The 57,671-nt window shown below is 61.8% G+C and carries 43 protein-coding genes, 1 tRNA gene and 3 pseudogenes (1 of these 47 running past the window's edge); 12 read left to right on the forward strand and 35 right to left on the reverse strand.

All coding sequences use genetic code 11. From position 1 onward, the window contains the following. On the forward strand, nucleotides 1-341 hold a 341-nt coding region (locus tag AC5ZG1_RS27340), incomplete at its 5' end, for a DUF4082 domain-containing protein (protein ID WP_496134612.1). A 65-nt stretch (nucleotides 342-406) separates the two neighbouring features. Here AC5ZG1_RS27340 and AC5ZG1_RS27345 read toward each other — a convergent pair. The 10 genes and pseudogenes from AC5ZG1_RS27345 to AC5ZG1_RS27390 form a co-directional block, all read right to left on the reverse strand. Further along, complete coding sequence (locus AC5ZG1_RS27345; RefSeq protein ID WP_496134613.1) at nucleotides 407-2,728, reverse strand: molybdopterin guanine dinucleotide-containing S/N-oxide reductase; 2,322 nt, start codon at nucleotides 2,726-2,728, stop codon at nucleotides 407-409. A 51-nt stretch (nucleotides 2,729-2,779) separates the two neighbouring features. Next, nucleotides 2,780-3,238, reverse strand: a pseudogene (locus AC5ZG1_RS27350) (aldehyde dehydrogenase family protein); the annotation flags it as partial. A 36-nt stretch (nucleotides 3,239-3,274) separates the two neighbouring features. Then, a complete protein-coding gene (locus tag AC5ZG1_RS27355) occupies nucleotides 3,275-5,335 on the reverse strand; it encodes a hydantoinase/oxoprolinase family protein (RefSeq protein ID WP_130225243.1) in 2,061 nt (686 codons plus the stop codon). A gap of 2 nt (nucleotides 5,336-5,337) precedes the next feature. Next, a complete protein-coding gene (locus AC5ZG1_RS27360; RefSeq protein WP_208824979.1) occupies nucleotides 5,338-7,008 on the reverse strand; it encodes a hydantoinase B/oxoprolinase family protein in 1,671 nt (556 codons plus the stop codon). A gap of 95 nt (nucleotides 7,009-7,103) precedes the next feature. Next, nucleotides 7,104-8,420 (reverse strand): aspartate aminotransferase family protein, encoded by a 1,317-nt coding sequence (locus AC5ZG1_RS27365; RefSeq protein WP_456644865.1) that lies wholly within the window; start codon nucleotides 8,418-8,420, stop codon nucleotides 7,104-7,106. 24 nt (nucleotides 8,421-8,444) lie between these two features. Beyond that, nucleotides 8,445-9,152 (reverse strand): ABC transporter ATP-binding protein, encoded by a 708-nt coding sequence (locus AC5ZG1_RS27370; RefSeq protein ID WP_496134614.1) that lies wholly within the window; start codon nucleotides 9,150-9,152, stop codon nucleotides 8,445-8,447. Beyond that, on the reverse strand, nucleotides 9,139-9,876 hold the full coding sequence (locus tag AC5ZG1_RS27375; RefSeq protein ID WP_496134615.1) for an ABC transporter ATP-binding protein: 738 nt from the start codon (nucleotides 9,874-9,876) through the stop codon (nucleotides 9,139-9,141). Before AC5ZG1_RS27375 ends, AC5ZG1_RS27370 begins: the two co-directional genes overlap by 14 nt. Beyond that, complete coding sequence (locus AC5ZG1_RS27380) at nucleotides 9,873-10,859, reverse strand: branched-chain amino acid ABC transporter permease (protein WP_496134616.1); 987 nt, start codon at nucleotides 10,857-10,859, stop codon at nucleotides 9,873-9,875. The genes AC5ZG1_RS27375 and AC5ZG1_RS27380 overlap by 4 nt, the downstream gene beginning before the upstream one ends. A gap of 3 nt (nucleotides 10,860-10,862) precedes the next feature. Beyond that, nucleotides 10,863-11,738, reverse strand: a complete 876-nt coding sequence (locus AC5ZG1_RS27385) for a branched-chain amino acid ABC transporter permease (protein ID WP_165435162.1) — start codon at nucleotides 11,736-11,738, stop codon at nucleotides 10,863-10,865. A gap of 131 nt (nucleotides 11,739-11,869) precedes the next feature. After that, a complete protein-coding gene (locus tag AC5ZG1_RS27390) occupies nucleotides 11,870-13,021 on the reverse strand; it encodes an ABC transporter substrate-binding protein (protein WP_130225236.1) in 1,152 nt (383 codons plus the stop codon). 190 nt (nucleotides 13,022-13,211) lie between these two features. Between AC5ZG1_RS27390 and AC5ZG1_RS27395 the strand changes: the two genes are divergently transcribed. Further along, a complete protein-coding gene (locus AC5ZG1_RS27395) occupies nucleotides 13,212-14,018 on the forward strand; it encodes an IclR family transcriptional regulator (protein ID WP_496134617.1) in 807 nt (268 codons plus the stop codon). 285 nt (nucleotides 14,019-14,303) lie between these two features. Further along, nucleotides 14,304-14,509, forward strand: a pseudogene (locus AC5ZG1_RS27400) (aldehyde dehydrogenase family protein); the annotation flags it as partial. 154 nt (nucleotides 14,510-14,663) lie between these two features. On the opposite strand, the gene AC5ZG1_RS27405 reads toward AC5ZG1_RS27400, so the two are convergent. The 7 genes from AC5ZG1_RS27405 to AC5ZG1_RS27435 are packed head-to-tail and all read right to left on the reverse strand — an operon-like array spanning nucleotide 14,664 to nucleotide 21,023. Then, a complete protein-coding gene (locus tag AC5ZG1_RS27405) occupies nucleotides 14,664-15,629 on the reverse strand; it encodes a dihydrodipicolinate synthase family protein (protein WP_496134618.1) in 966 nt (321 codons plus the stop codon). A gap of 29 nt (nucleotides 15,630-15,658) precedes the next feature. Next, a complete protein-coding gene (locus AC5ZG1_RS27410) occupies nucleotides 15,659-16,303 on the reverse strand; it encodes an ABC transporter ATP-binding protein (RefSeq protein ID WP_207230997.1) in 645 nt (214 codons plus the stop codon). Between the two features lie 55 nt (nucleotides 16,304-16,358). Continuing rightward, nucleotides 16,359-17,180, reverse strand: coding sequence for an ABC transporter ATP-binding protein (locus tag AC5ZG1_RS27415; protein WP_496134619.1), 822 nt, complete (start codon nucleotides 17,178-17,180; stop codon nucleotides 16,359-16,361). After that, the gene (locus AC5ZG1_RS27420; protein ID WP_496134620.1) at nucleotides 17,078-17,980 is read right to left on the reverse strand and encodes a branched-chain amino acid ABC transporter permease; all 903 of its coding nucleotides are present in this window, start codon (nucleotides 17,978-17,980) and stop codon (nucleotides 17,078-17,080) included. The genes AC5ZG1_RS27415 and AC5ZG1_RS27420 overlap by 103 nt, the downstream gene beginning before the upstream one ends. A 17-nt stretch (nucleotides 17,981-17,997) precedes the next feature. Continuing rightward, the gene (locus AC5ZG1_RS27425; protein WP_028161511.1) at nucleotides 17,998-18,879 is read right to left on the reverse strand and encodes a branched-chain amino acid ABC transporter permease; all 882 of its coding nucleotides are present in this window, start codon (nucleotides 18,877-18,879) and stop codon (nucleotides 17,998-18,000) included. Between the two features lie 48 nt (nucleotides 18,880-18,927). Next, complete coding sequence (locus AC5ZG1_RS27430) at nucleotides 18,928-20,106, reverse strand: ABC transporter substrate-binding protein (RefSeq protein ID WP_165435159.1); 1,179 nt, start codon at nucleotides 20,104-20,106, stop codon at nucleotides 18,928-18,930. Between the two features lie 23 nt (nucleotides 20,107-20,129). Next, on the reverse strand, nucleotides 20,130-21,023 hold the full coding sequence (locus tag AC5ZG1_RS27435; protein WP_456644858.1) for an amidohydrolase family protein: 894 nt from the start codon (nucleotides 21,021-21,023) through the stop codon (nucleotides 20,130-20,132). Nucleotides 21,024-21,141: 118 nt separating this feature from the next. On the opposite strand from AC5ZG1_RS27435, the gene AC5ZG1_RS27440 reads away from it, so the two are divergent. Continuing rightward, nucleotides 21,142-21,840: a GntR family transcriptional regulator gene (locus AC5ZG1_RS27440; RefSeq protein WP_456644857.1), complete on the forward strand. Its 699-nt coding sequence runs from the start codon at nucleotides 21,142-21,144 to the stop codon at nucleotides 21,838-21,840. A gap of 89 nt (nucleotides 21,841-21,929) precedes the next feature. Here the strand turns inward: AC5ZG1_RS27440 and AC5ZG1_RS27445 are convergent, their stop codons facing one another. The 7 genes from AC5ZG1_RS27445 to AC5ZG1_RS27475 all read right to left on the reverse strand — a co-directional run bounded on the left by AC5ZG1_RS27445 (nucleotide 21,930) and on the right by AC5ZG1_RS27475 (nucleotide 29,484). Next, entirely contained in the window at nucleotides 21,930-23,354 is a 1,425-nt protein-coding gene (locus AC5ZG1_RS27445; protein WP_456644856.1) for an amidase, read from the reverse strand. 87 nt (nucleotides 23,355-23,441) lie between these two features. Next, entirely contained in the window at nucleotides 23,442-24,134 is a 693-nt protein-coding gene (locus AC5ZG1_RS27450) for a branched-chain amino acid ABC transporter ATP-binding protein (RefSeq protein WP_051396403.1), read from the reverse strand. A gap of 7 nt (nucleotides 24,135-24,141) precedes the next feature. After that, entirely contained in the window at nucleotides 24,142-24,858 is a 717-nt protein-coding gene (locus AC5ZG1_RS27455; protein WP_496134621.1) for an ABC transporter ATP-binding protein, read from the reverse strand. A 32-nt stretch (nucleotides 24,859-24,890) separates the two neighbouring features. Then, complete coding sequence (locus AC5ZG1_RS27460; RefSeq protein WP_496134622.1) at nucleotides 24,891-25,916, reverse strand: branched-chain amino acid ABC transporter permease; 1,026 nt, start codon at nucleotides 25,914-25,916, stop codon at nucleotides 24,891-24,893. A gap of 60 nt (nucleotides 25,917-25,976) precedes the next feature. Continuing rightward, nucleotides 25,977-26,837 (reverse strand): branched-chain amino acid ABC transporter permease, encoded by an 861-nt coding sequence (locus tag AC5ZG1_RS27465; protein WP_496134623.1) that lies wholly within the window; start codon nucleotides 26,835-26,837, stop codon nucleotides 25,977-25,979. A 38-nt stretch (nucleotides 26,838-26,875) separates the two neighbouring features. Next, nucleotides 26,876-28,090 (reverse strand): ABC transporter substrate-binding protein, encoded by a 1,215-nt coding sequence (locus tag AC5ZG1_RS27470; protein WP_496134624.1) that lies wholly within the window; start codon nucleotides 28,088-28,090, stop codon nucleotides 26,876-26,878. 41 nt (nucleotides 28,091-28,131) lie between these two features. After that, the gene (locus AC5ZG1_RS27475) at nucleotides 28,132-29,484 is read right to left on the reverse strand and encodes an aminotransferase family protein (protein WP_496134625.1); all 1,353 of its coding nucleotides are present in this window, start codon (nucleotides 29,482-29,484) and stop codon (nucleotides 28,132-28,134) included. Between the two features lie 102 nt (nucleotides 29,485-29,586). Between AC5ZG1_RS27475 and AC5ZG1_RS27480 the strand changes: the two genes are divergently transcribed. Continuing rightward, on the forward strand, nucleotides 29,587-30,183 hold the full coding sequence (locus AC5ZG1_RS27480) for a TetR/AcrR family transcriptional regulator (protein ID WP_028161501.1): 597 nt from the start codon (nucleotides 29,587-29,589) through the stop codon (nucleotides 30,181-30,183). A 163-nt stretch (nucleotides 30,184-30,346) separates the two neighbouring features. Here AC5ZG1_RS27480 and AC5ZG1_RS27485 read toward each other — a convergent pair. From AC5ZG1_RS27485 to AC5ZG1_RS27500, 4 genes are all read right to left on the reverse strand, one after another. Beyond that, nucleotides 30,347-30,432: transfer RNA gene (locus AC5ZG1_RS27485), tRNA-Lys, on the reverse strand. 147 nt (nucleotides 30,433-30,579) lie between these two features. Beyond that, complete coding sequence (locus AC5ZG1_RS27490; RefSeq protein ID WP_496134626.1) at nucleotides 30,580-31,641, reverse strand: Gfo/Idh/MocA family protein; 1,062 nt, start codon at nucleotides 31,639-31,641, stop codon at nucleotides 30,580-30,582. A gap of 208 nt (nucleotides 31,642-31,849) precedes the next feature. Beyond that, entirely contained in the window at nucleotides 31,850-33,262 is a 1,413-nt protein-coding gene (gene pyk / locus AC5ZG1_RS27495; RefSeq protein WP_496134677.1) for a pyruvate kinase, read from the reverse strand. A gap of 434 nt (nucleotides 33,263-33,696) precedes the next feature. Then, nucleotides 33,697-34,671: a 1-phosphofructokinase family hexose kinase gene (locus tag AC5ZG1_RS27500; protein WP_496134627.1), complete on the reverse strand. Its 975-nt coding sequence runs from the start codon at nucleotides 34,669-34,671 to the stop codon at nucleotides 33,697-33,699. 62 nt (nucleotides 34,672-34,733) lie between these two features. Here AC5ZG1_RS27500 and glk point away from each other — a divergent pair, with 62 nt between their 5' ends. The 3 genes and pseudogenes from glk to AC5ZG1_RS27515 all read left to right on the forward strand — a co-directional run bounded on the left by glk (nucleotide 34,734) and on the right by AC5ZG1_RS27515 (nucleotide 39,005). Then, complete coding sequence (gene glk / locus AC5ZG1_RS27505) at nucleotides 34,734-35,678, forward strand: glucokinase (protein WP_496134628.1); 945 nt, start codon at nucleotides 34,734-34,736, stop codon at nucleotides 35,676-35,678. Between the two features lie 48 nt (nucleotides 35,679-35,726). Next, nucleotides 35,727-36,323 (forward strand): annotated as a pseudogene (locus AC5ZG1_RS27510) (HAD family hydrolase); the annotation flags it as partial. A 162-nt stretch (nucleotides 36,324-36,485) separates the two neighbouring features. Further along, nucleotides 36,486-39,005, forward strand: coding sequence for a glycoside hydrolase family 65 protein (locus AC5ZG1_RS27515; RefSeq protein WP_496134678.1), 2,520 nt, complete (start codon nucleotides 36,486-36,488; stop codon nucleotides 39,003-39,005). 30 nt (nucleotides 39,006-39,035) lie between these two features. Here AC5ZG1_RS27515 and AC5ZG1_RS27520 read toward each other — a convergent pair whose 3' ends face one another. Together AC5ZG1_RS27520 and AC5ZG1_RS27525 are read right to left on the reverse strand one after the other, a co-directional pair. Then, nucleotides 39,036-40,046, reverse strand: coding sequence for a hydroxyacid dehydrogenase (locus AC5ZG1_RS27520; RefSeq protein ID WP_496134629.1), 1,011 nt, complete (start codon nucleotides 40,044-40,046; stop codon nucleotides 39,036-39,038). A gap of 129 nt (nucleotides 40,047-40,175) precedes the next feature. Beyond that, the gene (locus tag AC5ZG1_RS27525; protein ID WP_496134630.1) at nucleotides 40,176-41,681 is read right to left on the reverse strand and encodes an L-lactate permease; all 1,506 of its coding nucleotides are present in this window, start codon (nucleotides 41,679-41,681) and stop codon (nucleotides 40,176-40,178) included. Nucleotides 41,682-42,023: 342 nt separating this feature from the next. Between AC5ZG1_RS27525 and gap the strand changes: the two genes are divergently transcribed. Then, a complete protein-coding gene (gene gap, locus AC5ZG1_RS27530; RefSeq protein ID WP_130225214.1) occupies nucleotides 42,024-43,031 on the forward strand; it encodes a type I glyceraldehyde-3-phosphate dehydrogenase in 1,008 nt (335 codons plus the stop codon). 295 nt (nucleotides 43,032-43,326) lie between these two features. Here the strand turns inward: gap and AC5ZG1_RS27535 are convergent, their stop codons facing one another. After that, nucleotides 43,327-45,030, reverse strand: coding sequence for a long-chain-fatty-acid--CoA ligase (locus AC5ZG1_RS27535; RefSeq protein WP_496134631.1), 1,704 nt, complete (start codon nucleotides 45,028-45,030; stop codon nucleotides 43,327-43,329). A gap of 501 nt (nucleotides 45,031-45,531) precedes the next feature. On the opposite strand from AC5ZG1_RS27535, the gene AC5ZG1_RS27540 reads away from it, so the two are divergent. Next, nucleotides 45,532-46,845: an acyltransferase family protein gene (locus AC5ZG1_RS27540; protein ID WP_496134632.1), complete on the forward strand. Its 1,314-nt coding sequence runs from the start codon at nucleotides 45,532-45,534 to the stop codon at nucleotides 46,843-46,845. A 177-nt stretch (nucleotides 46,846-47,022) separates the two neighbouring features. Here AC5ZG1_RS27540 and AC5ZG1_RS27545 read toward each other — a convergent pair whose 3' ends face one another. From AC5ZG1_RS27545 to AC5ZG1_RS27555, 3 genes are all read right to left on the reverse strand, one after another. Continuing rightward, entirely contained in the window at nucleotides 47,023-52,875 is a 5,853-nt protein-coding gene (locus tag AC5ZG1_RS27545; protein WP_496134633.1) for a hypothetical protein, read from the reverse strand. Next, nucleotides 52,869-53,468 carry a hypothetical protein gene (locus tag AC5ZG1_RS27550; protein ID WP_496134634.1) on the reverse strand — a complete coding sequence of 200 codons (600 nt, stop codon included), beginning with the start codon at nucleotides 53,466-53,468 and terminating at the stop codon, nucleotides 52,869-52,871. The genes AC5ZG1_RS27545 and AC5ZG1_RS27550 overlap by 7 nt, the downstream gene beginning before the upstream one ends. 112 nt (nucleotides 53,469-53,580) lie before the next feature. Beyond that, nucleotides 53,581-55,644, reverse strand: coding sequence for a sensor histidine kinase (locus AC5ZG1_RS27555; protein ID WP_496134635.1), 2,064 nt, complete (start codon nucleotides 55,642-55,644; stop codon nucleotides 53,581-53,583). Nucleotides 55,645-55,692: 48 nt separating this feature from the next. Here AC5ZG1_RS27555 and AC5ZG1_RS27560 point away from each other — a divergent pair, with 48 nt between their 5' ends. Continuing rightward, the gene (locus AC5ZG1_RS27560; protein WP_496134636.1) at nucleotides 55,693-56,169 is read left to right on the forward strand and encodes a response regulator transcription factor; all 477 of its coding nucleotides are present in this window, start codon (nucleotides 55,693-55,695) and stop codon (nucleotides 56,167-56,169) included. Between the two features lie 64 nt (nucleotides 56,170-56,233). After that, complete coding sequence (locus tag AC5ZG1_RS27565; protein ID WP_496134637.1) at nucleotides 56,234-56,503, forward strand: hypothetical protein; 270 nt, start codon at nucleotides 56,234-56,236, stop codon at nucleotides 56,501-56,503. 446 nt (nucleotides 56,504-56,949) lie between these two features. Here the strand turns inward: AC5ZG1_RS27565 and AC5ZG1_RS27570 are convergent, their stop codons facing one another. Further along, nucleotides 56,950-57,671 carry the 3' portion of an ABC transporter substrate-binding protein gene (locus AC5ZG1_RS27570; RefSeq protein WP_496134638.1) on the reverse strand. It continues 496 nt past the right edge of the window, so only the last 722 of its 1,218 coding nucleotides appear in the window; its start codon lies beyond the right edge, outside the window — the gene reads right to left on this strand; the stop codon is at nucleotides 56,950-56,952.

Genomic DNA, 57,671 nt, shown 5'->3' on the forward strand with positions numbered 1-57,671 from the left:
ACCTGTGGAGCTCGACCGGCACCAAGCTTGCCAGCGCCACCTTCACCAACACCACCGCAAGCGGCTGGCAGACCGTGCCCTTGGCGACGCCGGTCTCGATCGCCGCCAACACCACCTATGTCGCGTCCTATCACACAAACGGCGAGTATGCAGCCACCAGCAACTTCTTCACCAGCGCGCTCACGAGCGGAGCCCTGACGGCGCCATCCAGCGCTACGTCAGGCGGCAATGGCGTCTATGCTTACGGAGGAACGAACTCGGCCGGACTCTTCCCGACTAACACTTTCAGCTCCACCAACTACTACGCCGATGTGGTGTTTCAACCTCAGCTCGCAGCGTGAGCTCGTCGATTCTCGCTCAGTCCGATGCGATCAGAGCTCAGACGCGATCGGGCATGTCACGTCCGCTACATCGGATCGAAAGCGCGGATCGGCGGCAGATTGCCGCTGAACCGTTCCACCTCGACAGTCGTAAGCTGGCCGGTGCAGCCTTGCGCGAACGATGAGGTGCCGACGTCGCGGGTGAGCACATTCGGATTGCCATGAACGCAGAGTGGTGTCTCTTCCTCCGGATCCATCGGGTCGTACCACGCGCCGGTCGGTAGCTGGACAACACCGGGAGCGATGCCATCGGTGATGTGCACCGCGGCAAGGCAGGCGCCGCGTTCGTTGAACAGGCGGATGATGTCGCCATCCGCGATTCCGCGAACGTCCGCATCGCGCGGGTTCATGCGCGCGACCTCTCGGCCGCGATGCTTGGCCCCGGTCGAATGTCCGCCGAAGTCGAGCTGGCTATGCAGACGCGTCACCGGCTGATTGGCGACGAGGAAACACGGCGAGCCCGGCTTGGGCACATCTGTCTTCTCGAGCCAGACCGGATGGCCCGGACAGTCTGCGTCGCCATGGCCCGCGATCTTCGTCGAGAAAATCTCGATGCGTCCGCTCGGCGTCGGAAGGGGATGAGCGATCGGATCCTCGCGGAAGCGGCGCAGCTTGCCGCCGTCGTCGAGGTGTTGCGGCACGATCATGCTGCCGCGCTCCCAGAATTCCTCGAAGCTCGGAGCCGCGAGGCCGCGCGCGGCGAGCGAGGCGCGGGTCGGTTCGTAGAGATGTGCCAGCCACTGCCGTGCCGTGCGGCCTTCGGTGAAGGCCTCACGACTCCCGAGACGCTCGGCAATATCGGAGAAGATCTCATAGTCATCGCGCGCAAGGCCAAACGGTTCGGCGATCCGGTGCATGGCGACCATCAGTGGATCGTTGGTGGAATAGCCGATGTCCTCGCGCTCGAGCGTCATCGTGCAGGGCAGAACGATGTCGGCGTGCCGGGCCGTGGCGGTCCAGGCGAGCTCATGCACAACCAGCGTGTCGAGCCGGGCGAAGGCTTTGCGCAGGCGGTTGAGATCCTGGTGGTGATGGAAGGGATTGCCGCCTGCCCAGTAGACGAGCCGGATGTCCGGATAGACGCGTGTCTCGCCATTGTAGCGATAGGTGGTGCCGGGATTGAGCAGCATATCGGCGATGCGCGCCACTGGAATGAAATCCGCGACACCATTGCGGCCTTGCCCTAGCGTCGGCCCCGGCACGTCGTTCACGCGGCGGCCGTAATAGCCGATCGCGCCGAGCGAATAGGCGTAGCCGCCTCCAGGCAGGCCGATCTGGCCCAGAGCCGCCGCCAGCACCATGCCCATCCAGACCGGCTGCTCGCCGTGCTCCGAGCGCTGCAGGGAATGGGAAACGGTGATCAGCGCGCGCCGTCCGGCAAGCCGACGGGCGAGTTTCCTGATCGTGTTCGTGTCGACACCACAGATCGCGGCGGCCCACTCAGCGTTCTTGGGTTGCCTATCCGTCTCGCCGGTCAGATAGCGCAGAAAGACCGGCCAACCCTGGGTGTAGCGATCGAGGAAGGCCTGGTCATGCAGGCCTTCGCTGACCAGCGTATGGACGATGCCGAGCATCAGGGCCGTGTCGGTGCCGGGCACGAGCGTCATCCATTCGGCACCGGCCTCGGCGGGCAGATCGTCACGCAGCGGGCTGACCAGGATGAACTCGCAGCCGCGCCGGCGCGCCGCGGCCATGGCGCCGCGCTCGACATGCTTGCTGATCGAACCGCCGGCCACCATGGAGTTCTTCAGCGCCATGCCGCCGAACGCCAGCACGATCTCGCTTTCGGCCGCGATCTGCTCCCAGGTGACGTTGCGCTTGGTGATGTCTTCGTAACCCGCCAGGATCTGCGGCAGCAGCACCGAGGACGCACCCGAGGAATAGGTGTTTACCGAACGCACATAGCCGCCCATTGCGATGTTGAGGAAGCGGTGAACTTGGCTCTGTGCGTGATGAAAGCGGCCGGCGCTCGACCAGCCATAGGAACCGCCGAAGACCGCACCGGGGCCGCGTGTGTCGCGGATGCGCGATAGCTCACCGGCAAGGAGGTCGAGCGCCTTCTCCCAGCTGACGGACACGAATTCGTCGCGGCCGCGGCGATCATCGGGGCCGGGACCACGCTCAAGCCAGCCGCGGCGGATCGCGGGCTGGGCGATGCGAGCCTGGTGGCGCAACGCGCCGGGGAAGTTGCCGATGATGCCGTTCGGATCAGGATCCCCCGCATAAGGCCTGACTTCGAGTCCAGCCTCGCTGTGACGCGCCGAGAACACGCCCCAGTGCGAGGTGTGCGGCTTGAAGCCGTCCGACAGGTCGAGGCCGGGGTCGGGGTAACCAATTATCTCGTTCATCGCCTCATCCTTATGCTCCGCTGGGGTGCTCCGCCTCCACTTTCATGTCTATCAGGGCAACGTATATGCCGTCTTCACCGTGGTGAAGAGTTCGGCGACATATTTGCCCTGCTCTCTCGCTCCGTAAGAGGAGCTCTTGCGGCCACCGAACGGTACATGGAAATCGACGCCCGCAGTAGGTAGGTTCACCATCACCATGTCAGCTTCCGCATTGCGCTTGAAATGTGTGGCATGCTTGAGACTCGTCGTGGCTATGCCAGAGGAAAGGCCAAACGGCGTGTCGTCCACGACGATGTTTTTGAGACGTTCACGGAGCGCGGCCACGAATTTGTCGTGGACGCTCTTCGTCACGATGAGGCGGGAAGAGGCCGTGCAGCGTTGGCCGGTCGAGAAGAAGGCAGAATTCACAGCAGCCTCCACGGCGACGGTGAGATCTGCGTCGTCGAGCACAACAAGCGGATTCTTACCCCCCATTTCAAGCTGAAATTTGCGGCCACGCTCGATAGAAGCTTCCCCGAGCACCCCATGTGGCAACAAGCTTCGGCCCTAAACCTCTCCCGCGACCCCAAGCTCGATATCGAGCCATCCCAGCGCATTGACCGCCGCGCGATCGCCGCTGTTGATGACGACCGTTGTCGTCTCGGCCTCGATGATCGCGGGGCCTTCCAGCACATGCCCCGGGCGCAGTCTTTCCAAAGCGTAGACTGGCACCTCGCGCCAATTGCCAAAGAAGGCCTGCCGTTTGGCGGCGGGTCGCGCACTTGGCTCGGTCGCCGGCGTCGGCGCGTTGGCTTGCGCAGTTCTGGGAACTGCACCAACGGCTGCGGCTCGCGCATTGACGAACACAACTTCCTGATCGCGGGAAGCGTAGGTATAGAGCTCCTCGTGACGACGATGAAACCGCTCTTCAATGTCGGCAACCAGCGACGGCGCAGTGAGGTTGACGTCACTGAGCGGTACGTCGACCTCGAACACCTGCTCGCCATAGCGCATTTCGGCGGAGCGTTCCGTTGCGATCGGCCCGTCAAACCAGCCGCGCAACCGCTCGGCGGCCTGCCCCTCGATATGCGCAAAAATCTTGCGAATGTCCGAGGCGGTCGTACGGGTGCCTGCCTCGAAATGGGTACGGCTCACCTCGTAACGCAGGTCACTGGTCAGCATCCCCCAGGCTGACAGCACTGAGGCTTCCGTCGGCACGATGATCCGCTTGATGTCGAGCTCGCGCGCCACTTCGGCAGCGTGCAGTCCCGCGGCTCCGCCGAAGCTGAGGAGTGCGAATCTCCGCGGATCGACACCACGACGCAAGGTCATCAATCGGATGCCATCGGCCATTTTCAGATTGACCAGTCGATAGATGCCGGCAGCCGCCTCGATGCGCGTCACTCCGAGCGAAGCTGCCAGGCGATCGACCGCCGTCTCCGCCGCAACCCGGTCCAGGGGACGCCGTCCGCCCATGAAAGCTGCCGCATCGAGATAGCCTAAGACGATGTTTGCGTCCGTTACGGTCGGCTCGGTGCCGCCGTTGCCATAGCTGGCTGGCCCTGGCATTGAGCCGGCGCTTTCGGGACCGACGCGAAAGATACCGCCAGCATCAACACTGGCGATCGACCCTCCGCCCGCCGCGATGCTGGCGATATCAAGGCTGCGCAGCGCAATGCGCTGATCCGCCAGTCCTCCATCCGCCGAGAGCGTGGCGCGCCCGTCCGTAATCAGGGAAATATCGGTGCTGGTACCGCCCATATCGAAGGGCACAAGATCCGGCAGGCCGAGCAGTTCCGCACACCGCCGGCAACCGGAGATGCCGCCCGCCGGACCGGACAGCACAGTCGCCGCCGCGAGGCGCCCGGCTTCCTCCACCGGAGCCATGCCGCCATGGGAGAGGATGATGAACAGGCTGCCCTTGAAGCCCGCTTCGGCGAGGCGGCGCTCGAGCCCGGTCAGATAATGTCGCACGGCGGGGCCCACATAGGCATTCACGATCGTGGTGGAGACGCGCTCGTACTCCTTGATCTGCGGTAGCACGTCGCTCGAGCGCGACACGCTGACACCAGGCAGCTCACGCGCAAGCCGCTCGGCTGCCGCGATCTCATGGGCGGGGTTGCGGTAGGAATGCAGGAAGCAGACCGCGACCGACGTGGCGCCGGAGGCACGGATCGCCGCGATAGCCTCGCCGAGCGAAGCTTCGTCGAGTGGAGCCAGCACCTCACCGTTGGGCCGCAGTCGCTCGCGCACGCCGAAGCGCAGTTCGCGCGGCACCAGCGGCTCCGGCGGCGGCGTCCGCAGGTCGTAGCGGTTGCCTTTCAATCCCTCGCGCATCTCGATCACGTCGCGGTGGCCTTCCGTGGTCACGAGTGCAACCTTCGCGCCCTTGCGTTCAAGCAGCGCGTTCGTCGCAACCGTGGTGCCGTGCACCAGTCGCTGTGTCATCGCCAGCATCTCGGCGCGCGACAGGTCGAGGCGGCGCGCGAGTTCGTCGAGCCCACTCATCACGCCGATCGACTGATCCTGCGGCGTGGAAGGCGATTTCGCGAATACGGTGCGCCCGGTCGCGTCGATGGCGACCAGATCGGTGAAGGTACCGCCAACGTCAATGCCGATCGTCAACATCGTTACTGAACCACTTCTGTCGTTGAGCTTGAAGTCACGAAGCCGCACACCTCATCGCGTCGGCGCGCCTGCTCCGTGCGTCGCTCCGGCAGCCCCCATCCTCCGCCGCCGGCAGAGCGCACTTCTAGGCAATCTCCCGGATGAATCTCGATGCCGACCTCTTTGGTTCGCAACACACGCGGCGGCCGTCCGGCGGACAGCAGACGGTAGTGATGCGGCGCACCGTCCTTCCCACCCAGCATGCCGCACGCGCCGTGCCGGGTTCCGTCGCCCGCCGTGTTGCCGAGCGCCGGCTTCTCGACTTCGAAGACGAGGTCAAGCGCAACCCCGAGGCCGCCGCGGAACTGACCGTCACCGCCGGAGTCGGGCCGATACTCATGATGACGAAAGTGCAACGGGAAACGCGCCTCCGCGACCTCGATGCTGCCGAACTTGAGTCCGCCGACCGTGTGCCATTCGCCGATCGAGGACCAGCCGTCACCGCGCGACGAAGCGCCACCGCCCGGGCGCGCCTGAAACATATGCCAGATGAAGCTGCGCCCGCTGCGAGGATCCTCGCCCTGCACCGCGATACGGAATCGCCGGCTCCAGCCCCCCATGGCTCGGTCCGGACACGATGCCGAGAGCGCCTTGATCACCGCCTCCACGATCTCGTTGGACGGATGGCTGGTGCACAGCGTCACCGGCCGGCCCGGATCGGCCCAAACGATCGTGCCCTGCTTGGCAACCACCGTGAGCGGCCGCAATGCGCCAGCGTTCTTGGGAATTTCAGCATCGATCAGATACGCAAACGCCATCACCACCGCCGCATGCATGTTGGCGTGCGACGAATTGACGAAGCTCGTGCTCTGCGGGTCGGAGTCCGACAGATCGACCTCGATCTTGCTGCCCGACTTGGTGACCTTGGCAGCAATGCGGATATCACTGCGACCATGACCGTCATCGTCGAGGAAGGCTTCCCCATAGAACACGCCGTCCTTCCAGGTCGAGACCACCGCACGCGTCTGCTGCTCGGCGGCATCGAGAATCGATTCGATCGCAGCTTCGACGACGGGCGCGCCGAATTCGGCAAACAGCCTCCCCATCCGCCGCTCGCCCATGTGCGCAGCGCCGATCATGGCCGCAAGGTCACCCCGGAAGTCGTAGGCATTGCGCACGTTCAGCGCCAGCATGTCGAGGATATCGTCGCGCAGCCGGCCGGCCTCATAGAGCTTGATGGGCGGAACGCGCAACCCTTCCTGCCAGATTTCAGTGGCATCCGGATTGTAGGCACCATGCGTCGCGCCGCCGATATCGCTCTGGTGCGCACGCACGATGCTCCAGAACAGCCGCCGATCGCCGTCGAACACCGGCACGAACGCGGTCAGATCAGGCAGATGGCTGCCGCCGTGATAGGGGTCATTCATCAGGATGACGTCGCCGGGCGCGACCTTCTCGAAGCGCTCCTCCACCGCACGCGTCGCCCAGGGCAGCGCGCCGACATGGACCGGGATGTGGTCGGCCTGGGCGATCAGCCGGGACTGGGCGTCACAGATCGCGAGCGAAAAGTCACGGCTCGAGTTGAGTATCTGTGAATAGGATGTGCGAAGCATTGCTTCGCCCATTTCGGCCACGATCGAGCTCAGCCGATGCTGAACGACGGACCGAGTGATGGGATCGACCTTGTGGGGCATTCTCGCACCTATCTCAGACAATATTGCTTTGCGGCGTGATGGCCCGATTGGCTCCCACGCGGCGCCTTTACCAACCTCAACGACACAAGGACGCGTCAGGCTTTTGCAGCAACCTGCGCCAGTGCGTCCGATGCCGCACCGATGATGATCTCGATATCAGCGTCCGTCATCGGCAGCGACAGCGCCATCAGGCCATAGCCGGCGGCGAGAATGCCGCGATTGAGAAACTCCAGATTGAACAGGGTCTGCCGTTTGGCCTCGCCTTCGGTCATGTAGGCCGACCGGTAGTCGCGGATTGGCCGTTCGGAGAAGTGGATTTTCAGCAGCGACCCAAGACCGACCGCGGTGCCCGGTAAGCCATGGCGACGGAATGCATCGTTGATGCCCTTTCGCACGGCCTCGCCGATCGCATCCAGACGCACGAATGCGTTCTCGTCCAGTAGCTCCATGGCCGCGAGGCCGGCGCGCATGGTAACCGGATTGGCCGAGAACGTACCGCCATGAGGCAGCGCGGGTTTACCCTTGCTCGGATCGAATACCGCCATGACATCCCTCTTGCCGGCGATCGCGCCGACCGGAAACCCGCCGCCGATGATCTTGCCGAGCGTGGTCAGGTCAGGATCGATGCCCCACAGTCCCTGGGCGCCGTGGTAGCCGAGGCGGAAGGAAATCACCTCATCGAATACCAGCAGCGCGTCGACTTCACGCGTCGCTTGGCGCAGCGCCTCCAGATAGGCCCTGTCGGCAGGTACGAGCCCGGCGCGGTTCGGCATCGGATCGACCAGCACGCAGGCGAGATCGCGGCCGTGCTCGCGGATCAGGCTGACGGCCCCGTCAATATCGTTGAAGGGGATCGTCACGACATCGGCCAGCACGTTGTCCGGAGTGCCTTTGGCATAGGCAACGGAGACTGGCGCGTTGCCGTTCCAGTCTGCCGGCGCCGGATCGAGGCTGACTTCGGCATAGTCGTAGGAACCATGATACGCGCCCTCACACTTGGCGATCTTCGGTCGCCCGGTAAACGCACGCGCTGCCTTCAGCGCCATCATCACGGCTTCCGTGCCGGAGTTGGCGAACCGCACCTGGTCCACCGACGGCAGGCGTGCGGCGAGTAGCTCGGCAAGATCAATCTCGGACTCGGTCGGCATGCCGAATGCGGAGCCGAGCGCGAGCTGCCGCGTGGCGGCCTCGATCAGCACCGGATGGGCATGACCGTGAATCAGAGAGGTGAAGTTGTTGATACAGTCGATCAGTTCATTGCCGTCCACGTCCCAGACCCGGCACCCCGCCCCTTTCGCGGCGTAGACCGGATAAGGCTTCATGAACACCGTTGTGCGGGTGTTGCCGCCCGGCAGGCTCGTCAGCGCGCGCTCGTAGAGCGCTTTCGACCGCGAAGTCATGTCAGGATACATTGTCTTGTCTCCTTTTCCGAGAGGTCAGCGTCCGAGATAGGCTTCGCGGACGCGCGTGTTCTGTTTGAGATCGTCAGCGGCGCCATGAAGGACGATGCGGCCCGTCTCCAGGACGTAGGCCCGGTCCGCCACCGACAACGCCAGGACCGTATTTTGCTCCACCACCAGGATTGTGAGCCCGCTGTCAGCGATCTGCCTCACCCGCTCGTAGACTTCTTCGGCCAGGCGCGGTGCGAGGCCAAGTGACGGCTCGTCGAGCAGAAGCAAGCGCGGGCGCGCCATCAGTGCCCGTCCGATCGCCAGCATCTGCTGCTCACCTCCAGACAGCGACCAGCCGAGCTGCCGACGCCGCTCCTTCAGGCGCGGAAACAAATCGAACACCCGTGCGAGATCGCCGGAGATCGGCTGACGCCAGCGTCGCCAGTTTACCGTGGCGAGTGCCAGGTTCTCCTCCACCGTCAGGCCAGGAAAAATCCGTCGGCCTTCCGGCGCCTGGGCGATTCCAAGCGCGACGCGACGATCGCTGGCGAGCCGCGCAACCGATGTGCCTTCGAACATGATGTCGCCGGACTGAACCGGGTTCAGGCCCGAGATCGCGTGCAGCAGCGTGGTCTTGCCGGCGCCGTTGGCGCCGATCAGGGCGACCGTCTCGCCCCGCCCCACCTCCAGCGTCACGCCCTGCAGCGCGACGATGTCGCCATACGCGACGGTCAGATCCTTACACGCCAGCATGACGATGACCTTCGCCGAGATAAGCCGACAGCACTGCGGGATCGCGCTGGATCTCGGATGGCGTGCCCTCGGCGATCTTGCAGCCGAAATTGAGCACGACGATGCGCTGCGCCAGTCGCATCACCATGCCCATGTTGTGCTCGATCAACACGATGGCGAGCCGATGTTTCGCCCGCAGGTCCGAGAGCCGGTCGGCCAGTTGATCAACCTCGGCAGAGTTGAGGCCGGCGGCAGGTTCGTCAAGCAACAGCACGCGCGGTTCGCAGGCGAGTGCTCGACACATTTCGACCATGCGCCGGCGCCCATAGGACAGCGATCCGATCGCCGCCTGCGCGTCCACCGCAAGACCCATCTGGTCGAGCACCGTCATCGCCTGCTTGCGCAGCTCCGCCTCGCTGCGACGGCTTTGGATGGCCGCGCCGGCCATGACGTTCTCCAGCACGCTCAACCTCGCGAACGGCCGCCCGTGCTGGAAAGTTCGCCCCAAGCCAGCGCGGACTCGCTTGTGAGCCGCCGCCCGCGTCATGTCGCGTCCTTCGAGCAACACCCTGCCCTTGTCAGGCAGGACCAGCCCGGTCAGGACATTGAGCAGAGTCGATTTGCCGGCACCGTTGGGGCCGATGACCGCGATGAATTCATCCTCTCCGACCGAAAGCTCGACATCCGAGAGCGCGGTGAGCCCTCCATAACGCTTGGCGATTCCGGTGGCGTGCAGCAAGCTCATGGGCGCACCTCCTTCGATGCAGCGACCATCGCCGGCTCTTTCGAGCGCCCGTCCCGCCGGAGGCTGCCTGGCCAGCGGAAGCCGACAAGGCCCGAAGGCAGGAAGACGAGAATGGCAAGAACAAAAAGACCAAAGAACGCCAGATAGGCTGAGCCGAGAAAGCGCAGCCATTCGGGCAGGAAGGTCAGGAGCAGCGCCCCCAGGATGGCCCCCACGATCGAGCCTTCGCCGCCGACGATCAGCATCGCAAGGTAAGTGATGGAGTGCGCATAACTGAAGTCCTCCGGCGAGATGAAGCGCATATGGCAGGCGAACAGGCCCCCGGCGACGGCGGCATAGATCGACGACAGCACAAACGCCGCGATCTTCACCCGCGTGACGTCGATACCTGTCATGGACGCCGCCGTCTCGTCGTCGCGCACCGCGATCATCGCCCGCCCGTGGCGCGAGGCATGAATGAGCCCGGCGATGGCAGCGGAGACCGCCAGCACCGCGAGCGCGAACCACAGGTAACTGCGCTCGTCAGCCAAAGCATGGCCTGCGACCTGCAGCTCGGGGATGCGCGAGATGCCGTTGGTGCCGCCGGTCAGCTCAATCCAGTTGGCGGCGACAATGGAGAATGAGACGTTGAGACCCAGCGTCGCCAGCGCGAGATAATGGCCCTTCAGCCGCAGGAGCGGAAGGCCGATCAGCACGGCGAAGATCGCCGTGCCGGCCACTGCGACGGGCAGCGCCAGCCATGGCGACCATCCCAGCAGCGTGGTCAGCAGTGCCATGCCGTAGGCGCCGGTGCCGACGAAGGCCGCATGGCCAAGCGAGATCAGCCCGGCATAACCGAAGGCAAAGTTAAGACCGATGACGGCGATCGCAGAGATCACCGCGAGATTGAGCAGCCGAAGATGATAGTCGGTCAGCAGCATCGACAGGCCGAGACCCGCGATCAGGATCACAATGCCAAGCAGGAGCGGAAAGCGCATCGACATCGATCAGCCCCGATCCTGGACGCGTTCACCGAACACACCCTGCGGCCGCACCAGCAGGAACAAGATCATGATCCCGAAGGAAATCAAATCCTTGTAGGCCGAGGAGACGTAGGATGCGCCGAGCACCTCGCTGAGCCCCACGAACAGGCCGCCGACAATCGCGCCCGGCAGACTGCCGAAGCCGCCGATGATGGTGGCCGCGAACGCCTTGAGCGCAATTGGATCGCCCATGCTGGTGTCGGCAAACCACATCGGACCAAGCATCAAGCCCGCGATGCCCGCGAGCAGCGCAGCAAGGACCCACGACAGCGCCAGCAGACGGTTGACCTTGAGGCCCATCAACCGCGCCGCCTGGATGTCCTGCGCCACTGCGCGCATGCCGATCCCAAGCGAGGTACGAAAGAATAGGAGCCAGAGCAGAGCAACCATGACGGCAGTGACAACCACGACCGCGATGGCATGGGCAGATATCGTGGCGCCTGCGATCGTGAGATTCACCCCCTCCACCGGTGACGGCAACCGAAACGGCCAGGACCCGAACGCCAGCAGCGCCGCGTTCTGCATCGTGATGCCGATCGCGACTGTGCCGATGATGATGGTCACCACCGGGCTCTTGCGCAGCGGCAGATAAAGCACCGCAAAAAACAGCGCCCCGAACAGCGCCATCGCCAGTAGGGCCGCGCCGTAGCCCACTGGCCAGGGTAGCTCGGCATTGAGCAGCATGGCCACGCCGGCGAAAGTGCCGAACATCACGAACTGTCCGGCAGCGAAGTTCACGACGCCGGTGGCGGAATAGACAATGACGAACCCGATTGCGGCGAGCGCATAGACGCCACCGATCGCAAGTCCGTTGATGAACAGCTGGATGAAATCCGTCATGTCGTCCTAGTCGTGTGTTGCAGGGCGGCTTCGATGATCGCCGACGGTTGCGGGCGGAGGTTCAGCCCGCCCGCGGCATGATTTGCAGTGATCCGCAGCACGGGCGCACCCGCGCATCGGCACTTCGAGCGTCAGTTCAGCTTGATGCTCTGAACCAGCTCCAGCGATTTGGTCCCCGTCTTGGATTTCACGACCGCCAGATCGAATACGCCATTGCCCTTGGCGTCGTAGGAGTAGACGTGGCCGATGCCCCGCCAGTCTTTCACGGCGGCCAGCCAGTCCCGCAGCGCTTTGGGATCGGTCCCCGCCTTGCGCAGGCCCTCGGCCGCGAGCATCGCGCCATCGTAGTAGGCAAGCCCGTAGGGATCCGGATCGGTGCCGAATTTCGTCTTGTAGCGTTCGACAAAATCCTGCATGCGCCCGCCTACCGCCGGGTCAATGAAGGTGTCGACCACCCCCCACACACCGTCGAGATCGGCCGGCGACAGAAGTTGCAGCGCCGCCGGCACCAATGCCGCCGACGACGTGACGAGCGGCATCTTGAGGCCGAGCAACTTCGCCTGCCGCAAAACCAGCGCGCCGTCCTGCGGATAGTTGAAGATCAGGATGACATCGACGCCCTTGCCGCGCAGACCGAGCAACTGCGCCGAAAAATCCTTATCGTTCTGTCCATAAGCTTCCATGCCAGCGACGGTCACACCGGCGGCTTCGAAACGCTTGGCCGCCGTTTGGGCGCCGCCTTGTCCGAAGTCGTTCTGGATGTAGAGAATGCCGGGCTTCTTCGCCTTCAGCACATTGAGCGCGCACTGCACCATGCCTTCGGCGGACACGCTGTCGGCCGGTCGCACGCGGAACATCCACTCATTGCCGCTTTCGGCCACCGCATCTGCCCCGCCCGCGTAGAACGCCGGCACCTGGACCTTCTTCAGCTCAGGCGCCACTGCCAGATTCTGTGTCGAATAGCTCGACAGGAAGAACAGCGCAGGCTTGGTTTCCTGTGCCAGCTTGACGAAGGCATTCACCGCCGTGCTGTTGGACGCCTGCGTATCCTCAAACACGATCTTGAGGTTGCGTCCGTTGATGCCGCCCGCCTTGTTGATATCCTCTTCGGCCATCATCAGCGAGTTGTGATACTGCTTGCCGGTAAGCGACAGCGGTCCGGTCATCGGCACTGTCGCGCCGACGACGATCGGGCTCCCCTGTTGCGCGCGGGCTGCCGCCGCCCACGGCATCGCCGCCGCCGCGAGCAACGCTTTCAAGAACTCCTGCCTCGTCATCCTCATGTTTGTCCCTTCTGAGCCCCTGGGGTCGCTGATGCCCCGCCGGGCCTCCCCTGCAATTTACTATTGACTTTCGTTCCGATTTCCGGAACAATATTCCGATATTGCGTAAGGCTAATCTGCTCACGTCGGCCGAGTCAAGCCGCTGGGTTAGGCACGCATGCACAAAGTTTCCGCCTCGAGGACATCCTGAATGGCAACGTCAGATGAAGCGGCGGGCCCGCTCGACCGCTACATGCAAGTGCTGGAGCTCGTGGCCACGTTTCCTGGTGCACTCACCCTGGCAGACGTGTCCTCGTTGCTCGATCTTCCGAAGACGTCTGCACACCGGCTGCTCAAGGGCTTGGTGCGCGCTGGGCTTGCGAAAGACAATATCGGTGGCCGTGCTTATCAGCTTGGCGACCGTCTGCTGCGTCTTTTGCACGCAACCGCTGATGATGGATGGATCAGCGCGCTCGCCCGCGGACATTTGCAGCAGCTGACCGACGCGACGTCAGAAGCCTGCTATCTGACCCGCTTGATCGGCGCACGCGTCGTCGTTGCGATTTCCATGTCACCTGACGTGCGCTGGCGCAGCTATGTGCAGCCGGGGATCGAGATGCCAGTGCATGCGGCCGCGACAGCCAAGGCGATCATCGCATATCAAAGTGAAGCCGTATTGGCCGAAGCGATGTCGGCTGACCTTCCGATTCTCACGGCTAACACCCGGAACGACCGCACTTGGGTCGAACAGGAGCTCGCAGCGGTCAGAGCTAGGGGCTATGCGACTTGCATCGGAGAGATCGACGAAGGCCTGGCCGCGATTGCGGTGCCTATATTCCTGTCCGATCGACGCGTGTTTTATGCGCTCGGAATGACGGGCCCGCTGCAGCGGATCATGAATGAACAACTCCCCGACCGATTGACAGCTCTGCGAGACGTCGCGCAAGCGCTGGGAAGATCACTCTCAATAGGTGAAAAGCTCAGGTCAAGAGACACACCGCCAGCCGATCAAACGTAGGTCGGCGTATTCTCTTGTTCCTCTCCGGAAACGGCGGAGGGGTATTGGCACGAACGTGGTCCTCTCAGAAATGGCCAGGCTCAGTCACTCTCCATGACGGCTTTTCTCGCGCGACGATTGGCAAGTGGTAGCAAGTGCTAAAGCGGAAAACACGATACGAACTCCGCCCACTTGTCGGCATTGCCATGCGCGCAAGCAGAGCGAGCTCGGCGGGTCAGCATCGAAAGCCGGTTGTACGCCGCGTACCGTACTGACCTGCTCGCGAATTGGCCTTGCCAGCACTCCCAAGTGGGCATGGTTGGCATCAACGTTCCGATCCCCGTTCCAATGGCGTTCCACTCCTTCGGTGGCTGGAAGGTATCTCTGTTCGGCGATCACCACATGCACGGCCCCGAGGGCGTCCGGTTCTATACCAAGCTCAAGACATCACGACCCGTTGGCCGATCGGTATCCGCACTGGCGCCGAGTTCGTGATGCCGACGATGAGCTAACGCTTTGCAGCAGAGGGCCGTGGATTATCCATGGCCCTCGTCACACCGACGCTCCCCCTTCGCGGCGGCCACATGAGGTGCGATTGGCACACCGCTGAAACGAGCCGTACAGCGGAGTTATCAAATCCACTGTCGGCAAGCTTGCGCACTTCGTCTATTCGGCCGCTTGACGGAAAGCGCCTTCCTTCCGGAGCCCTGCCTCGGCAACCGCCTGCCGCAACCGCGCCAGCTCCTGGTCCGACAATTTGACGAGTGGAGGACGCACGACAGCCTCGTCGAGACGCCCCAACATCACGAGCATCTCTTTCATGCGGTTGTGCATATCCAGGAACGGTGGCGCGTATAACACCTGCTGCAATGGAACCATGCGATCATTGATCGCCTTTGCAGTGGCCAGATCATCAGAGCTGATCGCATCAAACAGGGCCGCCTGCAAATCCGCGATCACACTTCCGGCTCCCGAGAGCAAGCCTTTTGCCCCCATCGCAAGCGATGACATCAGCCAGGAGCTATGTGTCGTGAGGACGTTTACCGGCTTTGGAAGATTCTGGAAGGTCCGGATGTGGCGCTCGTGCAGCATTGGATCATTGCACCAATCCTTCATCGCCTTGATGCTCGGAATGGCATCAAAAAGGCTGAGCAAGGTGTCGAAGGGATAGTTGACCAGGCTGGATGCCGGATACTGGAACAGGATCAGCGGCAGATCCGTTGCGTCCGCAATGCGCTTGAAATGAGCGAGCGCCATGTCGGGGCGGAGCTGGCCTCCGAGAGAGAATACCTGGCTTGGGAACACCAGGAGCGCCGAGGCTCCAGCGCGGTCCGCCATTTTGGCGATCCTTGCCGCCTCCTGCGATCCGTCGGCATAGACACCGCTGATGAGCGGTACCTTGTCACCAACCTCCTCAAGCGAGAATGTCAAGATCCGCTCCTGCTCCTCGAACGAACAGGCATGGACCTCGGACGCGTGGCCATTGACCGTGACCGCTGTGACACCCGACGTGAACGCACATTGCGCCAGATGCCGTCGTGTTTCCTTCTCGTTGATGGACAGATCATCATTGAAAGCCGCAAGCGTCGCGGGAATGACCCCGCTGGGCATAAAATCCTTGAAGCGCGGCATGTCCTGTCTCCCTGGCTCGAGAGCGCTGATTACGAAAGGCTAAGGAACGATTCGACAAATTTGGGATCGTCGAGGAGGCTCTCTGTGGTCCTCGCCATTTGGATGCGGCCAGCTTGCACGACGTAAATTCGGTCCGCAATAGCGGTCGCGAGCTTGGCATTCTGTTCGGACAACAGGATGGTCAATCCCTCGTCGCGCAGACGACCAAGGGTTCGGCCGATTTCCTTGATGATAACCGGAGCAAGACCGATCGAAGGCTCGTCCAGCATCAACAGCTTTGGTGACGCCATCAGGCCGGAAGCAATGGCGACCATTTGCTGCTGTCCTCCGGACATGGTTCCGACCATTTGGGCCCTCCGGTCCTTGAGGATGGGAAAGAGCCGGTGCACGCGCTCGATGCGCCGCGCCACTTCCTGTGTGCTTCGACAGAGATACGCGCCGACGAGAAGGTTCTCATGCACGGACATCATCGGGAAGACGCCGCGCACCTCCGGAACGAGCACCAGACCATGGGCCAGCCGTACGTCGGGCGTTGCATCTTCCAGCAGGTCAGCACCGAAGCGGACCGAGCCTGAGAACGGCCGCACGAGTCCGGCAGCGGCATTCAGCAACGATGTCTTACCGGCGCCATTAGGTCCGATGATTCCAACGATCTCGCCCTGCTTGACCGTCATGTCGACGCCGTCGACCGCAAGGAAATCTCCGTATCTGATCACAAGTTTCTGGAGTTCAAGCATCGCCCGTCCCCAAATAGATATCGATTACCTCCCGGTGGCGCAGCACGGTCTGCGGACTATCGTCGACCAGCTTTTTGCCGTTGACCAGAACGACCACCCGATCGGCGAGCGAGGTAATGACCTTCATGGTGTGCTCGATAATGAATATCCCGCACTCCTCTCGAAGGGACTGAATCAGGCCGATCATCGCGCGGATCTCTTCCGGATTGAGCCCTCCGACCGGCTCATCAAGCATCAGAAGCTTGGGTCGCGAGATCAGGCGGGAAGCAAACTCCAGCCGACGTCGATCATATAGACCAAGCGCACCCGCCCGCTGTTCGAGGTCGGCTGTCAGCCCGACGCGGGCCAATGCCTCTCTTGCCTCATCGACTTCCTTGGTGCCCATCGAACTGTGCCCGAGCGCACCGGCAAGCACGTTTTCGAGAACGGTTAACTTGTCGAAGATCTTTACGGCCTGAAAGGTCCGGGCGATGCCGGCGCGTGCGACGACGTGCTGCGGACGCCGGGCTATGTTAGCGCCATCGAGCAGGATCTCGCCGCTATCCGGCTTCAGCGTTCCGCTGATCACATTGACGAATGTCGATTTGCCGCTGCCATTCGGACCGATCATGCCCAGCAACTCGCCCCTGCGCTGGGACACATTCACGTTTGAAAGCGCCTTCAGCCCGCCGAACGCTTTCGAAATGTCGGTCGCCTCGAGCAGAAGATCATTCATGTCCGCGCCTTCCGCTTCAATACAAAGCCATAGATGCCTTGCGGCAAGAACAAGGTTACGAGAACGATGGCAACCCCATAGATGACGTCCTTGACCCATGTGTACTGCACAAGCAGGTAGGGAAGCGGTGCGAGCAGGAGCGCTCCGAGCAGCGGCCCGACCAGCGTTCCGCGTCCTCCCATCGCAACCATGAGCCACAGATTCAAGCTGATTAGCACATCGAAGGCGCGTGGTGAGGCGAAGCCGATGTAGTGCGCATACAAGCCGCCGCCCAGGCCCGCGATGAACGACGAGATGATGAAAGCCGCTGTACGGTTCAGCGTGACATTGATCCCAAGCGCACGCGCAAGGTCCTCATCCTCCCGGATGGTGATCAACGTCCGACCAAATCGGGAGCGCATGGTCAAGCCGATGCCGGCGACTGCTGCGATCACGAACAGCGCAAGCACGCACTCCATGTAAGGAGACGGAATCGCACCTCCATCGAAACCGGTGGGACGCGGCACCGATGCGATCCCGGTATCGCCATTTGTATATGCCGGAAAATAAACGAAAGCGATCGTAAACGCCGATTGGATCACCATGCCGGACAACGCAAAGTAAAAGCCACGAAGGCGAATGGCCGGAAGACTGAGAAGCAATCCGACCAGAGCTGCCGCAGCACTGCCGATCGGCAACGCAAGCCAGAACGACAGTCCCAACCGCATGACCAGATGAACCGTCGTATACGCGCTGATTCCGGCGATGCCGGCGTAGGTCAGCGGGATCAGACCTGTGAAGCCGTACAGCAGATTGAGGCCGCTCGCCCACAACATATGGATCAGCGCGATGCCCGCGATGAACACCAGAAAGTCATTCCGCAGGCCGAAAATCGCAACCAATGGCGTCGCGATCACCATTGCAATCACAAGTATTCTCATTTGGCGAACAACCCGCTCGGGCGAATGAACAGCATCGCAAGCATTGCCAGGAGGTAAGCAAAGGTAGCGACCGTCGGGTCGGCAAAGACGCTGACAATTGCCTGCGTGAACCCGAATACCAGGCCAACCACCAGCGCGCCGACGACGCTCCCCGGCCCACCGACGATCATGATTGAGAAAGTGATGAGTGAGATGGTCCAGCCGACGGTCAGGTCGAGCGCAAACGCCAGCGCGAACAGAATTCCACCTGCCGTCGTGATTGCGGTACCCAGCAGAAAAGCGAACCGATAGATCTTCAAGGTATCTATACCGCGAAGGCGTGCTGCCTCGCGGTTCTGGAACACGGCGCGCAGCGCTCGGCCGATCCGGTGCAGCCTGAGAAAAGCGACCAATCCGCCCAAAACCGATCCAGCCAGGACAAACGCGATCAGCCGGGTATACGCAATCGGCACCGGTTCGATAATCGCGAATCCATTGACGGGCGCGGTGACCTGAAATGTGTCGCTGATCCTGCCGAACGTGCCCGTATAAATCCCGCTCAGGATTTGTGCGATACCGAGGGTAATGATCAGATAGCTGATGTTGCGGTCCTCAAGCGGATAGAATCGCTTCAGGATCGTTGCTTCGCACGCAAATGCGAGGAAACCGATGATCAGAAAGGTCGTCGGCACGGCCAGCCAGAGCGGCCATTCCCACTCCGTACCAAAAAGCCAAAACAGCAGGCCGGCGCCTAGAAAGACCTGCCCGTTGGCCGCTTGAGGGAGAAGAATGGTACCGTGAATCAGCGACAGGCCGGCGGCAACCACGGAGAATATGGTGCCGACCAGCAGCCCCGACGTGATCACGGAAAACACTACGAGCAGATTCTCTTCGAGCATTGAAACGTAACCCCAACTCGAATTGTCGCCCCGAACCGCCGTTCCTGGTCAACGCACCAGATCGTAGACGGGCAGGACTTCCGGCGACCATTCCATGTAGTTGACCTTCTCCGTTTTGAAGTCGTCCTTGCTCAGGCTCTTCAACTGCATGAGGTACATGTACTCGATACGTGCCCCGTTTTGATCGAAGCGGATGGGCACGCCGGTCGTCACCTCCTTCGTATTGACCTCGCGCAAGGCCGCGCGAATTCCATCCCTGCCCTTTGCCCCCTTGTCCACGAGTTCGTTGAGCAGATAGACCGTCGAGTAGCAGTAGTTCTCGGTGTATCCCGGCGGATAGTTCTTCACCTTGCGGAAGTTTTCGACGAAGGCTTTGCCCTGCTCGGTCAAATTGGGAAGGTTATGGTCAAAAAACGTCCCAAAGTACGAGCCGATCGAGCGCTCTCCCCATGTCATGATCTGCTTGGTCGACCCGTAAGGATGATACAGTTGCTCCGGCTTGAAACCAACGTCGAGCATCTGTCGCGTCAGCGTGGCGTCGAACGCGCCGCCGCCAGCCAGGATGACGAAATCAGGCTTCTTCGCCTTCATTTGCGCGGTTTGCACCGTCGCATCCGAGGCTGATTGCGGAAACAGCATTTCGGCCACGATGGCAATGCCGTCCCTCTCCGCCTGATACTTCAGGCCGGCGAGGATGGCCCGATTGACCGCAAAGTCGCTCATCATGACGCCGATCTTGGCATCCGACTTCATGGTCTTGATGAATTTGACCGCGGCATAGCCCCATCCTACGGCGTCCGGCTCCATGCGAAAGACCTGCTTGGTTCCGGGCTTTGTGAGTTGCGGGAATGCTGCGACAGGCATCAAGACGGGCAGTTTGGCATCTTCGGCATATCCGTAGACCGCGAGTGACACGTCTGCATTGGTCGGACCGGACAGGAGATCGACCTTCTCCTGGGTGTCGAGCGATCTTGCTACGGCGGCAGCCTGCGCCGGATTGCTCTGATTGTCCTGGACGATCAGGTCTATCTTCTTGCCTTTTGCATTGACTTCCGTCTCGGCAAGCCGCGCTCCGTCCAAGCAGGCGTTACCGAAGAACGTCCAGACGCCGGAGAGTTCGGAATTCCAGCCCACCTTCAAAGGCTGGTCGGCAGCGAGCGCGGGACCGGCCATCGCGGCCATGGCGCAGACCAACACCGACAGTTTCGGCAAAGAACGACCGAGCATGATTTCCCCCATTAACTGATTGATTAGATTCGATAGAGCTGTGCAGCGGTGTCGTGGAGGATCGCGCGCTGCTCCTCCAGCGAGAGATAGGAAATGGACTGACGGAAGGTCTCGTTCAGCGCCTTGTAGCTCGTCCAGAGCTTTTCAATCGGGAAATTGCTCCCATACATGCAGCGCCCTGCTCCGAAGATAGAAACGGTCTCCCTGACGATCGGAGACACGACCTCAGCCGAATAAGCATGCACAAAGGTGCCCAGACCGGATAGTTTGGTGAAAACATTCGGCTGAGCGGCAAGCAACTTCATGCCGCGACGCCAGAGTTCCCATCCCGCGGGCGAGAGATCTTCCAGCATGCCCGCATGTTCGAGCACGAAGTTGACCTTCGGAAATGCGCGCGCAAGCTCCGCACCATCCTGCATCTGGCCGGCGAAGACTTGAAGTTCGAAGATCAAATTGCGATTGGCAAGCTCGGTCATGCCCTTGCGCCAAGCGGGATCGTTCATCACGTTGGGCCGGGACGCGAAGCGGTATTGAGGATTTTCGTGCCAGTGCAGTTGCTGGCGCACGCCGCGCACCGTGGGCAACTTGCAAAGCTTGTCGAGCAATGCGTCGACGTTCGGATCGGCAAGATCAGCGTAGGCAACGCAGGCGTGCGGCCAACCTGCCGCATCAGCCACTGACTGGACCCATTGGGCCTCCGTCAATTCGCCGCCGGGGGGCCAGTTGGTCTGGACGTAAATGGATTTGACGACGTTGGCGCCTTCCAGATCGCGCCGGAATTCGTCGACCGTGTAGTCTCGGCGAATGGCTTCGTAGGGACCGAAAATACGCGGCACTGGCGGCCCGGACAGCCAAGCCAAGTCAGCAAGACGCCAAATGTGATGATGCGCGTCGATCGCCTCGATGGGCTCAGCCATCCGCATTTCTCCCCCAATATCGTTGCTGGCACTTTTAGGACTGAATTATCGCGCGTCAAGTATTTTCGAAAATATGCAGTCTGTGGTAAAATCCAGCACATCTTGTACGGGAGCATCGATGACGGCGGTTGCTGGCACGGCAAAAACCCTGGCTGAAAGTGCCTATCTACGGATTCGCGATGCTATTCGTGGTGGGGCACTGCCGCCCGGCACACGCTTACGCTTTGCAGAGCTCCAAGACCTCTGCGGGATGAGTGTCACCCCGGTCCGCGAGGCGCTGACGCGGCTCACGGCCGAGGGCTTCACAACCGTGGAAGAGAACCGCGGCTATCGGGTCGCGCCACTATCCATTGAAGAGCTCTGGGACATTGCGCGGAGCCGGCAACTTATCGAGGGCGAAGCGCTACGGCTCTCGATTGCGAAGGGAGGCGCGGATTGGGAGGGCGCGCTCGTATCGGCGCACCACTTGATGAAGCGTATCGCCCGAACGACTCACCAAGCACCGACGGTGGTCGATGAAGACTGGAATCACCGGCACACCGTTTTCCACCGATCGCTTATACTGGCCTGCGGATCACCCATACTCCTGTCCATAAGCGAGGGCCTCTATGATCGTGCCGATCGCTATCGTCGTCTGTCGTGGGCGATACCGGACAACCCTCGAGCAATCGAGGAGGAGCACGAATTGATCTTCAAAAGCGCGCTTGCCCGCGATGCCGAAGCCGCGGTGACCTACCTCCGTGTTCACTATGAACGCACGGCACAGCAGGTCGAGGCATTCCTGCTGAACAAGGCCCAGCCCGACGTTTCGATTTAGTGGACGTGCAGCGATTTGCTTCGAGAGGATAGCCTATCCGGGCGCTTGGTTAGCCTAGTCTGCTCGGTCCTCGCATGAAGGAGGCGGTGTCACGCGGCCGGTTCAATGGGTGGACGCTGTCGCTGCATTGGTAGCACCTCTTGGAAGGACGCCGCAGCTTGCAAGACCCCGAGATCGTTGAAACGCCGGCTTACGATCTGCAACCCGACCGGAAGCCCAGCCGCGGTCATGCCACAGGGGACGCTGGCGGCTGGGTGGCTGGACATATTGAACGGATAAAGAAACTCAGACCATGCAAGCCAGTCCCATGCATGTTCCGGCCAATCCTCGGGCCTCACGCGCTCGACAGGAAACGCCGCAACAGATGCAACCGGCGTTATGAGGTAATCCCAATTTTCGAGAAACGATGAGATCCTGGCCACGTAAGTCAGCTTCCGCTCTCGCATATTGATGTAATCGGCGGCCGAGAAGTTGGCTCCCGCGCGAATACAAGCCACAAGATCGGGGCTCATACGGCCTTCCCAATCAGCCAGTAGCCTGGCATGACGTCCGCAATAGACACTCCAGAAAAAGCGGCCGAGCTCAGGCCCGAGCACACCCCAGTCGGGGATCACTTCTTCGACGTCCGCCTGGAGCGTGCCAGCAAAAGTCCTCGCTGCATTCCGGACGATATCGGCAATCTCATCGTCAACTCTTGCGTGACCGAGATCGAGGCTGAAGGCCACACGCTTACCCTTCATCGACCCCTTCAGCTTCGCAAGATAGGCATCGGGCCGCGCCTCACACGACGTATGATCGAGAAAGTGGGGGCCGGCCATGGTCTCGAGCATGAGCGCAGCATCCGCGACAGTTCGCGTCATCGGTCCAGGATGAGTGCCGTAGTCGTTGTTCGTGACGGGGACGCAAGGCACGCGCCCGTAGGTCGGCTTCAACCCAAAGATGCCGCAGAAATGTGATGGCATACGGATGGAGCCAGCCCCATCAGATCCAAGATGCAGCGGTCCGAAACCGGTCGCCGCGGCAGCACCCGCTCCAGCCGAGGAGGCTCCCGCATTAAGTCCATGCCGCCAAGGATTGTGGGTAATCCCCGTCACAGGGTTGCGGCTCATGCCGGACCAGGCAAACTCGGACATTGTTGTCTTGCCGATGATCACCGCGCCGGCCTTGCGCAGACGTTCCACAACGACGTTGTCAGTCGCCGCGACCTGCCCCTTGATGGCGTATGAACCGGTCGACGTTTCTTGACCGGCAACATCGAAGGCATCCTTGATCGTGACCGGAATTCCCTCGAGCGGGCCCGCCTCGCGCTCCCGGAGGCGCTGTTCCGATTGTTTTGCGGCAGCAAGCGCTTCCTCGTACATAACTACCGAGAAGGCGTTGATCCGTGGATTGATGGCGTTGATCCGTTCCAGGACCGTTCTTACGACTTCTACTGGCGTAGTATCTCCGCGCGCATAGCTTTCCTTGAGCTCAATCGCGCTCGCGTATCCGATATCGGATTGAAGATTGGTCATCGCTTGTGATCCTCGATTATATGGACGCGACCATGTGCAGGCGAGGCAAAGCCGGCACTGCACGATCGGACTGTGGGGGCACTGATGCTAGTGAATGCCGAGATATCGCTCGATGCGTTCTGGATGACGCTGGCTTTCGATCGAGCTTAGGCGGTCGACGACGATGCCGTTTTCCATCACCACCACTCGGTCAGCGAGTGAAAGCGCGAAGCCGATATTCTGCTCAACAAGGACGACCGACAGGTCTTCACCACGCAACGCCGCAAGCGTTTCGCCCACCTTCTTGACCACAACGGGCGCCAGCCCCTGCGATGGCTCGTCCAGCAACAGCAGTCGCGGACCCGGTGCAAGTCCTCTTCCGATCACCATCATTTGCTGCTGCCCGCCCGATAGTTCCGAGCCGCGACGCCTCAGCAGGCCAGCGAGGTCCGGAAACCATTCGACGATGCGGCGCAGGTCGTAAGGAGACCCCCGGCGATGCCCGAGCATGATGTTCTCCTCGACCGTCAAGAGCGAAAACGGGTCGCGGGTTTCAGGCACATAGCTAATCCCGGATCGTGCGATCTGGTGCGACTTCATTCCGTCGATTCGCGTCGAATCGAACGAGATGGCACCGCTTTTGACCGGGTTGAGACCCATGATCGCTCGCAGCGTAGTCGTCTTTCCGGCACCGTTTCGACCCACAACCGCGACCACCTCGCGGCGGCCGACATCGAAACTCACGCCGAACAACGCTTGGCTTCGACCATAGTAGGCGTCGATGGCATCGACCTTCAGCAAAGCCTTCTCAACTACCAAAGTAGGCCTCCTGCACATCCCTATTCTCGCGAATTTCGAAAGGGCTGCCGTGAGCAACCACCGCACCGCGGTTCATCACGGTGATCTCGTCCGAAAGATCCATGACGATACCCACGTTGTGTTCGATCATGATGATGCTGAACTCACCTTTCAGGGCCATGATCACCCGCTTCACACGCTCGGCCTCTTTGCTTGAAAGTCCCGCAGTTGGCTCGTCGAGAAGAATGATCCTGGGCTCGCAAGCCAAGGTGACAGCGAGTTCGAGGAGGCGTTGATCGCCATATGAAAGTTCTCGCACCGGCACATCCGCGATCTCGACCAACCCAAGCCTCTGCAGACAGGAAAAGGCCCATTCGCGCGTTTCGGCGAACCGCGTCACTTGCCGCCAGAACACAAAGGGATTGCCGCCGCGGGCCCGGTACGCGGCAACCCAGACATTCTCTCGCGCACTCATGTCCAGATAGACGCTTGATATCTGATAGGAGCGGGCGACCCCCATTCTCGCGACGCGATCTGGCGTCAGGTCGGTGATGTCGGTCGCTCCAAGCCGAATTGCACCTGAATCCGGGATAAGGTCCCTGGTCAAGAGATTGAATAGCGTGGTCTTGCCGGCACCGTTTGGCCCAAGAATGCTGTGCAGACGCCCTTTGGCGAACGCGATGCTCACCTGATCGACTACGGTGTTTCCGCCGAAGCGCTTCGACAATCGGTCTGCCGCCAATACGATTTGATTTTGCACTAGCATTGTCGCTGTCCACGTCCCTTGACCGTCCAGCTCGAGAGTTTGGAGACGAAGCCGACCAGCCCATTCGGTAGAGAGGCCATGATGACTATGACGAATACCCCGAGGAGCAGCGGCCATCGAGTCCAGACCAAGCTGAACAAGCCCTGCAACCATATGAACACGGCGGCGCCGATCACCGGGCCAAGCATGCTCCTCTGCCCGCCAATGACGACCATGAACACCACGTACGCTGATCCGGTCCAATGTACGGAATCAATGGGCATGATCCGGTACAACATGGCAAACAGTGCACCCGCCACGCCTGAGATTGCCCCCGCGATCACGAAGGCGGCGAGCTGGAGGTTCGGCACAGGATACCCGAGGGAGACCGTGCGACGACTGTTCTGCCGGCTCGCCGCAAGTACAAGACCAAACGGGCTGTTCACCATCCGCACCAGAACAATCATCGTTGCAAGGAAGAGGACAGATGCAAGCGCGTAGAAACTTCGATTGTCGTCGAAACTGAACGACCCGACAAATGGCAGTTCAAGGACGGGACGACGAATGCCCGCCAGGCCGTCCTCTCCACCGGTTACCGAGCGCCAGGAATATACGATGTAGTAGACCAGCTGGTTGAACGCGAAGGTGAGCATCATGAAGTAGATGCCGAGCCTGCGGATACTTAGAATGCCGACCGCTGCCGCGATTAGTCCTCCGCTCCCGCAGGCAACGACCAGGGCGAGCGGCAACGACGTCCAACCATGCGCCAGAAGGTACCCGGCCGCGTATCCGCCTGTACCAAAGAACGCGGCCTGCCCGAAAGAATAGAGGCCAGCCGTTCCGATCAGCAGATTCGCTGCCATTGCGAAAATCCCAAAGATCAGGATTTCCGTCGCGATGTTGATCGGCATCACCAAGGGCAGGATCGATACGGCACCGATAATGCCGATGCTTCGGATCAGGTTCGCGGTCAGCCGTCCCGGTCTCGCGGTGGTGCCAACACTGCTGATTTCGACAGGTTCTTCGATACTCTTGGCCAATACAGTTCCGTTGTGGTCCGATGATCTCATCGCCAATACCTCGCCAGACGGGCTTTGCCGTCAGCGCTCGCCAAAAAGCCCCTGGGGTCGAAGAAGCAAGACGCCGATCATCACTGCATAAATAATCGCCGTGCTCGCGGCAGGCGCCGCAATCGTCATGAGACTCTGGACCACTCCGACCAGCACCCCCGCTGCAATCGAGCCATAAAGAGATCCGAGACCACCGATGACGAGCACGACGAAGGCAATGCCCAACATATCGCCCCCCATGGTCGATGTCGCTCCGACCAGCGGCAATGCCAAGCCACCCGCCAGTCCGGCCAGTCCGGCGCCAAGCATCATTCCCGCGGAGAGCAACAGGTCGACGTTGATCCCCAAAGCCTGAGTGGTCTCGGGTCGTTCGATTCCTGCCCTGACATAAGCACCGAACTTGGTGCGCTCGATCACCAACCAAACGGCACTGATCACCAGCGCGGAGAAAACGCTCGCAAAGGCGATGTATCTCGGCACGATCGTAAAGCCGAGATTGATCGCCCCTCGCAAGATGGGCGGTGGCGAATAGCTGAGTCCAACCGTGCCCCAGCCAATCAGGAGGGCCTGCTCGATCACAAGCGCGGCGCCGAACAACGTGATCAATTGGGGAAGATATCCGCTTCCGCTGACAGGCTGTATCGCAAAGCGGTCAAGCGCCAAACCGGCAAGCGCCGCGCCCAGAAATGCGACCGCCAATCCGACGGCAAAGGACATTCCAAGCGACACGACCGAATAGCAGAGGTAAGCACCGAGCGCGTACAAGGCACCGTGAGCGAAGTTCGGAATGTTCAGCAGGCCTTTGATGATGGAAAGGCCGAACGACATCAGGGCGTAAATCATCCCGATCGCGATGCCGTTGACGAGTTGCGCTGAAATCAGCCAAAGCATCTGCCGTCCCTCTCGCGTCGCGTGCTCATATCGGTGAATTAGAGCGCAGGCATCTGCTTACATTCGTTGAGTTCGACAGGCTGAGGCTTGTCGCCGTTCGCCACGATGTCAGCGAAGTCGGTTGCATGGCGCATATCGGATGCCTGTTTGCAGCGCACGACGAAATACGGTCGAATAAGCTGATGGGTCTTCGGATCGATCGACATTCGACCAAGCACTCCATCCCAGGACATTTGCTCGAGAGTCTTGATGACGTCCGGGACTTCGGTACTGTTCGCCTTCTCCATGGCCATAAGGAGAGCCCGGACTGCGTCATAGGCATAGGCGGAGGAATATCCCGGAAGCGCCGAGAACTTCTTCGTGTAGCTTCCCACAAACTCCCTGTTGGCCGGCGTGTCGATGTCGGGATAGTAGTTTTGACCAAGGACCAAGCCGGTCCGCATTTCCGGCGCGAGCTCCGCAAGCTGATCGACTTCGAGCGACCAAGGACCAACGACGGCGATGTTCTCCGCGCCAAAACTCGCGAACTGGCGGACCGCCGTGACGGCATCAGCTCCGGCTGTATTCAACAGCAGAATATCAGGCTTCGCAGCGACCGCCTTTGTGAGGTATTGGGTATATTGACGCTCGCCGGACGGATGGTTGTCGTTGCCAACCAGCTCAAAGCCGAGTTCCGCCGCCACGATCTTGGCATATTTGAGAAGTGCGTGCCCGAAGACGTAGTCTGCAGTTAAAGTGTAGATCGTTTTCTTTTGAGGAAACGTCTTTCTTACGTACTCGAGCGTCGCGCGCATCGCGGTGTAAGGATGAGCCGACCATTGAAACGTATACCGTCCGCACCGACTGCCCGTGAAGTCTTCGGATCCGCCCGCGGCGAATTGCAACAGCTTTTCGCGCTGCGCGACCTCGGATTCGGCAAGTCCGACAGCGCTGGAATAGGCTCCGATGAAGTATCGCATTCCGTCGCTGGTTGCGGCCTCCTGAACACGGCGAACACCGGACGCCGGCTTGCCTTCGTCATCTCGCGTCAGTAAGCGCACGGCGTTGCCAAGAACACTGCCGCCATGCATTTCCAGCGCCAGCGAGGCACCGCGCGCAACTAGATCCCCGGCATACGCGAAAGTGCCAGTGGTTGGAGTTATAACGCCCATGGTTACCACACCGGCCCTTTGGCCCCAGGCCGGAAGGATCGGAGCTGCCGCGAGCGCCACGGCGGACAACAGAACATCGCGACGCGTTTGTGCAATGGGCATCAAGATCTCCTCCTGGGCTAAATGGATTGTTCAGGCCGCGTCTAGGCTACGACTTTCTCGAATTCGAAAAGGCTATCCCCCAGCTTTGCGATCAGCTCGGCTATGTGGTCCGACGTGGCAATGAGCGGCGGCGCCACAATGATCGAATTGTTGAGCGGTGCGATCCCCGCGGGATATACGACAAGCCCATGATCACGACAGATCGACACCAGCATTCCTGCTGCATTCTGTTGCGCCTCGAAGGTCCGGCGGGTTGCCCGATCGCGCACGAGCTCGAATCCCCACAACAGGCCGCGTCCTCGGATGTCGACCATGCACGGATGTCGCTGCGAGAGCGCCAAAAGTCCCGCGTGCAACTCCTCGCCGCGCTCGCGCACGTTACGCAATAGGTCGTTCCGCTCGATGTAGTCGAGCACAGATAGGCACACCGCCGCGCTGAGAGGATTGGCGCTGAATGTGTGGCCGAAGGGAACGATGCTGCTGCCCTCGGCAATGGCATGCACGATCCTCTGGCGCAGGAGGATGGCGGCCATGGGCGTGTATCCCGCGCTCAACCCCTTTGCGAGCAGGATGATGTCAGGAACAACCTGCTCTTGCTCCGATGCAAACCATGCGCCGGTACGTCCTGCACCGGTGATCACTTCGTCAGCGATGAGCAGAACCTCATAGCGATCGCAGATTTCTCGCAACCGACGGAAGTAGCCAGGCGGGGGCGGCAACACTCCGCCCGCAGCACCAACGATCGGCTCAGCGATGACAGCCGCGACCGTATCGGGGCCTTGAGCAAGGATCTCCGTCTCCCAAGCATCGGCGCATTCCGTCGCGCAGTCTTCCGGCTGAAGCCCGAACGGGCATCGATAACAATACGCTGGGGGAACTTTGGCGAACTGGTGCAGCAGCGGACCGTAGTCGGGCCGGCGCCCCGAATGGCCCGAGATCGACAGGGCTCCCATCGTCATGCCGTGATAGCTGGTGATGCGGCCGAGGACCTTGGTCTTCTGTGGGCGACCACACTCCTTCCAATAGTGGAGGGCCATGCGGACGGCGTATTCCGAGGCTTCTGAGCCGCTGTTCACGAAGAACGCACTGCAGATATCCCCAGGAGCCAACTCGCAAAGCTTCTGAGCCAGGCGCTCGGCCGGCTCATTGCTGAACTGGCTTCTGAAGGTAAATGCGATGGTAGCGGCCTGTTCCGCCATGACGTCGCCGATTTCGCGGAGACCGTGACCCAGGTTCGCGGTCATCGCACCGCTCGATCCATCGAAATAGCGTCGTCCTTCGCTATCGAATAGATAAGGTCCCTCGCCTCGCGTGACTTTGGGATAATGTGCAACCAGATTCGGCTTGAGCAGGCGGCTGCCCTCCAGTCCACCAGTCCGCGACAAATCGATCATTTGGGAAACTGCCATGCCCCGAAATCTCAAAAAGAGAGACTGGCCTCCTGGCCAACGAACCAAATACAATACGAACCGTTGCGTATGTCAATAGGATGAATGATGGGAAAGAAGGCTGTTGCCCGCGCGGGGCGCCCCAGGGACGAAAACGTCCACCGCGCCATTCTCGACGCGGCCAGAGATCTCATTCGGGATGAGGGTTACGCTTCATTCTCGATCGAGGGCGTCGCAGCCCGGGCCGCGGTAGCAAAGCAGTCCATCTATCGACGATGGTCGTCGAAGGGCGCACTGCTCGTCGACTTGTACATGGATGGACTGGAGCGCCCGGCCCCTCTGCCTGCGCGCGGCCTTGTGAATGACTTGCTTGCCGTTCTGTTGCAGACGACAAAGCGCATTCAGGACGCGGCCTATGCAAATATTCTGAAGAGCGTGGTCGTCGAAGCGCAAAGCGACCCCGACATGCGAAAGCTCGTTCTTCAGAAGATTGTCGAGCCTCGTCGAGATGCTGCGAAGGCAGTCATCAACCGGGCCATCGAATCCGGCGAGCTGCCAAGCACGCTCGATTCAGAGATGATTGTTGACTTTGTCTTTGGCGCGGTCTGGTTCAATTTGCTGCTGGGCGACGCGAATCTCACCAGCCGATTTGCGCACCGGGTCGTCAAAATGGTCGAACAGCTCGGATCCAAGCAGGCCCCATAACCAATGCGCAGTCACGTCCGAGCCCACGAGCCGATGCTTGGAGAGACTCGAACCCCGGACGTCAGGGGTCGCTGGAGTGGGGAGCGCAGCCGAAGATCCGGGTTCGCTTCCCGCAGTCGCGACGTGTTGAAAAAGCGAACAGACGGGAGACTTGATTTATATGTGGGCGCACCAGGGCTCGAACCTGGGACCCGCTGATTAAGAGGCAGCCCCGGGTTGAGAACGATCAATGACTTACCGGTCGCACCCAAGGGCTTATCCGGTAGAAGATGGGATCCGTCGCGCGGTCAGCCGTCGCCAAGCTCTCGGCCATAGAGATTGCAGAGCTCAACCACCACCTTCACGCCGGCGCTAAATTGCGCATCCCGTACGCCGATCCGAGATGCTCCGGCTGGTTTACGATACGACGCCCAACCGGCCCAGACGCGGCGTGAAGGGAATCGCCACCTCCTGCGCGATCTCAATCGATTCATAGAGCGCCGAGATCAGTTCCAGGCTCTTGCGGCCCTCGAGGCCGTCGACCAGCGCCGCGCGCTGGTTCACCAGGCAATCGACGACGTTTTGGTAATAGGCCTGATGGCCGAAGCCGTAGACGTCAGGCGGGTCGATCGAAAATTTTTCGATCACGTCCTTGTCCGACGGCAGTTCGTCGACGAAACGCCAATGTCGGATCTGGTTGACCGCAAGGCCCGCAATTTCAACTATCCCCTTTTCTCCGAGAATGGAGAGCGAGCCTTCGATGTCGGTCGGCCGGGTGGCGGTGGTTGCCTCGATGACGCCGAGCGCGCCGTTCCTGAACTTCAACGTCGCGACCGCCGTGTCCTCGGCCTCGATCCGAACCAAGGCGGTGATCGCGCGGGCATGAACGCTGATGACATCGCCGAAGAACCATTCCAGCAGGTCGATATAGTGGCTCGCCTGATTGGTGAGCACGCCCCCGTCATAGGCCCAGGTGCCGCGCCAGCTATCCTGGTCGTAATAGGCCTGATCGCGACACCAGCGCACGCGCACGGTGCCGAGCACGAGGCTGCCGAAGCGGCCGGCCTCCAGCGCCTCCCGTGCCTTGAGCACGGGAACATTGAAGCGGTTCTGCTTGACGACGAAAAGCTTGACGCCTGCCTCGTCGCAGGCGCGGATCATGTCATCCGCGTCCCGCAGCCGCAGCGCCATCGGCTTTTCCACCACGACGTGCTTGCCGGCGTTCGCGCAGGCGATGACATGCTCGCGACGCATGCCGCTCGGGGTCAACAACGCGACCGCATCGACGTCCTTGCGGGCGAGAAAATCATCGATGTCGTAGTGGGCGCCAACGCCGAACTTCGCTGCGAGCGCATCCGCGCGAGCACGCACCAAGTCGCAGACAGCCGCGAGCGTTGCGCCCTCGATGCGATTGCCGCCGAGCAGATCGGAATGGCGCTCGGCGATACGCCCGCATCCCAGCAGGCCGAACCTGATCATTGAGCCTCCTTTTCGACGCGGAGACCATGCGGGACGATAATACTCCCGGCTCCCTATTAGCAAAGGTTCCAACAGATCAAGTCAATCGGGAGGCAGCGCGTTCCCGGCTCGACCGGTTCGGGTGTCGGTTTTTGGTTGCCGGCGATCACTGGTACGGCTCTCGTCGCGCTCGGCCGCCAGTTCGGCAATCTCCGCCCCACCGGGGAGATCAGGAGACCGAAACGACGCGCAAGTTGTTGGTTGTCCCGCCCTGGCCTAACGGTATGCCGGCAACGACCACCAAAGTATCACCGGCGCCGGCGAACCCTTCCCGTTTCGCAAGCTCCGTCGCGCGGCTGACCATCTCCTCGTAGGCTTTCACATCGTCGGAAAGCACGCTGTGTGCACCCCAGAAGAGACAGAGGCGACGGGACACTTCCACACTCGTCGTGGTCGCCAGGATCGGCACCCTGGGCCGCTTCCGCGCGACACGTGCGGCCGTTGTCCCGCTTGCGGTATAGGCGACGATGACCGCCGCACGGATCGCCGAGGCCAAGTCGGCCGCCGCCGCGGCCACCGCGTGCGGCGGAGTCTGCTCCTCATCGGGCTGGGTTGCTTCGATGATCGAGCGATACATCTTGTGCTGCTCTGTGCTGCGGATGATGCGGTCCATCATTTCGACGGCCTCTCGCGGGTACTGGCCGGTGGCCGACTCCGCCGACAACATCACGGCATCCGCGCCGTCATAGATTGCGGTGGCGACGTCTGAAGCCTCGGCACGCGTGGGTGTCGGGGCTGTCACCATTGAATCGAGCATCTGAGTGGCGACGATCACCGGTTTGACGGCCAGCCTGCAGGCGCGGACCAGTTCCTTCTGGCGAGCGGGCACTTCCTCGTGCGGAATCTCGACGCCCAGATCGCCGCGTGCAACCATGATCGCATCCGACATCTGGATAATGTCATCGATCCGCTCGAGTGCCGCGGGCTTCTCGATCTTCGCCATGAGCCCGGCGCGCTCGCCAATCAGCGCCCGTGCTTCGATCATGTCCGATGGCTTCTGCACAAATGAGAGAGCTACCCAGTCCACGCCAAGGCGCAGGCCGAATTCCAGATCGGCGCGGTCCTTTGCGGTGAGCGGCGACAGATCGAGAATCGTTCCCGGCAAATTGACGCCCTTGTGGTTCGAGATCGCACCACCCACGATCACCTCGGCCTCGATGGTGTCATTGCCCAGTCTCGTCGCGCGAACGCGCACCCTGCCATCGTCGATCAGGAGATCGTCGCCGGGGGCAAGGGCTGCAAAGATTTCCGGGTGCGGCAAGGGTATAGCCCCGGCGTCACCTTCCGATCCGGAGCCGACAAAGCGAACGATCTCACCGGACCGAACTGTGATCTTCTTGTCGCGCAAGGTGCCAACGCGAATTTTGGGCCCCTGCAGGTCCATCAGAACGCCGATTGGGCGCTGCATTTCCTGCTCGAGTGCGCGGATCGCAGCATGGACGTTTGCATGATCCTTCTGGGTTCCGTGGCTGAAGTTGAGACGGAATGTGTCCACACCTGCGACAAACAGCGCTTTAAGCATCTCTGGCGAAGCGCTGGCCGGGCCAACGGTAGCAACTATTTTCGCCCGTCGACGACGCATGACCATGTGATCCCTTCCGTTCCGGCTCGATCAGGCAGGACTCGCATGCGGCTTCATCTAGTGACTTTTTGTGCCGCAGTTAATCTCCTTCGAAGAGCATGGTACCCGCCCCGCGGCTTATTCGCTGACCTTTTGCGCCGCGCTGGTTGCTCACTACTAGCATTTTTATGCCGGATCGTACACTGCTGGGTTGTATGGCGCATACGCCTGCAGCCGCCTCGCTGCTTCAGCCGGATCGAGCCCTTTCCCGCAGTCGGTGGCAAGCAACTTCGCACATCGCTGGCAGACATCGTATGCCAGCGATGTGACGCCACTCGTCAAAGTCGACTCTGCCGCTGCGCCCATGGTTGTCTCTGATTGGTCCGTGTTCGTCCCGGGCATCCGGGAAGCTCGGTGCGGAGCGACTGCGAGGTCGAGGTTACGACGCCAGCGCGCTAGGTTGGCTGCATGGACAGGCGCTCGGCCATCACTTCGGCATGGAGACGCTCGACATCCTCCCGACGGCACAATTGGGTGCCGTGTGTCAGGACAGCAGCGGCACCCGCGGCCATGCCGAGCGTGAATGCATCTTCAGCACTTTTTCCGCGCGCCAGCGCAAAGGTCATGCCCGCTACAAAACTATCGCCCGCCCCTACAGCGCTCACAGGCTTCACCTTAGGGCCTCGTAGTCGCAACGTGCCTGACCGAGTTGCGAGCAATGCGCCATCGCGTCCCATGGTCACAGCAAGGTTTTCGACGGACCCGGTAGCGACCAAAGACGTCGCGGCATCGACAAGTTCCTCGGGTGACTCGAACTTTCTGTGTGTCAACGTCTCGAACTCCCCAACACTGGGCTTGGCGAGACAAATGCCTCCTGCCGACACGGCCGCTTGGAGCGCAGGCCCTGAGGTATCAAGGATCAAGCGTGCTCCATTGCTCCGCACGATGTCGGCCGCGCGGGCGTAAAAATCGATGGGAACACCCGGCGGCAAGCTACCACTCGCGACGATGATGTCTGCGTCACATTCCTTGAGGTGCGATAGGGCCGATTGCCACTCTGCTTCGACAAGAGAACAGCCCTCGCTTACGAAACGATATTCGAGCCCCGAAATCTCTTCGAAGACCGTGAAGCTGATGCGTGTGCTGCCGGCAATATTGACGCATTTTGCTGGCACGTCCAATTTCGAGACAAGTTCATTCAAGACGAGTCCAGTAGCGCCGCCAGCCAGGTAAATGGCGTAGGCCTCGGCGCCCAGTTCCTTCAGCACACGCGCGACATTTATGCCGCCGCCTCCCGCATCCGTGCGCTGTTGTACCGCACGATTCTTACGGATCGGTCTGATCTCGTTCGACTGGAACGCGAGATCAATGGTCGGGCTGAGCGTCAGTGTAACGATAGGCTTTGAGGCTGTCTCCGGCTGCTGTATCATGTTGCAAGCCTTCTCGCCTGGAAATAGAAGTTGAACATTATCATCCTCAGGGGATGAACGCCATGCGGCTGGTCGGAGACATTGGCGGCACCAACGCAAGGTTTGCGATTGCAGAGCCTGGTTCGCATCCATCGGATGCGCGCAAGCTACCGGTCGCCCACTATCCCGGCCTTGTCGAGGCGGTGGAGGACTATCTGTCCGGCGTCCCGATGCTGGAAGAGGCGGTGCTCGCTGTGGCGGGCCCCGTCCTGGGCGATGAGGTGACCTTCAGCAACAGCTCCTGGCATTTCTCGATAGCGGATGTGCGGCGGCGGCTCGGCTTGCGCAAGTTAATCGTGATCAATGATCTTCTCGCCCAGGCGCTGTCCGTTGCCGCACTGCAACCCGATGAGATCCGTTCCGTAAAAGCGGGAACACGTGATCCAAGCCAGCCTTCCCTCGTCATTGGCCCCGGCACCGGCCTCGGTGTTGCTTTTCTGCTGAATAATGCGGGAACACTTGTCGGACTCCCGAGTGAGGCCGGGCATGCCACATTCGCTCCGGCGGACAGTGTCCAAGTCGAGATCCTGTCGCATCTCCACAGGCACTATCCGCATGTGTCAGCCGAACAGTTGCTGTCCGGAAAGGGGTTATTGGCGATTGCGACAACTCTGGCCAAGATGAATGGGCAGATCATCGATCTGCAGGATCCCAGAGACGTTTCGGCCCGCGCCGCAGCGAACCAGTGCCCTACTTGCTGTGAGGCGATAAGGATCTTCTCGTCCATCCTCGGTGCGACCGCCGGCAATCTCGCCCTGACCCTTTTGACCAGCGGCGGGGTCGTCATTACTGGCGGACTGTGCCGCGGACTGCGGCCACTCTGGGATGTCGAAGCGCTCAAGCAGGCTTTCACTGCAAAGGGACAGTTCAGCTCGTATCTGGACGGGATACCGATCGACCAGATCTTACGTCCTCATGCGGGCCTCCTCGGCGCTGCCTTGTATGTGGAGCCGAGCCACTCCGTTTAATTGGAAATCAATGCTGGCGTACGTCGCAATAACTCCGTGAGCCGAGGCATGTCTCGCAAAGCCGGTCTTGTTCCGTCGCAATTTGATGCCGTCGCCTTCGATCTCGATGGCGTGGTGACAGATACCGCGCGCATCCATTTCCAGGCTTGGACGCAAACCTTCGATGTTTTTTTCGAAGGGTACACCCGTCGCACCGGCGTTGCCTTCGCGCCATTCACGCTTGAGGACTACCGCAAGTACATCGACGGCCGTCCGCGCGAAGAGGCCATTCGTGCCTTCCTGGCCGCGCGCGGCGTGGGCCTCGCGGAAGGCGATGAGCGCGATGGTCCCGAGGTCGAAACCATCCAGGGCCTCGCCGTGCGAAAGGACGGACTGTTCCTGGAGAGGATGCGCGGCAAAGGGGTCGACGTCTATCCTTCCACGGTGGCCCTGATTCGGCGTCTGCGCGCGCTCGGCCTGAAGACGGCGGTGGTTTCGGCGAGCCGCAATTGCCAGGAGATTCTGCAAACTGCGCGGCTCGATCATCTGTTCGACGCTCGCATCGACGGACGCGATGCCGCGACCCTGGGGCTCCCGGGCAAGCCAGCGCCCGACACTTTTCTTGCGGCGGCGCAGCGCCTCGGGAGCTCGCCCGATCGCACGGCCGTCATCGAGGACGCGATCGCCGGCGTGGCAGCGGGACGAGCCGGCGGTTTCGGCCTCGTCATCGGCATCGACCGGGTCGGCCATGGTGCGGACCTGAAGAACGCCGGTGCCGATATCGTCGTCGCCGACCTCAACCAGATCGATTTGGAATTGGACGATCGAGTGACGCCGCGCCCGCTTGTCGCCAAGCCCGACGTGCATCGGCTTGACCCGTTCATCGCGCAACAAGGAACCGAGACCCGCCATCCCGCGGCCCGCGCTCGGCCGGACCCTTGGCTGTTTGTCCATGAGGGGTTCGATCCTGCCCTGGAAGGGCGTCGCGAAACCCTGTTCGCCGTTGGCAACGGATACTTCGTGACCCGCGGAGCCGCCGCCGAAGCGCGCGCTGATGATCTGTATTATCCCGGCACGTATCTCGCCGGCGGCTACAACCGGCTCACCACCATGATCGATGGTCGCCCGATCGAGAACGAGGACCTGGTCAACCTCCCCAACTGGCTGCCACTGACCTTCCGGATCGACGACGGAGACTGGTTCGACCTGCGTCGCGTCGAAGTGCTCGAGTATCAGCAAACGCTCGATCTGCGCCACGGTCTGTACTTGCGAAGTTTGCGGGTGCGCGACCCGCTGGGGCGGGAAATCAACCTCACTGAGCGCCGCTTCGTGCACATGGACAGCAAGCACCTCGCCGGCCAGCATGTCACCGTCACCTCGCAGAATTGGTCCGGCCTGCTCACCGTGCGCGCCATGCTGGACGGCGACGTCGCCAATACCGGCGTGCCGAGATACAAAGCGTTTGAAAGCCGGAATCTGCGTGTGTGCGAAGCCGCCGCCTTCGCGCCTTGCTCCATGCTGCTTCAGGTGGAGATGACGCAGTCGCAGCTACGGATCGCACAGGCCGCACGGTTGGACGTACGCGCGCGCGGGCTTGATGCCGCCGTGCACAAGCACCCGATCGAGGAAGCGGCGCGCGTCGGCTATGACATCGCCCTTGATGCCGTGCCGGGCGCCGGCATCGAGATCGAGAAGATCGTCGCGCTCTATACCTCCAGGGACCGCGCCATCGCCGATCCGGAAACCGCAGCGCGCACGGCCATCGCACGCGCCGACAGCTTTGATGCACTTCTGCAAACCCATCAGCGTGTCTGGGGACATTTGTGGGAGCGCTGCGACCTGGATCTGCTCGATATCGCCAGCGACGAAGCGGATGAGACGCATTTGGCCGTGCGTCTGCATCTCTTCCATCTGCTTCAGACAGCTTCCAGCCACAGCATGGAGCTGGATGCTGGCATCCCCGCCCGCGGCTGGCATGGCGAGGGCTACCGTGGCCACATCTTCTGGGACGAGCTGTTCATCTTCCCGCTGCTGAACCTGCATTTTCCGATCCTCGCGCGTGCCTTGCTGCTCTACCGCTACCGGCGCCTCGATGAGGCGCGCTGGGCCGCGCGGCAAGCCGGCTTCCGCGGCGCGATGTACCCATGGCAGAGCGGTAGCGACGGGCGCGAAGAAACCGACGTGATGTACTTCAACCCGCGTTCCGGCAACTGGATCAAAGACGACACACATCTGCAGCGCCATATCGGCGCGGCCGTCGCCTATAATGTCTGGCAGTACCATCAAGCCACTGGCGATGCCGAGTTCCTTTACTCCTTCGGCGCCGAGCTGATGTTCGAGATTGCCCGCTTCTGGGCCAGTCTTGCGCAGTGGAACGAAGCACGCGACCGCTATGATATCCGCGGGGTGATGGGGCCGGACGAATTCCATGACGGCTATCCGGATCGGGATGAGGCAGGCCTGGACAATAACGCGTACACCAATGTCATGGCCGTCTGGTGCATTGCCCGCGCGCTCGACCTCTTTGAGCTGCTGCCAAAGGAACGCTGTCACGAATTGTGCCAGAACCTGCGGATCGAGCAGGAGGAACTCGCACATTGGGAGCATGTCAGTTGCAAGTTGTACCTGCCATTCCACGACGACGGCATTCTCAGCCAGTTTGAAGGCTATGAGCTGCTACAGGAATTCGACTGGGACGCCTATCGCCGCAAATACCCGAATATCATGCGGCTCGACCTGATCCTCGAGGCGGAGAGCGACTCGCCCAATCGCTACAAGCTCTCCAAGCAGGCCGATGCGCTGATGTTGTTCTATCTGTTTTCCGCAGAAGAACTGGCGGAGCTCTTCAACCGCCTTGGTTACACTTTCAATCCTGCCACGATCCCCAGAACCATCGACTACTATCTGCGGCGCAGCTCGCACGGCTCCACCCTGAGCGCCCTCGTGCATGCCTGGGTCTTGGCGCGCTCCTGCCGGCAACGCTCCTGGTCACTTTTCACGGAGGCTCTGCAAAGTGACATCAGCGACGTTCAAGGCGGGACCACGCGCGAAGGCATTCATCTCGGCGCCATGTCCGGCACGATCGACCTGCTGCAACGCTGCTTCACCGGGCTGGAGCTGCGCGGCGAAGAACTGCATTTTCACCCGGCATTACCGGATGAACTGCGCCGGCTTGCATTTCGGCTCCGCTACCGCCAGCACTCGCTCAGCGTGGATATAACCCAGGATGCGCTGACGCTGGCGAGCGATCCAAGTGGAGCGGACGCAATCTCCATCGCGGTCGACGAACGGCATTTCGTTCTGTACCCGGGCGAGCGAACCAGCGTGCCGCTTCACCGTGCGTCCTGATCACGCGAGCACTCGCGGCGCCGCGAACTTTCAATGCGCGGACACGACGTTCTGCGGCGTCCCGCGCGCAAACGCCTCGATATTGGCAAGCGTCGTCGCGGTGATGCGCTGCAGCGCCGACTCGGTGTTGTACGCATTGTGCGGCGTCACCACCACATTGGGAAAGCGCAGCAACACATGGTTCGCAACCAGTGCCTTGAAATCATCGGCGTCCCGAACTGCGTCCTGGTGGAAGATCGCCGCCTCCTCGCGGATCAGGGGCTCCTGCGGCAGAACGTCGAGGCCGGCGCCGCGGAGCCTGCCGTTAGCCAGCGCCCGCACCAGCGCTTCAACGTCAACGATATGGCCGCGTGCCGTATTGATCAGGATTGCATCCGGCTTCATGCGGGCGAGCTCGCGATCCGAGAGCATGCTGGCCGTGCCGGACGTTGCGGGCACGTGCAGCGTCACGACGTCCGAATCCGACAACAGTTTGTCGAGGCTCGCGTAGGAAAACTTGAGCCGGACGGCGGCCGCTTCGTCCGGTCGGAGGTCGTAAGCAAGAACATTCATGCCGAAGCCGCGTGCGATTTCGATCACGCGAATCCCGATCCGGCCGGTGCCGATGACGCCGATTGTCCCGTCGCGGAGCTCAAAGCCGCGTAGCCCCGTCTGCGTGAACCGCCCGCGCCGCGTCCGCTCCACCGACTCCACGAGATTGCGCGCAACTGCCAACAGCAGAGCGAAGACGTGCTCGGCCACGGTGGAATCGCCATAGTCAGGCACGTTCGACACGATGATGCCGTGTGCGGCGCAGTAGCTGAGATCGATGTGATCGTATCCCGTCGATCGCGTCGCTATCAGCTTTAGCCTCGGGAACTGTGCGAGGGCTGCTGCGTCAAACCGCGAGTTGATGAATGGGCTGGCAACTTCGGCCTCGGAGAAGTCAGCCGCGTTCCGTTGGTCCAGCGGCTCAGCAACGCAGCGCACGCGATGGCTTGGCTCAAGGCGCAGGAAGGCTTGTCGCTCCCATTCCTCGGTTTCGAACACGACAATGTTCATGATGGCCTCCCGGGTCTGAGCACGGGTTCATAGCTCCGATGAGCTTATGCGGTCCAATCCAGATGCAACCTTACATGACGGCAGGAATCAGTCCAGCCGCTGCCATCCGATGGAACAACGCGGCCACTTCTAAAACGGGAACCATCGCGCGAACGTCAGCGCAAGAACGCCTCCCAGCGCAAGGTATCCAAGACAAACTGGTCCCGTCTTCCTCAGAATATCGCCTTCACGTCCTTGCAGGCCGACCGTGGCAGCGCCCGTGATGATGTTGTGCAGCGCCGCACAATTGCCGACGGCAGCTCCGAATCCCTGGGCGGCGATCAGTGCCAACATCGGCAAGCCGAGCCCGGCAGCGGCTGCCTGCTGAAGATCCGTCAGGAGGATGTTGGAGACGGTTGTCGATCCCGTGATGAAGGAGCCGATTGCCCCAACTGAAGGCGCAAGCAGCGGCCACGCCTGACCGGTCCGTGTAGCCGTTTCCGCCAGTGCCTCTATCATGCCCGCATGGACCATCAGCCGCGCTATCGCGAGCATCGAGAACAAGGCAGCGGCGACGGGAACCAGTCGACGGATAGCAGCAGTGACGGCACCGGCCAGATCGGCAATCTTGCATCCCTGCAAGAGCCCGCCGAACAGAAATCCTGCGAGCAGCATGGTCCCGGGATGATAGAGGAGCTCGACGCGTCCGCTGAACGGTCCGGGCAACCCCCATTCGAGCACAATCTGCCGGAGCGGATCGCGGATCTGCGGAACGAGACGCGTCACGAGGATCAAGCCGACCAGCACGGCATATGGTAGAGCAGCAATGGCAAGCGATCTCGCATCCAGAGTTTCAGCTTGCTGCGGATGCATCCGTCTGAGGACAAAAGCAAATGCCAATCCGCCGGCCAGCGCTCCGCCGATCGTCGGCAGCTCTGGTCCTACCCACATGGCCAAGACCAGGTACGGCAGCAGGAAACAAATGGCGGCGACGATGGCCCATGCCGCGTATTTCACCTGGAATCGCGCTTTGCTCGCGATGAACACGATCGAAAGCACCAGCATTGGCGCCAGGCTCGCATGCAGCAAGGCCGTCGGCGGGGCGATGCTGCTGCCGCTGATGCCTGACACATCGGCCTGCGCCAAGATCGGAGTGCCGAGCGCGCCAAACGAAGTGCCTGTGACATGACCAATGAGCGGCAAAGCGACCGCCACGACGGGTGTGTAGCCGAGACTGACCAGAAGAGGCGCAGCCAGGGCGATAGGTGTGCCGAACCCCGCCGCTCCTTCCATGAACGACGCAAAGAACCAGGCGATGACGAGGGCAAGCAGGGTCTCGTCCGAGGACAAACTCATCAATCCCCTGCGGATGGCATCGATCGCGCCTGAGCGCTGCTGCAGCTCATAGAGGGACAGAGCCGGCAGGATGATCCACACGATGTCAGCGGCCGAGAAAGCTGCCTCCGCACCGGTTCCGATGAGCACTCCGGCGATGCCCTGCTCAGCGTAGATGCGCGTTCCGAAGCCAAAGAATCCGATTGCGCCAGCCGCGGCCGCCACGAGTCCGACCAGTCCCGCGCTGGCCGCCGACCACCGCAATACGGCCATGAGAAGAACGATCAGAGCGAGTGGGGCGATCGAGACGAAGGCTGCCATTCCGCTTTCCGTGCATTTGATTTGGTTCGCTGCAAGGAACCATCAATCGCGAGCCCGATTAAATGCCATTATATAGGCCATCTCGGATAGCCCACAGTAGAGCCGCAGACGGGCGCCACGCTGATAATCGACCTTGAAGCGTCAGAACTCATACGGCCAGCAGACACGCCTAAAGCGAGTTCCATCATGCCCCGGGGCCAAGTGTCCGGATCAAAAGGAGGCAGGCAGTCGCATAGGGCCGTCCGCACGACAATGCCCACCGTCTGAAATCATCGAAACTAGTATCGTCCCTATCCCGACAGGAAACAGTGTCGGAGCGTAGTGCCAAGAAGGGAGCCGAAAATGACCGTTCGCGTCGCCATCAACGGATTCGGCCGCATCGGCCGTAACATTCTCCGCGCCATCATCGAGGAGGGCCGCAAGGATATCGAGGTGGTCGCTGTCAATGATCTCGGGCCCGTGGAGACCAACGCGCACCTTCTACGATATGATTCCGTGCACGGCCGCTTCCCAGGGCAAGTCAAGGTCGAAGGCGACGCCATCAGCGTCGGCAACGGCAAAGTCAAAGTCACCGCGATCAAGGATCCCTCGGACCTGCCATGGAAGGACCTGGGCGTTGACATTGCGCTCGAATGCACGGGCGTCTTCAACTCAAAAAGCAAAGCTTCCGCTCATCTCAAAGCAGGTGCAAAGGCCGTTCTTGTCTCGGCGCCGGCCGACGGCGCCGATCTCACGGTGGTTTACGGCGTCAATCACGACGGGCTGTCGAAGGAGCACAAGATCGTCTCCGCCGCCTCATGCACGACCAACTGTCTGGCGCCGGTTGCCAAGGTGCTCAACGATGCGATCGGGATCGAAAGGGGCTTCATGACAACGATCCATGCCTATACGGGCGACCAGCCGACGCTGGATACATTGCACAGAGACTTGTACCGCGCGCGAGCGGCGGCGATGTCGATGATCCCGACGTCAACAGGCGCGGCAAAGGCGGTCGGCCTCGTGCTACCGGAACTGAACGGCAAGCTCGACGGTGTCGCCATTCGTGTCCCGGTGCCGAATGTCTCGGTGGTCGATTTCAAATTCGTCGCCAAGAAGGCGACATCGAAGGACGAGGTGAACGCCGCGATCAAGCGCGCCGCCGACCAGCAGCTTAACGGGATTCTCGGCTATACCAACGATCCAAATGTTTCCATCGACTTCAACCACGATCCGCACAGCTCCGTCTTCCACATGGATCAGACGAAGGTCATGGATGGCACGCTGGTACGCGTGATGTCATGGTACGATAACGAGTGGGGATTCTCGTGCCGCATGGCGGATACCGCCGTAGCGATGGGGAAGCTGATCTGAACCGAGACTGAGGGCGGATCGCGGAGCGAAGGTGCCCGACGAGATTGCTCGATATGGGACTGTCCCCATTTCTCGCGGCTCAGGGCCGCGCGGATCGTTTGCAACTCCATTCTCTTCTCAGGATCGATCATCGGGTAAGTGAGGTCGATTTTCTCCACCGCCTCGACGATGGAGGCAGCAAACACAAGCCGGGTGAACCATTTGTTGTCGGCGGAATGCCCGATGCTGCGCGTCGCGCTACGCGCCTGCAATCCCTGCAGGCGCAGGATCGAAGCTGGCGCTGCCAAACGGGGGGTTAGCCAGGGAAGCCGACGGTAGTGAAGCCTGCCGACTCGTCGCGCAACTGCCGGCGCAAGATCTTGCCGACATTGGTCTTGGGCAGCTCGGTCCTGAACTCCACCAGCCGCGGCACCTTGTAGGGTGTGAGCCGCGTTCGGCAGTAGGCGATCAGGGCCGCTTCGGTGAGGTTTGGATCCTTCTTGACGACGAACAGCTTCACCGCATCGCCGGAGCGCGGATCGGGGATGCCGATCACTCCGCATTCGAGCACTCCCGGGTGGCTCGACACCACCGCCTCGACCTCGCTCGGATAGACCTTGAACCCGGACACCGTGATCATGTCCTTCTTGCGATCGACGATCCGAGTCCGGCCGGTCTCGTCCATGATGCCGATATCGCCAGTGAGGAAGAAGCCGTCGGGAGTAAAGACGTTGGCCGTCTCATCCGGACGGTTCCAGTAGCCCGGCATCACCTGCGGGCCGCGCGCGCAGATCTCGCCCGGCTCCCCAAGCGGCACCTCGTTGTTGTCGTCGTCGCGAATCGAGATGTCCGTTGACGGCATCGGCAGCCCGATGGTGCCGTCCCATTCGGGTGCGGTCGGCGGATTGCAGGTCAAGACCGGCGACGTCTCCGACAGGCCATAACCTTCCCACAGCGGCGAGCCCGTGGTCCTGAACCAACGGTCCGCCACTGATTTCTGCACCGCCATGCCGCCGCCGACAGCGCACTTGAGCATGCTCCAGTCGATCTTGCCGAAATCCGGATGATTGAGCAGCGCGTTGTAAAGCGTGTTCACCGCCGGAAAATGGTTGACCTTGTACTTGGCAAGCTCCTCAATGAGGCTGGGAATATCGCGCGGGTTTGGGATGAGAATGTTTTGGCCGCCGGTACGGACGCTGAGCAGGAAACATGCCGTCAACGCGAAGATGTGATAGAGCGGCAGCGCCGCCATGACGGTCAGACGATCGACCTTCGGCTCGTTCTCCAATACCGGCTTCAGCCATTCGTCGATCTGCAGCATGTTGGCGACTACGTTGCGATGCAACAGCATCGCGCCCTTGGCGATGCCCGTGGTCCCGCCGGTGTATTGCAGGAATGCGAGATCGTCGGATCCGAGCTGCGGCTTGGTCAACGTCATGTTCTTGCCGGCCGCGAGGGCCGCATTGAACGGCGTTGCGCCCGGCAGCGAGTAGGCCGGCACCATCTTCTTCACCCACCGTACCACCAGATTGACGATCGTGCCTTTCATCAAGCCCAGGAGGTCGCCCATGGAGGCAACGACGACGTGTTTAATGCTGGTCTTGTCGATTGCCTGCTGCAGGGCATGCGCGAAGTTCTCAAGCACGATGATGGCTTCGGCGCCGGCATCCTTGAGCTGAGTCTCGAGCTCATGCGCCGTGTACAAGGGGTTGATGTTCACCACGGTGAAGCCGGCACGAAGGACGGCGCAGATCGCCACCGGATACTGCAGCACGTTCGGCATCATGATGGCGACGCGTGCACCCTTCGCCAGGCCTCTGCCCTGCAGCCAAGCCCCGAAAGCGCGTGACATCTCGTCGGTTTCACCGTAGGTCAGCCCCTTGTCCATGCAGATGAAGGCGGTGCGCTCGCGATATTTGGCAAAACTTTCTTCGAGCATCGCAACGAGCGATGCGTATCGCGACGGGTCGATCTCCGCCGAAACTCCCGGCGGGTAGTGCTTGAGCCAGATGCGCTCCATGGCACTCCTCCCGACGGCCGGTAGATACTGCGCCTCGGCCGGTCAGGCCTCTGGAAGTGTCGGCTTTCCATTGGCTACCGGCAAGTGCGGCCAGTGCCTCACTTCCGAAGTTCGTAAAACACGACAACAATTTTGAGACGAACCTCGGAAGTAACTTGCGTCAACAAATTCATGATTCTAATGCCGTTTTCTGATCTGAAGTTCCTGAACGAGCTTGCGGCAAATGCTGCAGGGAACTTCAAATTGGCGGCATTGGCCCACAATCAGTGGTCATGCCACCAATTTGACCGTAGTGCTTATTCGGCGATTTCAGGCTTACGGTCCCGCAGCCGCGATGCACTATGCATCCAAGCAGCAAACGTCGAGAGAGCTCCGGACCGTCCGCGTTTGCAACCCGGTTCGATCGAGCTAAGGTCGCGGAGGATGCTCACGAGCGCCAATCCGTTGACTTGCTCATGTTGACTTGGTCACACAGGCTGGACGGCAGGTTGGAGAATGATCATGGCGGCTTGGTCCCGTGCTGCCGAGCTTGCTGACCGGACGCCCGCGTCCCGAAACCGCTACGTCGACTTCCTGCGAGCTATGTCGATGCTGGTGGTGATTGTCGGGCACTGGCTGGCCGCCGCGCCCTATTTCGACGCAACCGACACGTTGAAGACATCCCATATCCTGACGGTCGTTCCTTGGACCGCTTGGCTTACATGGGTCGTGCAGGTCATGCCGATCTTCTTCATGGTCGGCGGATACGCGAACGGCATCAGTTGGCGTGCCGCGCGACGGGACGACAAATCATATGCAGCCTGGCTTGAAGGCCGCTTGCGGCGTCTCGTGTGGCCAATCCTCCCACTGCTCACGGTTTGGGTGGCGATCGTTGCAATTGAGTACGCCCGCGGCGTGCGGCCGGAGCTGATCAGCTATGGCTCGCAGGCTGCGTTCATACCAATCTGGTTCCTCGCGGTGTACATCGGAATTGTTCTGCTCGTGCCAGCCACTGAGGCTGCATGGGCCCGATTTGGTATGGGATCGTTCTGGGCTCTGACAGCCGCTGCAGTTGCTGTCGATGTCATGTACTTTGCCGTCGGTTTGCGCTGGCTTGGCTTCGCGAACTATCTGTTCGTCTGGGGTGCAATCTCCATGCTCGGTTATGCGTGGCTCGACGAGCGATTTTCCGAGCTCAGGACACTGCTAGTCGGCGCCGCTTTGGGCTTTTCCGTGCTACTTTTGCTGGTACACATCGGGCCTTATCCTGTCTCGATGATTGGCGTCCCCGGCGATCCGGTCAGCACCACGACACCGCCGAAGGTCACGCTGATAGCGCTCGCAATCATGCAGGGCGCGTTGCTGCTTGCCGCGCAGGTACCCGCGCGCCGCTGGCTGGCTGGCCGCATAGCGTGGACGGCAACCGTGGCGATGAACGGCAACATCATGACGCTGTTTATTTGGCACCTGACGGCCACCACCCTTGTGATCCTCGCAGCCTATCTCGCCGGCGGCTTCGGTCTACGGCTTGAGCCGGGAAGCTCCGAGTGGTGGTGGTCGCGGTTCCCGTGGCTCGCAGCGAATGCGATGGCGCTTATTCCTCTTGTTATAGCATTTGGACGCTTTGAGCGGCCGCGCGCGACTGCGGGCGCACCGGCGCCCGCGTGGCGCTACGTGCTCGGCGCCCTCATGACCGGCACCGGCCTTGCGCTGCTTGCGGCGCAGGGAGTTGGTGGATACGGGAGGCTTGGATTGAACGTGTGGGGTCTCGCGCTCGCGCTGATGGGCATCGGCCTTATCGCAAGCAGGATCGGTGCGTCGCGCAGTGTAATCTAACCCTGCGGCAACGCACAGAACAGATTGTCCGTTTTTCTCGCTCTAATATCCTGTCCTACGACGAGCACGTGATCGGCCTGTACCAGCGGTTCTGCGCGCTGTCTCGAATGGGGTGAAGATATCAGGCTTGGCCCTTCACGTTGGCAGCATCGAGTCCAAATCCCGCCGTGTCGTAATCTAGAACGGTACAGCGAGGCGAAGGCTGGCCTCCTGGCTAATATAGTTCCTGCTGAAACCGGCCGAGTATTCCGTGCGCAGCTCGTAGCCCTTCGTCGAGAAGATCTGCAGCCCCGCGGTAACATTGACCAGCGTTGCGGGAAGCTTCGCCTGGGTAATGAAGCCCGCGTCAGCCGCATTGCCGAAGGTGACGCCGATATCCATGCTGTCCCTGGCGAAGAAAGTCATACCCACCGACGCATAGGGCCGCAGCCAAGCCTGCGGATCGACGTCCAGCCGGCCGCCGATTTCGAGCGATGGGCTCACTGCCACATTCCATTGGCGTGCGGACGAGAAATGAAGGTCCATGCCCCCCATGCCGTGCTCAGTATAGCCCGGCATGGCAGTGTAGAGCAGGTCGAGGTCGGTATAGGGCTTGATGTACCAGTTGGAATAAGCCAGCTCGTAGCTGGCGCGGACGCGGGCGGCGGCCGTCCAAATGTGCGAGGTGCCGTTCGCGAGCCAGACGCTCGGTCCGACGTCGAGAAGCCGTTGCGTCTCGAACGTACCGTAACCCATGTGGCCGGACATCGCGAGCAGCCATGGGCCGATCTGATGTTTCAGCGAGACCGCAACGTCGCCAGCGACGCCGTTCGTCCTCGACAGCCTGTCGCTGTCAGACAGAGCGGATTGCGTCAGGCCGGCGGTCGCGCCAAGAAACCAGCCGTCGGCGATCTCGCGCTGCGCACCGACGCGGTAGGTCTCGGCATTCTGGTGATAGCCGCTCGCATCAGCACTTTCGGTCTGCCTGATCCAGGCGCCGGTGACACGGGCCCAGCCGCAATCGGTCTCCTGCATCATCGTGCCCGCGCCGGTGAAGATCGGACAACTGAGCGACATCTTGATGGATGTAAGGGCGCCCAGGGTCTGGTTGGACAGCGCGCCAAGCGACTCCTCAGGTGTAATGCTGTCGATCGAGCGGGTATAGTCGTCCACTGAGCTGACATTGGCCAGCTTTCCAAACAGCGATGCATTGGACTGCGAGATCTTGCCGGACTCCCAGGCCCGCTGGAGATAGGCCATGGCGGCATCCTCGCTGGCGGTCATATCCACCCCTTGGGGGGCCCGGATATTCGCGGCGGGGTCGATGAAGATCCGGCTTCCCTCGCGTTGGACAGACCAGTTAAAGGGGCTGAAGTTGCCATGCGCCCCGGCCGCTTTGAGGTTGTTGGTGGTCCCGCTCACCTCGGCCACGGCGAAACGGCCCGGCATGAGGCCGTCCACGACGTTCACCTTGATGGTGCCGCCGAGCGAGCCCGTCAGCTGTACGAGATCGTTTTTGGCCCCCGCAGGGGTGCGGCTGACATCCATCAGCAACGAGCCGGCCTCGGTCTGTACATAAGTGCCAATGACATTTGCAGTGGCGATGGCGTTGATGCCGCCGATATTGAAGGTCCCCTCGTTCCGGAACGTCCCTGCGGCTCCAACATTTACGATCCCACGGGCGGAGCTGGTATAGGTGCCGCCAAGGCGGTTGTTGAATGTGTTGACCTCTCCGGTGTTGCCGACGGCAAGATTCACGTCGCCGGATAACAACCCCCAGTTGTCCAGCCGGTCCTGGCCGTGGCTGGCCAACACTGCCACGCCCGAGCCGGCGCTGACGTCGGACCCGGCCTGGAACTCGATCGCATTGGCACCGCCGCCATCGATCTGGACCGCAGCACCGGTCCCGGAGCCACCCGCGAGCACGCCCTGGAAGTTGACTCTGATGTCCGAACCCGTGCCTGCCACAACCCGCCCCGCGCCGCCCTGCGCGCCGCTCTGGGCATAGATGGCGACCGAATTTTCCCCGGTCGTCCTGATCGAGCCCTTGAGGTCGATCTCGATCAGGCCGCCGCCGCGGATTGCCTTGTTGCGGTTGGTCGTGTCGCCGATCTGCGTCGGCAACACGATCCCCTCGGCCGTGCCGACCGCGCCGCCACCGCCGCCGACGCTCTGCGCGAAGACGCCATGCGCGTTCTTGCCATGTGTTTGGATCGACATCCTGGCAGCAGTGTTCGCCATCGAAACCAGGATACCGCCGCCGCGCCCGGATGACGGATCCCTCTGCGCCAGGAGATTCGCATAGGTCGCATCCTCCGAATTGAGTGCACCGGTATAGCCGCCGCCACCGCCAATGCTCTGAGCGAGGATGCCGACAGAGCCCACACCCGTCGTCTGGATGCTGCTTCCCGCGCCGAGTCTGACAGAAACCTCGGCGCCATCCCCGAAGCTGTTGGCGGACCCGCCCAGGCGACCGGACACTTCCAGCGTGTTGATGCCGGGCCCCGATCCGTCTGACATGAAACCGCCGCCGCCGCCGATGGACTGCGCGAGGATGCCGAAGGCATTGCCGCCAGTCGTCGTGATGGATCCCGCATGTTCGATTGTCACCGTGGCGGCGTTGCCGTTCGCACCGCCCGTGCCGCCAAGTTGAAGGGTGAGGGTGTCGGTCCCCGGCTTGGCTGCAGCTTTCGCGGATTCGGCTTCCTTGATGGCTTGGTCGACGTCCAGGCCATAACGCTTCAGTGTATCTTTCTCGGCCTGGGTCAGCGCAGTCTTGAGGCTCAGAACCTCGAAGGCATCCATGGAGTTGAGCGCCACGAGGCCGCCACCGCCGCCGATGGACTGGGCGACAATGCCGTGGGATTGCGCGCCGCCGGTGACGATGCTCCCTGCATTGGTGACCTTGACCGCGCCGCCATTTCCACGCGACCCGTTACCGCCGGCCAACAGCGCGGGCCGGTCGAGTGAGAAACCCGAACGATCCGCGCCGACGGTCGCCTGCCCGCCACCACCGCCGATGGATTGGGCAAAGATGCCGTACGAGGAGGCCCCCCCTGTGCTGATCTTGCCGTTGAATCCATTGGTCACCGTGACGGCGCCGCCATCGCCGGCCACGCCGCCGCTGCCGCCGCTGGCGATCTTCATGTTCGCGAGGAGCGCACCGCCACCAACCGTGGAGGCGCCGCCATTGCCGCCGCCACCCCCGATCGACTGCGCGAACACCGCCGTGGCCACCTGGCCATTGGTGGAAATCTCACCCCAGTTGGTGACTGTGACGGACTTGCCGTTGCCGCCCGAACCTCCCGTACCTCCCACGGTATCGTTGCCGGCGACGGAGATCGGGAAGGACGGCTTGATACCGTGCTTGGCGGAGAATTTGGGCAGTACCTTCTGGGCGAGCGCCTTGAAGCCGTTTGCGGCGAGCGTCTTGCCAAGCAGAGCCAACGTGGAATCTCCCGCATCGGCAGAGGCCGAGCCGCCGCTGCCGCCACCGCCGCCGACCGACTGCGCCTGGATGCCGTAGGCGCCGTTGCCGTAGGTGGTGATGATAGCGGCCGCGGTCCCGCCGTTGTTCACGACCACGTCGCCGCCGTCGCTCGCGCCGCCGCCAGTCGCACCGACCGCTACGTTGACCTGCACGTTGTTGGCACTGCGCGCCGTGCCCGCGCCGCCTACGCCGCCGCCGCCGCCGATGCTCTGGGCCAGGATGCCCCTGGCATCAACCCCGCGGGTCGTGATCGCCGTGTTGTTCGTGACCTCGACGAGTCCTCCATTCGACCCGCTGCCACCGGCGCCACCGACGCCCACATTGACCGCCGCGGTGATGCGCGCTGAGTCGCTGGGTTTGGGCTGCGACGAATCCGACCCTGCGGACCTGGCCATCCCGGCGCCGCCATAGCCTCCGCCCCCGCCGGCGCTGAGCGCATGGATCGCGGACGCCGCATAGCCCTGCGTCTCGGTCGTTCCATTATTGGTGATCTTGACGGTGCCGCCGGTATTGCCGCTGCCGCCCTTCCCACCGAAGGCAACGTTCACCGCGACCGAGAAACCCTTACCGGACGTGGTGCCGGTCACGTCGGCGCTGCCGCCGGCACCGCCGCCACCGCCAATGCTGTAGCCGACAATGCCGATGGACTGATCTCCGGACGTGGTGACTCTGTTGCCACTGACGATGGTTACGGCTCCTCCGGTACCGCCGCCGCCCCCGGTTCCACCGACGCCGACGCCCACGGCCACGCCGACAACCGAGGACCCGCTCGCCGTGGCGCTGACGTCGGAAATGCCGCCGTCGCCGCCGCCACCACCAATGCTCATGCCCATGATGCCGAACGCATCATTGCCACTGGTCGACACGGCCCCGGAATTGGTCACGGTGACGGCGCCGCCCTGGCCACCCTTGCCGCCTGAGCCGCCGACCGCCACCGCGACCGCGATATTGGGCAGCCGCTTCTCGACTGCCTTGGAATAGGCTGCCGCATACGAGGCGCCGCCATCGCCTCCGCCGCCACCAATGCTCATCGACTGAATGCCATGCGAGCGTACCCCCGAGGTGGAAACGGCCCAGCCGTTGTCGATGAGAACCGTGCCGCCGGAGCCGCCATCGCCGCCCGAACCACCGAGAGCCGTCGCGGACGTGACCAAGGTGCCGCCCACGACGGTGACGGCTTCGCCGCCCGAGCCGCCCCCGCCGCCGATGGATTCCGCGATGATGCCGGCAGCATCGGCACCACGGGTATGAATGCCGCCCAGGAAATAGCCGATGCTGCCCCGACGGCTGTTGACCGTGACGGTGCCGCCATTACCGCCGCCGCCACCGCTGCCGCCCCGTGAGACGCCGAAGCCAAGGCCGAAGGCCGTGGCCTCGCCACCACCCCCACCGCCTCCCCCGATGCTCTGCGCCAGGATACCGGCTGCGCCTATGCCATCGGTCCACAGATCGCCGTTGTTGTTGACCGTCACTGCGCCGCCATCGCCGCCCGTTCCGCCGACGCCACCGCTGCTGAACCAGAGGAATAGACCCGACCCGCCCGCACCGCCTCCACCGACCGGCGGTGCCAGAAGATCGGACTGGAAGGCCTGAACGGCTTTGCCGCCACCGACCGATTGCGCCACGACCGCGGTAGCGCCTTTGCCCGCAGTGCGGATCTGGTCGGCGACGGTGAGGTCGATGCTACCGCCGCTCCCGGCCGCCCCGCCTGCCCCGCCAGATGCCAGACCGTTACCTCCTGCACCACCGGCACCGCCGACCGACTGGGCCACCATGCCGTAGCTGTAGGCCCCTTTGGTGTCGATCCTGCCGGTCTGGAGCCCTATGATGTTGCCGCCATGTCCACCGGCGCCGCCCGGCGTTCCGCGTCCGGACACCGCCGCGGAGCCGCCCTTGCCGCCGGCGCCGCCGACGCTCTGCAACAGCACGCCGGGCGCAAATTCCCCCGCCGTCGAGACCGCGCCAGCATTGCTATAAAGAATCGATCTCCTGTCAGAGCCTGCATAGGCGTTGCCCGCGACCCCGCCGCGGGTGTCCTGCGCATTGGCCGAATTGGAGCCGTCGCCCCCGATCGACTCCACCACGATCGCCGCTGCGGCCTTGCCGGTCGTAGTGAGTTTGGCGTCTTTGCCGAGCGTCACCGAAACGAGACCGCTGTATCCGCCAGTGCCAGCACGGGGCGTCTGCGGCTCGTCCTCGTCGATCCGGCCGTGATCACCGCCATTGCCCCCGCGGGACATCACATGAAGCGCTCCGACATAGTCCCCCTGGGTGTCGATACCCTTCTGGACGGTCGCCGTGACGTCGCCACCCGCCCCGCCCCCACCGGCCGAGGCATAAAGCTCGGACCGACCGCCGACAACGCCGACAACGCCGGCGCCTCCCTTGCCGCCCCGGGAGTAGATCGACACCAGGGACGTCAGCATGGTCGCCTCCGCCGTGCTGAGCGCCATGCTCGCATTGTGGACGACCGTAACGTTGCCACCGGCTCCGCCGGCCGCGGCCTCCGCATCCCGCTTCAGGCCGTCACCGCCTTTGCCGCCCTCGGAGCCGATCACCACCGAGGGTGCGATCGCCTGCGCCAGATGACCTGGGTCGGATCTTTGTTGAGAATCCAGGAATTATTGATGATGTTGAGAGACGGTCCCGCCTGACCGGAGGTCGCCTGGTACACTGTCTGCCCAAGAAAGCCTTCCGTATAGGCGGCACGGCCGTTCACCGGCGCGGGGATGACGAACAGGCTGTTGCGCTGTCCGGGATAATAAGTCTGAGCCCTTGCAGGCTGCAGCGCCAGAATGAGCGCCAGCGAGCTGACGCCCGCGCTGAGACTCAAGCGATGCCCGGAAACGAGGGGCCGATGACAAAAATTGTGCCGACAAGCGATCGTCTGCAAGATCATCTCCGCAGTCGCGAAACCAATAGGGTGTACGAAACCTTCGCGCCGCTGCTTGGAGAGGTCCGTTGCATCTGGCGCGTACGCGGTGGACAGCCGAGTTGTTGAACGATCCCCCAACGCGGCGCTCGATCGTCTCTCAGGCGAGAAGCTGTCTGCGAGCTTGCAGGAGGTTAAAGCTGCGGGCGTGAGTGCAACAGAAGCGAGTTGGAGCGATTTGTAACGCATTGGAACATGCGGAAACGTCTTGGAACGAAACATGTTGCCTCATCGCAACGCCACGAAACTTCTGCAACGGGTGACCGACAGGGCACATGTTCAGCGTGATCAGGAGAGCTGCATCGAACCGCGTCTGAGGCGTCGCGGCGCCGAATCAGGTCGAAGGCAGCGGCACGATGATTCGGATCGTGGTGCCGACACCGACCTTGCTGTCGATCTCAATCGTTCCACCGTGGGCGCCCGCGATGCGGGAGACGAGTGATAGGCCGATGCCCGTGCCCTCGACATGTCGAGCATTGGAGCCGCGCACCGATCGGCGCATGATTCCGACGATCTCGTCGGGCGGGATGCCAATGCCCTTGTCGGTGACAGCGATCACGCCGCTATCTCCCGCGATCGAGCATGAGAGGATCACAGGATCCCCCTTCATGTGGACAGAGAATTTCACCGCATTCTCGAGGAGATTGATGATGGCGATGCCGAGCATCTCGGGATCGGCCATAATCGATGCATGCGCCGCTCGTGGGGCAGCATCCGTCAGAATGTCGGCTTGAAGCAGGTCGTTGGCGCGAGCTGCGCTGGCCAAGACGACATCCTGCAAGGACGTCCGAGCCAGTTGCGGTGAGAAGGACGGCCCCTGCAAGCGGCTGCGCGTCAGGTTCACCTCGAGCGTTTCGATCAGCCGTACGATGCCGCGGCGCACACGCTTGAGGCGGTCGTGATTGGCTTGGTCCTCCACGGGCAAGCTGAGGCCGATGCCGTCGATATTGGAGCGGATCGTGGCGAGCGGCGTGCGATACTGATGCGAGATCACCTCCATGAACCGCACCTGTTGCTCTTGCGACTGCAATTCGGCGCGCAGGGCGTCCTCGGCGATCTTCTTGGCTGCGGCGAGCTCCCGGGTCTTCTCCTCGACCATGGCGACGGCGCGGCGTTCCGCGGCCTGCGCGGCGAGCAGCATCTCGGTGCTCATGGCGGCGTTCATGGCTTCCGCGGAGCGCAGGCGCACCGCCACCGCTCCCGACAGCAACACCATTTGCAGGAGGACCGGCAGCGCATAGGTATGCGCAACCCAGTCCGGCAGCTCCACGAAGCCGGCGCGCTGGACCACCGTTCCCGCCACGCCGAACCAGAGAACCCAGTAGGCTGCGGCGCGCAGCCGCGTGTCGACGCCATTCTCGTTGGCACAGAACAACGCGAGCACCAGGGCGAGCGTCACCAAGATCAAAATGACGACGCCGCCAAACGGCGCGAAGACGAGGTTGGCGTTGAAGCCGACGAAGACGATCCCGATAAAACCCACGCCGGCTCCGGCGAGAAATATCCGGTTCATCCAGGGAAGGCGTTGGGGCAATTCGAGAATGCTGGCGGTGGCGAGCGAGCTGGCCAGCAGCCCGAGCCAGGCCGCACCTCCAGTGAAGTAGTCGTTGCCGTAGCCGCCGTTCGGAAACAGCAGCATGCGGGACAGGCCGAGATTGCCGACATAGACCAGCGTCGCGCCGAGGATGCTGAAGGCGAGCAGCGGATAGGACGGCTTGCGGTCGAAATGAAAGAAGACGAGCTGGATGATCAGCAGGACGGCCATGCCGCCGAACCAGGCGCCGGCGACGAGACCTTGGACGGTCACACGGAACGTATGGACCGTGGGAGAGTAGAGCACCGCCGAGAGATTGAGCGACGAATTGACGCTGGCCAGCCGGATATAAACGAGCATCGCGGCATCCGGCTGCAATTGCAGCGGAACCACGTTGTCGAGCCCGGAGAGCGTATCGTCCGCCGAGAAAGGACGATGATCGCCGGTGGCGTAGTGCTTGAAATCGTCGGCAGCGAGGCCGGGACGGTCGGCTGCGACATAGACGTCGACCAGATCGACGAGATTCGGAGTCAGCGACAGGAGGACACGTTGCCACTCCCCCGCTCCCACGCGAATCCTGAGCCACGCTGCATCCGTCGTATAGCCGAGATTGATGCCGTGGCCTGACATAGGGTGAAACTGCGCGCTCGCCCTCAGCACGTCCCCCAGGTCCAGGGTCCGCGACGGATCGACGAACAATTCCATGTATCCGTCCAGCGGCAACTCGCCGCTCGGCCCGACGATGGCCGTCGGCTGCAGTTCCCGCGCGTTGCCCTCGCGCGCGAAGACGCAGAGGGCGAAGAGACAAACCAGGATAGCAAGGAGGTCGCCAAGGCTGGCGCATCCCTTCGGGCGATCGATCATCGGCAACCATCCGCTCAGGCGTTGTCCACTCGGCGCCCAGGCATCATCATGCTGACGGCCCGGACCGGCCGCGACGACCGGATCCGAGGCTACGCAGAGGGTGCTGACCTTTATCTGACCAAGCCGGTCGATGGTGAAGAGCTTCTGCTCGCCGTCAGAAATCTTGCTCGCCGCGTCCACACTGCCGCAGTTACAAAAGCCGAGCGCATCGATGCGCGGCAGCCGGCGGTTTGGCAGATCGAAACGCAGCGCCGTCTTCTCGTCGCCCCCGGAGGCGTGTCATTGCAGCTCTCGGGACGCGAGTTGCTGCTGCTGGAATATCTCGCACAGGCCGAGGGCGCGACGGTCGCCCGGGCCGGGCTTGCCAAGCACCTCGGCTACGGCGAGATGGACGTGGAAAGCCGAAGCCTCGACGCCGTCCTGCGCCGTTTACGGCAAAAGGCGCAGGATTGCAGCATCGAGCTGCCGTTGCTCGTCATTCATGCGGTCGGGATTCGCTTCTCCGCTCCGCTCGTCAGGACCTGAGCAGGCCCGATCTGTTCAAAAGCCCACGTGTCCGATCCGCCGTGGGTAGATGCGCTTTCCGAGAATGCCTGACTTCCGGCTCGACTTCGTCGCCCATAAGGCGGTCAAAAGCCGGATCTCACATCTGAATCTGCGCAGCGGCCAGTCGCACCAAAGCGATCAGGTCATACCGGAAAACTGGACCGCAGCCCCTCCCCCGCGCCGTTCAGAGCACTTCGATCCGATCGCGATGATCGATCGCCTCATGCAAGACGCGGTGGCGCAAAGCGTCGCGCAGGCCGCCCGCAAGTTCTCTGTCCGAGACAGGAATAAAGCCAAACTGGGTGCTCGCTGACGGGCCTTTGCTTCCGTGTCGGACTCATCGACGCCCAGGTTACGCCTTGCGACGTCGCGTGTTGAAGCAACGGAATGGTACTGCCCGCGCGCAACCGCCGCGTGGAGTCAATTTCGCTGATCTCTGCAAGCGTCTTGTGGATGCAGAGCTTGTTTGGGGGCGCATAGGGAGGAAGAACCAGAATGGCGGTCACCTGTGGTGGGCAGCCTGGCGCGGCGCAAGCGAGTTGATTAATCGATCGTAACTCTGTCACTGCAGCCGAGAGGCGAAGCCGCTGCGCCCGCATCCGCTTGATCTCCTCATCAAGCGCGTTGCATCTCCTCATCATGACGATTAGACCACGATACGGTCGCATCGTCGGCGCGCATCTTGCTGAGCGCCTTCTACGGAGAGTTTTTTGTTTCGGCCATGATTTCCGGTCCTCTAAAGCTGTTGGACGGGAATGCCTAGTTATCGAGGTTGGCAAACGCCGTCTCTAGAACGTCGCCAATCGGCTGCCAAGTGCGGCCGTCGAATTGAACCAATCGCATGTGCTTGATTGGCCGGAAATTCAATGGACCGGTGGTGATCTTGATGCCGGGCAAAAGGGCTGAGCTCTGATAGTCCTTTAGCGCTGCAGCCTGCTTCATGACATTCTCACGCGACAAGTCATTGCCAGACTGCCTGAGCACCTGCGCCAGCGTCTCGGCGGCGGCGTATCCGAACATGGCGGCGCTTTCGTCCCTGCCACCGATTCGTTGATATTTCTCCAGAAATGATTGCCAATCAGAGCCGGACTGTCCGACCTTCCAAGCTGGATCGTCGGCGTCCTTGAGGTATGCGGCGGTGATTACACCTACCGCATTGTCCAAGCCGGCAGGTTTTAGAGCCATTGCGATCGACGAGGCCATCTGGTTCAGGATGAAGGTGGGACGCCAATTAATGTCCGCTGCCAGGCGGATCACTTTCGCGGCGTTTGAGGCTACGCCCGCAAAGACAACGATTTCTGCACCTGATCGCTTCAGGATCGATACGTGTGTGTCTAGATGTTCGTCCCTAAGATCGTAGGCGATACCAACCCTGATCATTCGGGCGATCTCTCCTAGCCCATCCTCCAGACCCTTGATGATCTCGCGACCGAAGTAGTCATTCTGCCAGAGAACCACGATCCTCTTTCCCGGGTACACTG

The organism is Bradyrhizobium sp. Leo78 (genome assembly GCF_059512425.1).

Excerpts from the sequence above, each read along its gene's own strand:
- gap (WP_130225214.1), top strand. The coding sequence starts at position 42,024 with ATGACCGTTCGCGTCGCCATCAACGGATTCGGCCGCATCGGCCGTAAC.
- AC5ZG1_RS27540 (WP_496134632.1), top strand. The coding sequence starts at position 45,532 with ATGGCGGCTTGGTCCCGTGCTGCCGAGCTTGCTGACCGGACGCCCGCG.
- AC5ZG1_RS27525 (WP_496134630.1), bottom strand. The coding sequence starts at position 41,681 with ATGGCAGCCTTCGTCTCGATCGCCCCACTCGCTCTGATCGTTCTTCTC.
- AC5ZG1_RS27430 (WP_165435159.1), bottom strand. The coding sequence starts at position 20,106 with ATGCTCGGTCGTTCTTTGCCGAAACTGTCGGTGTTGGTCTGCGCCATG.
- AC5ZG1_RS27355 (WP_130225243.1), bottom strand. The coding sequence starts at position 5,335 with ATGTTGACGATCGGCATTGACGTTGGCGGTACCTTCACCGATCTGGTC.
- AC5ZG1_RS27410 (WP_207230997.1), bottom strand. The coding sequence starts at position 16,303 with ATGACGGTCAAGCAGGGCGAGATCGTTGGAATCATCGGACCTAATGGC.
- AC5ZG1_RS27375 (WP_496134615.1), bottom strand. The coding sequence starts at position 9,876 with ATGAGCTTGCTGCACGCCACCGGAATCGCCAAGCGTTATGGAGGGCTC.
- pyk (WP_496134677.1), bottom strand. The coding sequence starts at position 33,262 with ATGCGTCGTCGACGGGCGAAAATAGTTGCTACCGTTGGCCCGGCCAGC.
- glk (WP_496134628.1), top strand. The coding sequence starts at position 34,734 with ATGCGGCTGGTCGGAGACATTGGCGGCACCAACGCAAGGTTTGCGATT.
- AC5ZG1_RS27555 (WP_496134635.1), bottom strand. The coding sequence starts at position 55,644 with ATGATCGATCGCCCGAAGGGATGCGCCAGCCTTGGCGACCTCCTTGCT.
- AC5ZG1_RS27435 (WP_456644858.1), bottom strand. The coding sequence starts at position 21,023 with ATGGCTGAGCCCATCGAGGCGATCGACGCGCATCATCACATTTGGCGT.
- AC5ZG1_RS27440 (WP_456644857.1), top strand. The coding sequence starts at position 21,142 with ATGACGGCGGTTGCTGGCACGGCAAAAACCCTGGCTGAAAGTGCCTAT.
- AC5ZG1_RS27550 (WP_496134634.1), bottom strand. The coding sequence starts at position 53,468 with ATGTTTCGTTCCAAGACGTTTCCGCATGTTCCAATGCGTTACAAATCG.
- AC5ZG1_RS27470 (WP_496134624.1), bottom strand. The coding sequence starts at position 28,090 with ATGCCCATTGCACAAACGCGTCGCGATGTTCTGTTGTCCGCCGTGGCG.
- AC5ZG1_RS27535 (WP_496134631.1), bottom strand. The coding sequence starts at position 45,030 with ATGGAGCGCATCTGGCTCAAGCACTACCCGCCGGGAGTTTCGGCGGAG.
- AC5ZG1_RS27380 (WP_496134616.1), bottom strand. The coding sequence starts at position 10,859 with ATGTCGATGCGCTTTCCGCTCCTGCTTGGCATTGTGATCCTGATCGCG.
- AC5ZG1_RS27475 (WP_496134625.1), bottom strand. The coding sequence starts at position 29,484 with ATGATCGATTTGTCGCGGACTGGTGGACTGGAGGGCAGCCGCCTGCTC.
- AC5ZG1_RS27405 (WP_496134618.1), bottom strand. The coding sequence starts at position 15,629 with ATGCCGCGCTTCAAGGATTTTATGCCCAGCGGGGTCATTCCCGCGACG.
- AC5ZG1_RS27560 (WP_496134636.1), top strand. The coding sequence starts at position 55,693 with ATGCTGACGGCCCGGACCGGCCGCGACGACCGGATCCGAGGCTACGCA.
- AC5ZG1_RS27565 (WP_496134637.1), top strand. The coding sequence starts at position 56,234 with ATGCCTGACTTCCGGCTCGACTTCGTCGCCCATAAGGCGGTCAAAAGC.
- AC5ZG1_RS27395 (WP_496134617.1), top strand. The coding sequence starts at position 13,212 with ATGGCAACGTCAGATGAAGCGGCGGGCCCGCTCGACCGCTACATGCAA.
- AC5ZG1_RS27445 (WP_456644856.1), bottom strand. The coding sequence starts at position 23,354 with ATGACCAATCTTCAATCCGATATCGGATACGCGAGCGCGATTGAGCTC.
- AC5ZG1_RS27465 (WP_496134623.1), bottom strand. The coding sequence starts at position 26,837 with ATGCTTTGGCTGATTTCAGCGCAACTCGTCAACGGCATCGCGATCGGG.
- AC5ZG1_RS27490 (WP_496134626.1), bottom strand. The coding sequence starts at position 31,641 with ATGATCAGGTTCGGCCTGCTGGGATGCGGGCGTATCGCCGAGCGCCAT.
- AC5ZG1_RS27360 (WP_208824979.1), bottom strand. The coding sequence starts at position 7,008 with ATGCCCCACAAGGTCGATCCCATCACTCGGTCCGTCGTTCAGCATCGG.
- AC5ZG1_RS27500 (WP_496134627.1), bottom strand. The coding sequence starts at position 34,671 with ATGATACAGCAGCCGGAGACAGCCTCAAAGCCTATCGTTACACTGACG.
- AC5ZG1_RS27520 (WP_496134629.1), bottom strand. The coding sequence starts at position 40,046 with ATGAACATTGTCGTGTTCGAAACCGAGGAATGGGAGCGACAAGCCTTC.
- AC5ZG1_RS27480 (WP_028161501.1), top strand. The coding sequence starts at position 29,587 with ATGGGAAAGAAGGCTGTTGCCCGCGCGGGGCGCCCCAGGGACGAAAAC.
- AC5ZG1_RS27345 (WP_496134613.1), bottom strand. The coding sequence starts at position 2,728 with ATGAACGAGATAATTGGTTACCCCGACCCCGGCCTCGACCTGTCGGAC.
- AC5ZG1_RS27370 (WP_496134614.1), bottom strand. The coding sequence starts at position 9,152 with ATGCTGGCGTGTAAGGATCTGACCGTCGCGTATGGCGACATCGTCGCG.
- AC5ZG1_RS27420 (WP_496134620.1), bottom strand. The coding sequence starts at position 17,980 with ATGGTGATCGCGACGCCATTGGTTGCGATTTTCGGCCTGCGGAATGAC.
- AC5ZG1_RS27365 (WP_456644865.1), bottom strand. The coding sequence starts at position 8,420 with ATGTATCCTGACATGACTTCGCGGTCGAAAGCGCTCTACGAGCGCGCG.
- AC5ZG1_RS27425 (WP_028161511.1), bottom strand. The coding sequence starts at position 18,879 with ATGCTCGAAGAGAATCTGCTCGTAGTGTTTTCCGTGATCACGTCGGGG.
- AC5ZG1_RS27415 (WP_496134619.1), bottom strand. The coding sequence starts at position 17,180 with ATGGGTCAAGGACGTCATCTATGGGGTTGCCATCGTTCTCGTAACCTT.
- AC5ZG1_RS27390 (WP_130225236.1), bottom strand. The coding sequence starts at position 13,021 with ATGAGGATGACGAGGCAGGAGTTCTTGAAAGCGTTGCTCGCGGCGGCG.
- AC5ZG1_RS27385 (WP_165435162.1), bottom strand. The coding sequence starts at position 11,738 with ATGACGGATTTCATCCAGCTGTTCATCAACGGACTTGCGATCGGTGGC.